Here is a 56,621-nt window from a genome sequence, read left to right as displayed (position 1 = left end):
TGGACGGTGCCCTGGTGGTCTCGCACCACAGCGGCGACCACTCGTGGACCCACCTCTCGGGGTCGCTGCCCATGGTGTTCGCGGGTCGCCCGCTCGTCGGCGCTGAGGACGCCTACTACGTGGAGGTCGAGAACGAGGCTGCCGCCTGCAGCGCCACCCGGCTGCTCACCGCGAGCGGGCGGCGGAGCATCGCGACCATCGCCGGGCCGCAGGACATGCCCCCGGGCATCGACCGGCTGGCGGGCTGGCGGACCGCGGTGCGGGAGGCCGGGCTGGACGAGCAGCTGGTGGAGGTGGGCGACTTCACGCTCGCCTCGGGGGCCCGGGCCATGCAGCGGCTGCTGGACCGCGGCCGGCCGGTCGACGCCGTGTTCGCCGCGAACGACCAGATGGCGGCCGGGGCGTACACCGTGATCCAGGGCCGCGGCCTGCGCATCCCGGAGGACATCGCCGTGGTGGGCTTCGACGACGACTCCTTCGCGACGTCGGTGACCCCCGCGCTGACCACGGTGAACCACCCGATCGTCGAGCTCGGCCGGAAGATGGCCGAGACCCTCGTCGACATGATCGAGGGCCGGCCGACGGACCGGGTGACCATCATGTCGACCTCGCTCGTGCTCCGGGACTCCGTCTAGTCCTTCCCGCCCCGAGCCGGGCGACGCCCCGGCGCCGTCGTCGGCGTCCCCGGATCCTCCCCGAAAGGCCACCATGCCCCCTCCAGCCCTCCCCGCCCCGGTGACGGGCGACGACCCCGCGACGGCGACCGGCCGTCCCGTGCACTGGGGCGTCGTCGCCACCGGGTCGATCGCCGGCCGCGTGGTCGAGGACCTGGCGCTGCTCGACGACGCCGTGCTCTCGGCCGTCAGCTCCCGCTCCCGGTCCTCCGCCGAGGCGTTCGCCGAGCGCTTCGGCGCGGCCCGGAGCCACCACGACCACGACGGCACCACCGGCTGGGAGCGCCTCGTCGCGGACCCCGCCGTGGAGGTCGTCTACGTCGCCACGCCCCACGCCCAGCACCACGCGGTGGCCCGCGCGGCCCTCGAGGCCGGCAAGCACGTGCTCTGCGAGAAGCCGCTGACCATGAACGCCCGGGAGGCGGGGGAGCTGCGGGAGCTCGCCCGGGCGCGCGGGCTGTTCCTCATGGAGGCGGTGTGGACGCGCTTCCTGCCGAGCTTCGGGCGCGCCCTCGACATCGTCCGCTCCGGCGAGATCGGCCGGGTCCGCTGGCTCCAGGCGGACCTCGGCGCCCCGGTGCCGTACGACCCCGGGTCCCGGCTCTGGGATCCCGCGGCGGGCGGAGGGGCCCTGCTGGACCTCGCCGTGTACCCGCTCACCTGGGCGCTCGCGGCGCTCGGCGCACCGGCCGGCCTCACGGCCCACGGCGTCCTCCACGAGGACGGCGTGGACCTGCACAACGGCCTGACCCTCACCTGGGCGGACGGCGCGCACGCCCACCTCACCACGTCCATCGAGACGGACTGCCCGGGCACGGTGACCATCAGCGGGACGGACGGCTGGCTGCGCACCGGGGCGCCCCTCTACCACCCCGGTGAGCTCGTGGTCCGGTCCGGGGGAGCCGCGCCGCGGACCGAGCGCTTCCGGGCCGCCGGGCACGGCTTCGCCCACGAGCTGCGGGAGGTGACCCGGTGCCTCCAGGCCGGCCTGACCGAGAGCCCGCGCATGCCGCTCGCGGACACCGTGCTGGTGCTGGAGCTGCTCGACGACGCGCGCCGGCAGATGGGCCTGCGCTACCGCAGCGACCTGCCCTGACCGGCGGGCGCCACGACGGGGCGCCCCCGAACTGTCGCGTGTCCGGAAGGGACCGGCTGCGGATACCGTGGGAGGCATGACCACGCGCGCCGCCCCCTGGAGGCAGGGATCCCTCGACGACGACCCCTCGGGCCCCGGGCCCCGGCTCCTGCCGTACCACCGGCTCGGCCACGCCGACCCCGACCACCGGTGGTGGAAGCCGCTCGTGGAGCTGCTGCTCTTCGGCGCCTTCTACGGGGTGCTGGCCATCGTGTTCGGCATCGTGTGGGCCGTGGGGCTCGTGGCCGTGCGCGGCGAGGAGGCCCTGGACGAGGTCTTCCTCGGGGGCACGGAGCTGGACATGATGGACCCGGCGATCTTCTTCATGCTGTTCTTCTCCCTGGTCCTCATGATCCCGGCGCTCCTCGCGGCCCGGGCCATCACGGGCCCCCGCCCCCTCGGGCTGCTGCTGTCCGTGACGGGACGGCTGCGCTGGGGCCTCCTCGGCCGGTGCCTCCTCGTGGCCCTTGCCGTCTACGCGGTGGGCCAGGCGGCCGCCCTCCTCGTGGAGTACGCGCTGCTCGGCTCGCTGACCGCCCCGCAGCCGGTGGAGGGCTTCTGGTGGCTGATCGCCATGATCGTGCTGGTGGTCCCGCTGCAGTGCGCGGCGGAGGAGCTCGTCTTCCGGGGCTACCTGCTGCAGACCGTGGGACGGTGGCTGCGCCGGCCCGTGTTCGCGATCCTGCTGCCGGTGCCCCTGTTCACGTTCGGGCACCTGTACGACGCCTGGGGGCTGCTGGCGGTCGCGGTCATGGCGGTCGTCGCCGGCTGGCTGACCTGGCGCACCGGCGGGCTCGAGGCGGCGATCGCCCTGCACGTGGTCAACAACGTCATCGCCACGCTCTTCGGCGCGCTCGGCCTGGCCGACCCGGACGCCGAGGAGTCGTCCTGGGTGGCCCTCGCCCTCTCGGCGGGCCTGCAGCTGCTCTTCGCGTGGCTCGTGGTCCGCGGCGCGCGCCGGCGCGGCGTGGAGGTGACCCGGACCGTGCACCCGCCGCGGCCGGCCCTCCTCCTCGCGGCCGGCCCCGGACCCGGTGGGGAGGGCCGTGGGCCCGGAGCCTGGGTGTGCCCCGGCCCGCCCGCCTGTCCCGGTCACTGGGCGGGACAGGCGCCCGGACGCGCGCCCCAGCACCTTTCGTAGACTGACGGCATGGAACCCCGCACCGCAGTCGACCCCCGGTCCGCCGTCGAGGACCTCGGCCGCTACGTGATGGAGTCGCCGAGCTCCTTCCACGCCGCGCACGCCGCCGCCGCCCGGCTGGAGGAGGCGGGCTTCGTCCGCCTCGACGAGACGGAGGACTGGGCCCGGACCGGCGTCCGCGGGCGGCGCTACGTGCTCCGCGACGGGGCTGTCATCGCGTGGGCCACCCCGGCGGAGGTCCCCCCCGCGGCGGGGTTCCGGATCCTCGGTGCGCACACCGACTCGCCGGGCTTCAAGCTCAAGCCGAGGCCCACCACCACGGCCCACACCTGGCACCAGGCCGGGGTCGAGACCTACGGCGGGGCGCTGCTGAACTCGTGGCTGGACCGCGAGCTGCGCCTGGCGGGCCGGCTCGTGGTCCGCGGGACGGACGGCGCCCCGGTGGAGCACCTGACCGCCACCGGCCCCGTGGCCCGCATCCCGCAGCTCGCCATCCACCTGGACCGCGAGGCCAACAAGGGCCTGCAGCTCGACCGCCAGCAGCACGTGCAGCCGATCTGGGGAGTGGGGCAGCCGGAGGACGCGGACGTCCTCGCGCTGCTGGCCGAGCACGCGGACGGCGGGCCCGTGGACCCGGCCCGCATCGTCGGCTACGACGTGGTGCTGGCGGACGCCCAGCCCCCCGCCGTGTTCGGGCAGGGCGGTACGCTGTTCGCCTCCGGGCGGCTGGACAACCTGTCCTCCGTGCACGCCGGGCTGAGCGCGCTCGCCCGCGAGGCCGAGGCGGTCGAGCAGGGCCGGCACATCGCGGTGCTCGCCGCGTTCGACCACGAGGAGATCGGCTCCCGCACCCGCTCCGGCGCCGCGGGACCGTTCCTCGAGGACGTGCTGGTGCGCATCGGTGAGGGCCTGGGCCGCTCCGCCGCCGAGCACCGGCGCTCCCTGGCCGGGTCCGTGTGCCTGTCCGCCGACGCCGGGCACCTGGTGCACCCCAACTACCAGGGCCACCACGACCCCGTGAACCGGCCGGTGCCGGGGGCGGGGCCGCTGCTGAAGATCAATGCGGACCAGCACTACGCCACGGACGCCGTGGGCGCCGGGATCTGGGCCGAGGCCTGCGCGCGCGCCGGTGTGGGCTACCAGGAGTTCGTCTCCAACAACCGGGTGCCGTGCGGGTCCACCATCGGGCCCATCACCGCGGCCCGGCTGGGGGTGCGCACGATCGACGTCGGCATCGGCCTGCTGTCGATGCACTCGGCCCGGGAGCTGTGCCACGTGGACGACGTCGCCGCCCTCGGGGCGGTCGCGGGGGCCTTCTACACCGCCTGACCCGCCGCGCCGCCGTTCGAGGGGCGCCGTCTGCTCGACCTGCTGCGCGGGGGGTCGCCACTGAACGGTGCGAGTCGGTCGTTCCGTTCGGTGGCGACCCCTCGGCGCGGACGGTCCGCTGCCGGTGAGGGGCGGCTCAGCCGGGGATCGACGCCGTGCCGACCGCGACCCGCTCGGCCGGGAACTGCGGCATCGCGATGTCGGCCATCCGGGCGAGCACCCGCACGACCTGGCAGGAGTAGCCGAACTCGTTGTCGTACCAGACGTAGAGCACCAGCGAGCTGCCGTTGACGATCGTCGCGAGACCGTCGACGACGCCCGCGCGGCGGGAGCCCACGAAGTCGGTGGACACGATCTCGGGGGAGTCGGTGTAGTCGATCTGCTTGCGCAGGGACGAGTTCAGCGAGATGTCCTTCAGGTACTGGTTGACCGCGTCCTCGGACTCCGGGGCCTGCTCGAGCTGCAGGTTGAGGATGGCCATGGACACGTCCGGGGTGGGGACGCGGATCGCGTTGCCCGTCAGCTTGCCGGCCATCTCCGGCAGGGCCTTGGCCACGGCCTTCGCGGCGCCGGTCTCGGTGATGACCATGTTGAGGGCGGCGGAGCGGCCCCGGCGGTCGCCCTTGTGCCAGTTGTCGATGAGGTTCTGGTCGTTGGTGTAGGAGTGGACCGTCTCCACGTGGCCCTGCGCGATGCCGTACTTGTCGTGCAGGACCTTCACGACCGGGGTGATCGCGTTGGTGGTGCAGGACGCGGCGGACAGGATGGTGTCCTCCGGGGTGATGACGTCGTCGTTGACCCCGCACACGATGTTCTTCAGGTCGCCCTTGCCCGGTGCGGTGAGCAGCACCTTGGCCACGCCCTTGGCCTGCAGGTGCTTCGAGAGCCCGGCCTCGTCGCGCCACACGCCCGTGTTGTCCACGACGATCGCGTTGTCGATCCCGTAGGCGGTGTAGTCGATCTCGGTGGGGTCGTTCGCGTAGATGAACTTGATGGCCACCCCGTTGGCCGTGATGACGTCGTTCTCCTCGTCGACGTGGATGGTCCCGTCGAACTTCCCGTGCACCGAGTCGCGGCGCAGGAGGGAGGCGCGCTTGACGAGGTCGTTGCCCGGCTTCTTGCGCACCACGACGGCGCGCAGGTTCAGGCCGGTGCCGTCGTTGCGGTTGATGAGGATGCGGGCGAGCAGGCGGCCGATGCGGCCGAACCCGTAGAGCACCACGTCCTGGGACTCCGGGGAGTTCTGGGCCCTGCGGTCCACCACGGGGGCGAGCTCCTCGCGCAGGAACGACTCGAGGTCCTGGTCCGACTCCTGGGCGAGCCGGTTGAGCTTGCCGAGGTCCACCGCGCAGGTGCCGAGGTTCAGCCCGGACATGGCCTCGAGCAGGCGGGTCGTGTCCTCGAGGGGCAGCTCCTCGCCGTCGATCCGGCGGGCGAAGCGGTGCGCCTTGATGATCTGGGTGACGGACTTGTGCACCAGGGAGCGGCCGTAGACCGTCGGCACGACCTTGTTCTCACGGTGCAGGCGCCCGACCAGGGGGACGATGCCCTCGGCGAGCGACTCGCGGTCGGCCCAGCTTTCAGGAGTGCTCAAGAATGACTCTCTTCCTCGGCCGGGGACGTCATCGTGTCCGGCCGTGACGTGCCGCGCCTCGTTGCGCGGTCGGGTGCGCGCCGCTGCGGTTCGCGCAGGACGCCGCCCTCCATTCTAGGGGCACCGGGGGCGGGAAGGGCTCCCGTTACGGGCCCGGCGGGCCGGTCCGGTGCCGGGGGCGGCGGGGCCGGCGGGTGCTACCGTGAGAGCATGCTGACGGTCATCGGTGAGGCGCTCGTGGACGTGGTCTCGAAGCGCGGCCAGGAGCCCCGCGCGCACGCCGGGGGAAGCCCCATGAACGTGGCCGTGGGCCTGGCCCGGCTCGGCCACGAGGTCCAGTTCCTCGGCCGCTACGGCGAGGACGAGTACGGCACGCAGGTCGAGGCGCACCTGCGGGACAACGGCGTGCTCCTGCCCTTCGACGCCGACACGCGGCCCACCTCCGTGGCCGAGGCCGTCATCGGGGAGGACGGCGCCGCGACCTACGACTTCCAGCTCGACTGGTCCCTGGACCTCTCGGACGAGCAGCTGGCCGAGCTGCTCCGGGACACCTCCCTGCTGCACGTCGGATCGATCGGGGCGATGCTCGAGCCCGGCGCCTCGAGGGTCCTGCACGCCGTGGAGCAGGCCCACCGCTCGGCCCTGATCTCCTACGACCCCAACTGCCGGCCGTCCATCATCCCGGACTCCTCGGACGCCCGGGCCCGGGCCGAGCAGCTCGTGGCCCTCGCCGACGTCGTGAAGGCCTCGGACGAGGACCTCCTGTGGCTGTACCCCCACCGCAGCGTCGAGGAGAGCGCGGGCGCCTGGCTCAAGGCCGGCGCGGAGCTCGTCGTCGTCACCCGCGGGCCCCTGGGGCCCTGGGCCCGCACCCGCGCCACCGGGCCGCGCGGGGTGGAGGTGCCCGCCGCCCGCACCACGGTCGTGGACACCGTGGGGGCCGGGGACTCCTTCATGGCCGCGCTGCTCGGCTGGCTCACCGACCACGGCTACACGGGCGCGCCGGCCCGCGAGCGGATCGACAACCTGGACGAGCAGCAGGTCGGCGAGCTGCTGCGCTACGCCGCCGCGGCGGCCGGCGTCACGGTCTCCCGCGCCGGCGCGGACCTGCCCCGCAAGGACGAGCTGCCCGCGCCCTGACCCGTCCCGCCCCGACCCCCACCCGGTCCCGTCCCGAAGGAGAGCCCGTGCCCGAGCGCGATCCGTACGCCGACCTGCCCGACCTGCCGAGCTTCACCCTCACCTCCGAGGACATCTCCGACGGCGGCCCGCTCGCCCCGGCCCAGCTCTCGGGCATCATGGGCGCCGGCGGCCAGGACGTGTCCCCGCAGCTGAGCTGGTCCGGGGCCCCGGAGGGCACGAAGAGCTACGTGGTCACGGTCTTCGACCCGGACGCCCCCACCCCCAGCGGCTTCTGGCACTGGTGCCTGTCCAACATCCCCGCCGACGTCACCTCCCTCGCGCGCGGCGCGGCGTCCGACCCTCCGGCCGGGGCGGTCAAGCACCGCAACGACGGCGGCACCGACGAGTACGTGGGCGCCGCCCCGCCCCCCGGCCACGGGCCGCACCGCTACATCGTGTGCGTGACCGCCGTGGGCGAGGAGCAGATCGAGGTCGACGAGAGCGCCAGCCCCGCCGTCGTCAACTTCCAGCTCTTCAGCTCCGGGATCGCCCGCGCCTGCCTCACCGGGACGCACGAGGCCTAGGTGGCAGTACACCCGTGAGCCCTGATCCGGAGGTCCCCGGGACGGCGCCGATCCGGATGATCGCCAGCGACCTCGACGGCACCGTCCTGGGGCACGACTTCCGCTTCCGCCCGCGCACCGTCGACGCGATCCGCGCCGCCCAGGACAGCGGCATCCACGTGGTGTTCGTGACGGGCCGGCCCATGCGCTGGCTCGACCCGCTGCGCGAGCAGCTCGGCCACGAGGGCGTGGTCATCTGCTCGAACGGGGCGGTGGTCTACGACCTCAGCGCCGACCTGGTCGTGGAGTCGAGCCTGTTCCCGGCCCGGGACGCCTTCGCGGTCATGGACGAGGTCGCGGCCCGGCACCCCGGCACGCTGTTCGCGGCGGAGACCCTCGAGGGGGTCTTCACGGACCACGGGTGGGCCAGGACCGACCGGATGGAGGTCGGCGCCCCCCTGGTCGGGGCGCTGCGGGACCGGCTGCCGGAGGACCAGGGGCTGGTGAAGTTCCTGGCCAAGCTGGACACCGCCGAGCCGCAGGAGTACTTCCGGGCGCTCGCCGAGCTCGTGGCCGGCCGGCTGTCCGTGACGCACTCCGTGGCGGCGGCCCCGCTCGTGGAGATGGGGCAGAAGGGGCTCACCAAGGCGCGCACCCTCGAGCAGTACGCGGCCGAGCGCGGCATCCGCCCGCACGAGGTGATGGCCTTCGGCGACATGCCCAACGACCTCGAGATGCTCACGTGGGCCGCCCACGGCTACGCCATGGCGAGCGGGCACCCCGCGGTCGCGCGGGCCGTGGGCCGCACGGCCCCGCCGTTCGAGGAGGACGGGGTGGCCCAGGTGATCGAGGCCCTGCTGAGCGGCGGCCGACCTGGCGCGTCATGGGCGGGACAATCCGCTACCACGGGGTAACAATAGGGGGGTGACCCCTCCAGCGCACCGGCGCGACGCCCCCGCAGCCCTGGCCCACCGCGGTTTCTGCCGGGACGGTGCCGAGAACACCCTCGACGCCTTCCGGGCGGCCCGGGACCTCGGCTACGAGTGGATCGAGACGGACGTCAACACGACGGCCGACGGGGTGGTCCTGTCCTTCCACGACGAGACCCTCGACCGCGTCACCGGCGGCAGCGGGAAGGTCTCCGCCCTGACCTGGGCGCAGATCAGGGCCGAGCGCGTCGCCGGTGCCGGGCGCATCCCCCGCTTCGCCGACCTGCTGACGGAGCTCCCCGAGCTGAAGTTCAACGTGGACGTCAAGGACGAGGCGTCCGTGGCGGCCCTGCCGGCGCTGCTCCACGAGCTCGGCGCCGTGGACCGGGTGCGGGTGACCTCCTTCTCCGAGAGCCGCCGGCGCCGCACGCTGCGGCGGATCCGCGAGCTGGACGGCCGGACCGTGCCCACGTCCTCCGGCAAGGAGGGGATGCGCCTGCTGCTCGTGTGCTCGTGGCTGGGCGGGCCCACCTGGCGTCTCGCGCGGCGGGCGGCCGCCCGGTGGATCGAGCCGTTCGACACCGTGCAGATCCCCCGCCGGTACCGGGTGCGGGGCGGGGCCGAGGTCCAGCTCGTGACCCCCCGCTTCCTGGACTTCGCCCACCGGCACGGCATCGACGTGCACGTGTGGACCGTCAACGAGACGGCCGAGATGGCGGAGCTGCTCGAGCTCGGGGTCGACGGGATCGTCACCGACCGGGCCGACCTGCTCGCCTCCCTCCTGGCGCAGCGTGGACAGTGGCCGCCCTCCGGCGTGTGAGCCGTGGCACGGCGGCGCGACCCGTGGCAGGGTGGGAGCCATGACCGACACTGCCACGACCGGCACCGCGCAGCACGTCCTGACCGAGGTCCGCAACGGCACCGGGCACATCGTGCTCAACCGGCCCCGTCAGCTCAACGCCCTCACCGCACAGATGTACCGGGACCTCAAGACCGCGCTCGACGCGTGGCGGGACGACGACGCCGTGCGCCACGTGCTCGTCACCTCGGCCTCCCCGCGGGCGTGGTGCGCCGGCGGCGACATCCGGGAGGTCCGCGACGCCGTGCTCGCCGGGCGGACGGAGGAGGCCACGGGGGTGTTCGCCGTCGAGTACGCCCTCGACTGCCTGATCGCGGACTACCCCAAGCCCTACGTGGCGCTCATGAACGGGATCTGCATGGGCGGCGGCATGGGCATCTCCGTGCACGGTTCCCACCGCGTGGTGGGTCCCTCCACGGTCATGGCGATGCCCGAGACGAAGATCGGCTTCTTCACCGACATCGGCGCCTCCTGGTTCCTGCCGCGCGTCTCCCGGCCGGACCACCGCGGCGAACCGGGCCTGGCCGTGGGCCGCTGGCTCGCCCTCGGCGGGCAGCGGCTCGGCGGCGCGGACGCCGTCGCCCTCGGGCTGGCCGACGTCCTCGTGGCGGACGAGGACTTCGAGGCCCTCGCCGGGGCCGTGGTGGAGGAGGGCCCGGAGGACGCCCTCTCCCGCTTCGCGCGCGAGCCCGAGCCGTCCTCCGTGGTGGCGCGGTGGGAGGAGATCGAGGAGCGCTACGGCGCCCCGACCCTCGAGCAGATCGTCGCCGCCGCGCCGGAGGACCTCGCGGGGATGAGCCCCTCCTCGCTGGTGCGCACCTTCGAGCTGCTGGAGCGCGGCGCGGCCGACGACAGCGTGCGCTCCTGCCTCGAGCGGGAGCTGCGCCTCGCCGCGGACACGATCGCCCGCCCCGACTTCGCCGAGGGCGTGCGGGCGGTCCTCGTGGACAAGGACAACCGGCCGGCCTGGGAGCACGCCTCCGTCACGGACGTCGACGTCGCGGCCGTCCGGGCCGTGCTCGACGAGAAGCTGCCGCTGCCCCGCTGACCGGCCGGCACCGGCCCGGCGCGCTCAGCGGCGGGACGGGTGCTTCCCGTTGTCGCTGACCACCGGCCGGGGAGGACCCCACCGGTCACCGGCCGGGGTGGGGCGGTCCACGAACCGGCGGTAGCCGAGGTACAGCACCACGGCCAGCGCCACGGTGACCACGGCGAACGAGGCGACGGTGTCCTGCGAGACCAGGCTGCGGACCACGCTGTGCAGCAGCGTGAACAGACCGCCGAGCAGCACGCCGTGGGCGAGCACCGGTCGGCGCCGCTCCACCGCCAGGCTCGCCCCCAGCAGCACGACGGACGCGACCAGGGCGATCACGCCGACGTCGCGGCTGTGCCGCATGTGCTCGACCTCCCACGCCCCCCGTTCGCGCTCGTAGGCCGCCCACTGCTGCTGCTCCTCCGGGGCGAGCTCGCGGGTCTCCCGCGCCATCGCGACCGCCGGGGGCGGCGCGGGCTCCTCCGGGCCGGGGTGGACCGTGGCGACGCCGAGACCCACGAACAGGGCCAGCAGCAGCCCCAGGAAGAACGTGTAGACCGTCCGCATGACCCTGCCGTCCGTGCGGTCCTCGGCGCTGTCCTGCGTGCGGTCCTTCATGCGGCGTGCTCCGTCTCCCCCGCCGGTGCGGGACGTCCGTCCAGGGCGCCCGGGTCCGCGGCCGGCCGGCCGCCGGGGCGTGCTCACATTGTGGGGCGGGCCTGCTCCGTTGTCCACGTCCGTCACCTGGCCCGCGGGCCTTCCACCGTGTTCCCCGCCTGCCTACGCTGGAGTCCTCCGCGGCGGCCCACGGGACCCGGGGGGCGCGAACGGAGCCGGGCGAGCACCGGAGGGCGGTGGGCCGCGCGCCCGCCGGAGAGGCGGTGGGGACCATGGTGGTCTTCGAGAACAGGGTCGAGGCCGGGCGGCAGCTGGGGAAGCGGCTGAGGTCCCTGCGCGGGCAGGACGTGGTGGTGCTGGGGCTGCCCCGCGGCGGGGTGCCCGTGGCCCACGAGGTGGCCCGCATCCTGGACGCGCCGCTGGACGTCATCGTGGTGCGGAAACTGGGGGTCCCCTCCCAGCCCGAGCTGGCCATGGGCGCCATCGGGGAGGAGGGCGCCCGCGTGCTCGACGAGCGGACCCTCCAGTACTTCGGGGTGACGGACGCGCAGCTCGAGCAGATCGAGGCGCGGGAGCGGGCCGTGCTCGAGGCGCGGACGGCGCGCTTCCGGGAGGGCCGGGAGCGGGTCGATCTCACCGGGCGGACCGCCCTGGTCGTCGACGACGGCATCGCCACCGGCTCCACGGCCCGCGTGGCCTGCCGGATCGCCCGCCAGCTGGGCGCCGCGCGCGTGGTGCTGGCCGTCCCGGTGGCCCCGCAGGAGGCCCTGGGCCGGGTGGTGGAGGCGGACGAGGTGATCTGCCTCGCGACCCCGCCGTACTTCACGGCCGTCGGCTACCACTACCGGGACTTCTCCGCCACCGAGGACGACGAGGTGGTGGCCCTGCTGGACGCCGCCAGGCGCCGCCACCAGCCGGAGCTGCCCGCGCCGCCCCGGGCGGGGCCGGCCGCGCACGGCTATCCGGTCGACGCCGACGTGCGCATCCCGGCCGGGAGGGAGCAGCTCGAGGCGCACCTGCACCTGCCGGCGCCCGGCGCCGGGGTGGTGGTCTTCGCCCACGGCAGCGGCAGCAGCCGGCGCAGCCCGCGGAACCAGTACGTGGCCTCCGTCCTGCAGCAGGCGGGGCTCGGCACCCTGCTGCTCGACCTGCTCACCCCCGGGGAGGAGACGGACCGCGGCAACGTCTTCGACATCGGCCTGCTCGCCGAGCGGCTGCTCCTGGCCACGGCGTGGCTGCGTGAGCAGCCCGGTTCCGCGGCGTCCCCGGTCGGGTACTTCGGGGCGAGCACCGGCGCCGGCGCCGCCCTGTGGGCCGCGGCCGAGCCCGGCGCGTCCATCGCGGCCGTGGTCTCCCGCGGCGGCCGGCCGGACCTCGCGGACGAGCGGCTGCGCTCGGTGCAGGCACCCACCCTGCTGATCGTCGGCAGCGAGGACTCCGAGGTGCTCGGCCTCAACCGGTGGGCGCAGGAGTCGATGCGCTGCCCCACCCGGCTGGCCGTGGTGGAGGGCGCCACGCACCTCTTCGAGGAGCCCGGCACGCTCGCCGAGGCCGCCGCGCTGGCCCGGGACTGGTTCCTGCGCCACCTCTCCCCGGCCGGGGAGCACGGCGACGGGACGTCCCGGTGAGCCCGCTCGGGCGCGGCCCCTCCCGGGAGGCCGGGGTCCTCGCGGAGATCCGCTCCCTCGCCCGGCCGCTGGAGACGGCGCAGGACCTCGACCCGCTCGTGGAGCGCTGCGCCGGCGCCCGGTTCGTGTGCGTGGGGGAGGCGTCCCACGGCACGCACGAGTACTACCGGTGGCGGGCCCTGCTCAGCCGCCGGCTCATCGAGGAGCACGGCTTCACCTGGATCGGGGTCGAGGGGGACTGGCCGGACTGCTGGCGGATCGACCGGTGGGTGCGCGGCGAGGCGGACCAGGACCTCGACGCCCACGGCGTCCTCGCGGGCTTCGAGCGCTGGCCCACGTGGATGTGGGCGAACGAGGAGGTCGCCGAGTTCCTCGACTGGCTCCGGGAGGAGAACGCCCGCCGGGCCGGCCACGAGCAGGTCGGCTTCTACGGCCTGGACGTCTACTCGCTGTGGGACTCGCTGCGGGAGATCATCGGCTGGCTCGGGACGAGCGCCCCCGAGGCGCTGCCCGCCGCGCTGCAGGCGTGGCAGTGCTTCGTCCCCTTCCACGAGGACCCGCACCGCTACGCGTGGCGGACGCGGATCGTGCCCGAGAGCTGCGAGGCCGACGTCGTCGCCCTCCTCGCCGAGGTGCGCCGGCGCACCATGGACCGGACGGCCGGGGACCCCGCCGCGTTCGACGCCGCCCTCAACGCCATGGTGGCGGTCGACGCCGAGCGCTACTACCGGACCATGGTGCGCGGCGACCGGCAGTCCTGGAACGTGCGGGACGAGCACATGGCGGACACCGCGGACCTGCTCTCCCGCCACCACGGGCCCGGTGCCAAGGGCCTGGTGTGGGAGCACAACTCCCACGTGGGGGACGCCCGGGCCACCGACATGTTCGACGCCGGGCTGGTCAACGTGGGTCAGCTGCTGCGCGAGCGCCACCCCGCGCACGAGGTGGTGCTGGTCGGCCTCGCCTCCTGGACCGGCACGGTGGTCGCGGCGGAGGCGTGGGGCGCGGCCGAGGAGGTGCTCGCCGTCCCGCAGGCACGTGCCGGCAGCCACGAGGACCTCCTGCACCGGGCGCTGGAGGAGGACGCGGTGCTCGTCTTCGGCCGCGACCGCTCCGGGCCCTGGCTCTCCGGGAGGTTCGGCCACCGGGCCGTCGGGGTGGTGTACCACCCGTGGCGCGAGGCCGGCAACTACGTCCCCACCCGCATGGGGGAGCGCTACGACGCGCTGCTGTGGTTCGGGACGACCGCCGCCCTGCGGCCCCTGCACCACGAGGCCCCGCCCGAGGAGCCCGAGCTGGAGACCGAGCCGACGGGCTTCTAGAGGCGTCCCGGCGGAGCGGCTCAGACGCCGCTCTGCTCCCGGTGCGCCTCCTCGGGCGCGCCCGCCGGGGGACGGTCCTGGAAGAAGCGCCGGTGGCCGAGGACCAGCACCACCGCCAGGCCCACGCTCACGGCGACGAACGTCATGGTGGTCTCGCTGGAGGCGAAGCTGCGGCCGATGGCGTAGATCAGGGTGAACAGCCCGCCCAGCATCACCCCGTTGGTCAGCACCCTGTTGCGCTTCTCCAGCACGAGGCTGAGACCGAGCAGCACCACGGAGGCGCCCAGGGCCACGACCGCCACGTCGCGGCTGTAGCTCTGCTGCTCCTCCTGCCACTGCCGCCACTGCCGGTCGTTCTCCTCCATCTCCGCGCGCTGCTCCTCGGTCGGAGCGCCCCCCTCGGGCACGAACTCCATCCCCGCGGTCGGCTCCGGCATCTCCGGCCCCGGATAGAACGTCTGGATCCCCAGGCCCACGAACAGGGCCAGCAGGGCCCCCAGGAAGAACGTGTAGACGATCTTCATCACGTTGTTGTCCACCGCGGACACCCCGCTCTCTCCCGGTCCCCGGGGTGGCCGCCGGACGGCGACAGAACCCGTGGGGATGCCCCGATTATCGCCCTGTCGCACCTGCGAATCCAGTGTCCCCGGGGGCCGGTGGAGCGGGCCCCCGTCATCATGCGTCCCGGACCCCGCGGCCCTTACGCGCCCGGTCGGCGGTGTCTACGCTTGAAGGGTCGAGGCGGACCGCACCGGTCCCGCCGGCCGTCCGGGACGACGTCCCGGACGGCCGCGGCACCGGTGCCACGGGAAGGAGTCAGGTCATGGCCGGATTGATGCGCAGGGAGGGGCTGGAGATGCTCGAGCCCCTCCGACGCCTCCTGGAGGGGGACGTCGAGGCCTCCTGGCCCCGTGTGGAGGAGTACCGGGACGGCGACACCGTGGTGATCCGGGCGGAGCTGCCCGGCATCGACCCCGAGCAGGACGTGGAGCTCACGGTGGCCGACGACGTGCTCCACCTGCGGGCCGAGCGCAGGGAGCGGACCGAGCACAAGGACAAGGGCGGTTACCGCTCGGAGTTCCGCTACGGCTCGTTCTCCCGCGCCCTGCCGCTGCCCGCCGGGTGCCGGGACGAGGACATCAGCGCCGCGTACCGCGACGGCGTGCTGGAGGTGCGCGTGCCCGTCGCCGGGCACGTCGAGCCGCCCGCGACCCGGAAGATCCAGGTCACCCGCGGCTGAGGACGCCGCGCGCCGCCCGTGCGACGGCAGGCGGGACGGGGCGGTGCCGCCCGTCGGCCGTCATGCGGGCCCCGGGACCGGGGATCCGTTGTGACGGATCCCACCGGGTCCTATCGTGGAGACAGGCGGACCGGCCGGCCCGCCGGGAACAAGGGGGAACACCATGGGCGAGCCGTCGTCCGGAGGCCGGATCGTCGTGGGAGTCGACGGGTCCGGGTCGTCCAAGGCCGCGCTCCGGGAGGGAGTGCGGCTCGCCGAGGCCCTGGGCGCACCGCTCGAGGCCATCATGTGCTGGGAGGACCCGCTGCTCTACGAGAGCTACCGCGTGGTGGACCCCGAGGAGTTCCGCCGCGGCAGCGAGCAGCTGTTCGAGAGCACCCTCGAGGAGGTGTTCGGGGAGCAGCGCCCGGCGAACCTGACCACCCGGCTCCTGCGCGGCCAGCCCGCCGCCCGGCTCATCGAGGAGAGCGAGGAGGCCCGGATGCTCGTGGTGGGCCGGCGGGGAACGGGCGGGGTGCTGGGGATGATCCTCGGCTCCGTCTCCTCGGCCCTCGTCTCCCACGCCAAGTGCCCCGTCCTCGTGGTGCGGCACTGAGCGGTCCGCCAGGTTCCTGGCGGCCGGAGCGCGCCCCGGGCACGGACCGCGGGCGCCGGAACGAAGGAGCTCGGCCATGGAGACACCGTCACAGCAGCGGATCCTCGTCGGCATCGACGGATCGGACTCCTCGAAGGAGGCCCTCCGGGCGGGGGACAGGATCGCCCGCGCCCTGGGCGTCCCGCTGACCGCCCTCATGTTCTGGGAGGGGCCGCCCCTCTACGAGGGCTGGGAGACCGTCGACCCGGACCGGCCGCCGGCCGGCAGCGTGGAGCTGCTCCGCTCGACGGTCGCCGACGTGTTCGGCGCGGACCCCCCGGAGCACGTGCGCGCCGAGCTGCTCCACGGACGGGCCGCGGCCCGCCTGGTCGAGGAGAGCGAGAACGCCCTGATGCTGGTGCTCGGGCGCCGCGGCCACGGAGGCCTGCGGGGCTCGGCCCTGGGCTCCGTCTCCAACGCGTGCATCGACCACGCCCACTGCCCGGTGCTGGTCGTCCGGCACTGACCGGCCGGCGCCGGCCACCCGGCGCGGGCCACGCGGCACCGACAGGCCGGCTCCCGGCAGCCGGCCCGGACAAGGAGGTTCGGTCATGAACGCACCGACGGACCAGCGGATCCTCGTGGGGATCGACGGCTCGGAGTCCTCGATGGAGGCCCTGCGGCTCGCCGCGAGGCTCGCGGAGGCCCTCGACGCCCCGCTCGAGGCGATCGCGTGCGCGGGGGACCCCACCGTGCTGGACGCCGAGCTCCTCGTCGACGAGGAGGCGCTGCGCGCCAACCACGAGCGGATCCTCGCGCGCACGGTCGCGGCCGTCTTCGGGGAGGACGTCCCCGGCCGCCTGACCACCACGGTGACGCACGGCCGCCCGGCAGGCCGGCTCATCACGGAGAGCGAGACCGCGCAGCTGCTCGTGCTCGGCCGGCGCGGCCGCGGCGGGCTGCTCGGCTCCTCCCTGGGCTCGGTCTCCCACGCGTGCGTCTCCTACGCCCACTGCCCGGTGCTCGTCGTCCGGCACTGAGCCGGCCGGTCACCGTTCGCCGCGGGGCCCGCGGAGGGCGCGCAGGGCGTTGAGGATGGCCAGGAGGTCCACGACCTCCTGGCTGAGGGCGCCGAAGATCGCGGGGATCGCCCCGGTGGCGGCCACGAGCATGAGCACCACGGACAGGGCGATGCCCAGCCAGATGCTCTGCAGGGCCACCTGCATGGTGCGCCGGCCGATCCGCACCGCCGTCGCGGTCCTGGCGAGGTCCTCGGTGAGGATCACCACGTCGGCGGACTCACTGGCGGCGGTCGCGCCCCGGGCGCCCATCGCGACGCCGACGTCGGCGGCGGCGAGCACGGGGGCGTCGTTGACGCCGTCGCCGACCATGAGCACCGGACGGTGCGGGGCGCTGCGGACGGTGTGGACCTTGTCCTCGGGCAGGCACTCGGGCAGCACCCGGGTGATGCCCAGCGCCGCGGCGACGTGCTCCACGGTGGCGCGGGCGTCACCGCTGAGCACGAGGATCTCCCGGACCCCGAGCGCGGTCAGCTCGGCCATCGTGGCCGCCGCGTCCTCGCGCACCTGGTCGCTCATCACCAGGGTGCCGGCGAAGCGGCCGTCCACGGCCACGTAGACGGCCAGCTCGCCCGGCCCGAGCGCCTGCTCGACCACGTCCGGGGCGGAGCGGGCCACGTGGGCGCGCTTGCCGACCACCACCCGGCGTCCCTCCACGGTGGCGGTGACCCCGTGGGTCGCCTCCTCGTGGGCCTCCTCGGCCGGGGCCGGCGCGAGCCCCCGGGCGAGCGCGGCGTCCCGCACCGAGGCGGAGAGCACGTGGGAGGAGTACTGCTCGGCGGACGCCGTCAGGCGCAGCAGCTCCTCCTCCGGGAACGGGGGGCGGGCGTGGACGGCCAGCAGCTCGGGGCGGCCGTAGGTGATCGTCCCGGTCTTGTCGAAGGCCACGGTGCGCACCGCGGCGAGCCGCTCGAGGGTCCCGGCGTTCTTGATGATGACGCCGTTGCGCGCCGCCCGGCTCATCCCGCCCAGGAACGCCACGGGGGCGGCGATCAGCAGCGGGCAGGGGGTGGCCACCACGAGCACCTCCGCGAAGACCACCGGGTCCCCGTGGTACCACCACGCCAGCCCGGCCACGAGGAGGGCGAACGCGGTGAAGGGCACGGCGTAGCGGTCGGCCAGGCGCACCACCGGCGCTCGGGACTCCGCGGCCTCCCGCACCATCGCCACGATCTGGGAGTACTGGCTGTCCGCCGCGGTGGCGGTGGCCCGCAGCACCACGGCCTGCTGCTCGTTGAGGACGCCCGAGAGCACCGGCTCCCCGGCGCGGCGGGTCACGGGCAGGCTCTCCCCGGTGATGGAGGACTCGTCGAAGTCGGCCTCCGCGCCGACCAGGCACCCGTCCACGGGGACGACCTCGGCGGGGCGGACCAGCAGCTCGTCCCCGGGGCGGACCTCCTCGACCGGGACGTCCTCGACGGACCCGTCCGGGTGCCGCCGGTGGGCCAGCACCGGAGCCCGCTCGAGCAGCGCGTTGAGCTCCTTGCGGGCCCGGTTCGCCGCGTAGTCCTCGAGGGCCTGGCCACCGGTGAGCATGAGGACCACCACGAGGGACGCCAGGTACTCGCCGACCGCCACGGTCGAGCTGATCGCCGTGACGGCCAGCAGGTCCACGCCCCAGTGCCCGGCGACGACGTCCGCGACCATGCCCCACGCCACCCGGGCGGCCACGACCAGGGCCCACCCGGAGCCCAGCCACTGCGCCGGCCCCGGCTGCCCGGCGACCAGCAGTCCCACGACCACGGCGCCCACGGCCAGGGTCACGGCCACGAGCGGATAGCGCCGCGGGAACTCGAGCAGCCGTCCCGCGCGGCCGGGCTCGACGTCCAGGTCGGGGCGTGCGCCCACCGAGAGGCTCATGCGTCCATTGTGCCCCCGGGCCCGGCCGCGAGGCGCCGCTCGGTCTCGGCGATCCGCCGCGCGGTGCGCAGGAAGCTGTCCGGGTTCAGGGAGATCGAGTCGATCCCCTCCCGCACCAGGAACTCGGCGAAGTCGGGGTGGTTGCTGGGCCCCTGGCCGCAGATGCCGATGGGGATGCCCGCGGCGTGGGCCTTGCGGATCGCCTCGCTGATCATCCGGGTCACGGCCTCGTCCCGCTCGTCGAACAGCGCCCGCAGGGCCTCCGCGTCCCGGTCCACCCCCAGGACGAGCTGCGTGAGGTCGTTGGAGCCGATGGAGAAGCCGTCGAACCGCGTGGCGAACTGCTCTGCCAGGACCACGTTGGAGGGGATCTCGCACATCATGTACACCTTCAGGCCGTGCCGCCCGCGCTCGAGGCCGTGCTCGGCCATCGTGGCCAGGACCCGGTCCGCCTCGCCCACGGTGCGGCAGAAGGGAACCATGACCACCACGTTGTCGAAGCCGATGCGCTCGCGCACCCGCCGCAGCGCCCGGCACTCGAGGGCGAAGCCCTCCCGGTACCGGGGGTCGTAGTAGCGGGAGGCCCCCCGGAAGCCGAGCATCGGGTTCTCCTCGGGCTCCTCGAAGGCCGCCCCGCCCACGAGGTGGGCGTACTCGTTGGACTTGAAGTCGCTGAGCCGCACGATCACCGGCCGGGGGTGGTACGGGGCGGCGAGCTTGGCGAGGCCCAGCGCCAGCGTCTGCACGAAGTACTCCTGGCCGTCCGGGAAGCCCGCCGTCAGCTCCGCGATCCGCCGGCGGTCCGCCTCGTCCCGGACCCGCTCCGGGTGAACGAGGGCCATGGGGTGGACCTCGACGATGTTGTTGACGACGAACTCCATCCGGGCCAGACCCACCCCGTCGGCCGGCAGCCGCCACCAGCGGAAGGCCGCGGCGGGGCTCGCCACGTTGACCATGATCGCGGTGCGCGACTCCGGCAGCTCCCCGAGGTCGACCTCCTCGACGTCGAACGGGAGGGTGCCCTCGTAGACCGTGCCCCGGTCGCCCGCCGCGCAGGAGACCGTCAGCTCCTGGCCCTCCGGGATGGTCCGCGAGGCGTCCCCGGTGCCGACGACGGCGGGCAGGCCCAGCTCCCGGCTGACGATCGCCGCGTGGCTGGTGGTCCCGCCGTGGTCGGTGACGATCGCGGCGGCGCGCTTCATCACCGGGACCCAGTCCGGGTCCGTCATCTCGGTGACGAGCACCGACCCGTCCCGGAAGGACTCGATGTCCGCCGCGGTGCGGACCACGCAGGCCGGGCCGGTGGCCACGGCGTCCCCGACCGCGGCGCCCACCGCGAGCACGCGCCCCTCGCCCCGGAGGTGGTGGATCGTGAAGCGGGTCCCGCTGCGACCGGCCTGGACGGTCTCCGGCCTGGCCTGCAGGAGGAACAGCTCTCCCGTCAGCCCGTCCTTCGCCCACTCCAGGTCCATGGGGCGGCCGTAGTGGTCCTCGACGAGCACGGCCCAGCGGCCGAGCCGCAGGACGTCGTCGTCGCCGAGCACCCACGCCTGCCGCTCCGCGGGGGAGGTCTGCACGAGCCGGGTGGCGGCGGCCCCGGCAGGGGTGTCGTCGTCGTGGACGAGCTTGTGCAGCTTGGCCCCCCGGGTCCGCTCCACGATCGGGGCCTCCGCCACGTCGAGGAGGGGCTTGAACACGAGGTACTTGTCCGGGTCCACGGTGCCCTGCACGACCGTCTCGCCCAGGCCCCACGTCGCGCTGATCACGGCCACGCGCGGGAAGCCGCTCTCGGTGTCGATCGAGAACATCACCCCGGAGCAGCCGAGGTCCGCCCGGACCATCTCCTGCACGCCGACGGACAGGGCGACCGCGAGGTGGTCGAACCCCTTGAGCTCCCGGTAGGTGATGGCCCGGTCCGTGAACAGGGACGCGTAGCACCGCCGGCACGCCTCCAGCAGCTCGTCCTCGCCGACCACGTTGAGGAACGTCTCCTGCTGGCCGGCGAAGCTCGCGTCCGGGAGGTCCTCGGCGGTCGCGCTGCTGCGCACGGCCACGGACAGCCCGGCGCGGCCCGTGCGCGCGGAGAGCTCCCGGTAGAACTGCCGGATCTGCCGTGCCGTCCCCGCGGGGAACTCGCCGCGCAGGAACAGCTCGCGCACGGCGGCGCCGGTCTCCCGCAGCGTGGCACGGCCCGCGCGGTGGTCCTCGAGCCGGTCCCGGAGGGCGGGCCCGATCCCGTTGGCCTCCACGTAGGACCGGTACGCGTCCGCGGTGGTCGCGAAGCCACCCGGCACGCGCACCCCCCGGGAGGCCAGCTCCCGGACCATCTCCCCGAGGGAGGCGTTCTTGCCGCCCACCCGGGGGACGTCCGCGATCCCGAGCTCCTCGAACCAGTGGACCTCGGGGCCGGCCACGTCAGCTCCGCCGGCTCAGCAGGTCCGCGCAGGCCTCGTCGCACCGTTCGCACGCCTCGGCCACGAGGGCGCAGTGCTCGTAGACCTCGGCGTGCCGCCGGCACGCGTCCCGGCACGCCCGGGCCGCGGCCCCGCACGCCTCGAGCAGCGGCACCAGCACGGCCCGGCCGTCCCCGGGCTCCGGGAAGCCGAGGCGGGCCAGCACCTGGGCGGTGGCCGAGCCGATCACCGCGCAGTCCTGCTCGGCGCGCAGGCAGTCGCGGAGGTCCGCGACGGCGTCCTCCTCCACGCAGGCGTCGGCGCCGATCCGGCAGATCTGGGCGGCCTCGAGGCACGCCTCGATGCACCGGACCTCCGCCGCCCGCTCCTCGCGCGCGAGCTCGGGGGCGGCGGGGTGCGCCATCAGGGCGCGGCTGATCGTGCTCACGGGGTGTCCTCCCTCTGGTGGGACGGTACGGGCCGGTTCAGCCCGCGAGGCGGGACCGCGGGGCGGCTCCGCTCCGTGCGCCCCGGCGCGCGGGCTCGGGGGCCCCGGGGCGGCGGCGGGCGTTCGCCCACCCGGCGAGCCGGGTCACGGTGCCGTGGCCGGGGAGCTCGGCGGGGAGGACGAAGTCGACGGCGGGCGTGCCGCGCACCGCGTCCTCGTGCTCCGCGGCCCAGCGCAGTAGGTCCACGGCGACCGGTTCGACGTGGTGGGCGGTGGTGAGGTCCACGACCACGGCGATGTCCGGGGCCAGGGTGCGGGCGCGGCGGACGAGGGGGCACAGGGCCCGGTGGTTGAGCTCGGTGACGCACCCGCTGACGACGAGCCGGATGTGCCGGCCGTCGAGGTCGACCTGGACGAGAACGGACGGTTTGTGGTGCATGGTCTCTCCCCTGCAGCTCGTGGTGCGCGGCCGGCTGCTCGGCCCTCCCGCACTCCACGCTAGGGGAAAGGAGACCTGGGTCACCAAGAAAGGCGGCCCCTCACCGGCACATTTCGTCTACCGACGAGTAGAGGGGTGTCCGGCGCAGCTCAGCCCAGGGGGGAGGGCAGCCGCGTGGTGTCGGGGGCGAGCGGGTCGCTGCCCACCGTCCCCCGCACGCGGGCCAGGAACGACATGAGGTGGTAGACCACGAGCGTGGCCGCCGTGCCGAGGGCGATGCCCGCGAACTGCAGCCCTGAGGCCTCCCACGTGTAGTCGGCGATCCCGATGATCATGGCCACCGCGGCGGTGGTGAGGTTGACCGGGTTCGAGAAGTCCACGCGGTTCTGCACCCAGATCCGCACGCCGAGCATGCCGATCATCCCGTACAGCACCGTGGCGGCCCCGCCCAGGACCCCTGCGGGGACCGTGGCCACCGCGGCGCCGAAGACCGGGAAGACGCTCAGCAGGATCGCCACCACGGCGGCGACCCAGTAGGCCGCCGTCGAGTAGACGCGCGTGGCCGCCATGACGCCGATGTTCTCGGCGTAGGTCGTGGTGCCCGAGCCGCCGCCCGAGCCGGCGATCATGGTGGCGAGCCCGTCGGACATGATCGCCCGCCCCATGTACGGGTCGAGGTCGTCGCCGGTCATGAGCGCCACGGACTTCACGTGCCCGATGTTCTCGGCGACCAGCACGAGGATGACGGGGACGAACAGGCCCATCAGGGGCAGGTGGAACTCGGGGGTCTGGAACGGGGGCAGCCCGAAGAGGCCCTGCTGCTGCCAGGCGGTGTCGATCCGGCTGAAGTCCACCTCGTCGCGCAGCACCGCGGTGACGTACCCGATGGCCACGCCCAGCAGGATCGACAGGCGCCCGGGCAGGCCGCGGAAGAGCACCGAGACGAGGATGATGGAGGACAGCGTCACCAGCGCGGTGACGGGGGCCTCCATGAAGTTGTCCTTCGCGGACGGCGCCAGGTTGAACCCGATGAGCGCCACGATGGTGCCCGTGACCAGCGGCGGCATGAGCTTCTGGAGCCAGGCGGTGCCCGCGAACTGCACCACCAGGCCGATGAGGAACAGCGCCGCGCCGGCCATGAGGACCCCGCCCAGCGCGCCGCCGGGACCGTACTGGTTCATCGAGGCGGTGATGGGGGCGATGAAGGCGAAGGACGAGCCGAGGTAGGAGGGGACCCGGCCGGCGGTGACCACCAGGAACAGGATCGTGCCCACGCCGGAGAAGAACAGCGTGGTGGACGGCGGGAAGCCCGTGATCAGCGGCACCAGGAACGTGGCGCCGAACATGGCGACCACGTGCTGCGCGCCGATGGTGACCGTCCGGGGCCAGGTGAGCCGCTCGCGCGGCCTGACGACCTCCCCGGCAGTGACGGTGCGGCCGTCGCCGTGGAGGCGCCAGCCCAGGCCGAGGCGGGTGGCGATGGTGCGTCCGGGCACGGGGGAACTCATGCGGGTCTCCTCGACGGCGGGGTGGGAGCCCGGATCCGGGCCTCCACCACTGTACTCGGTGCTCCGCCGGGCGGAGCGGGGGGCCGGACCCGGCGCTGTCGGAGGCCGTCCATATGATCAGCACGGTGATGGAAACTATGATGGTGGGCGATCACCCCCCGCACCCGGACAGGAGTCGACACATGCGTCAGCCACAGCCACGAGGGCCGCTCGGCGAGGACCTCCTCGCGGTGCTCCGGGAGGAGCCCGGCACCCCCGGGGCCGAGGCCCGGGCCGGGGCGCTGCCGGCGGCCGCCCGTGCCGCCGTGTCCCGCGCGGACGGCGTGCTCGCCGACGACGACGTCCAGCTCAGCCTGTTCGTCCTGCACGCCCTGCACTACCAGGGCGTCGACGGGGTCGACGACCGCTGGGAGAGCGACCCCGAGCTGCTGCGCGCGCGGGAGATCCTCTCCGGCGCGCTCGAGGCCGAGCTGCGCGCGGAGCTGCCCGCCGACACCGTGCCCGGCACACCCCAGTCGGTCGCCGACGCCCTGTTCGCCATCGCCGCCGACGATGACGGGCCGAGCCTCGCGCGCCACCTCTCCGGCCGGGCGGACGCCGAGCAGGCCCGGGAGTTCCTGCAGCTGAAGTCCGTCTACCAGCTCATGGAGGGCGACCCGCACACCTGGGGCATCCCCCGGCTGAGCGGCCGGGCGAAGGCGGGCCTGATCGAGATCCAGGTCGACGAGTACGGCGGCGGCGACGCCGCGCGCATGCACTCGGCCCTGTTCGCGGCCGGGATGCGCGAGGCCGGCCTCGACGACTCCTACGGCAGCGCCGTGGACCGGGTGCCCGCCGAGTGGCTCGCCGGGGTCAACACCGTCACGATGTTCGGTCTGCACCGCCGGCTGCGCGGCGCGGTGGTGGGGCACCTGGCGATGTACGAGATGACGTCGTCGGTGCCCTCCAAGTTCCTGGCGCGCGGCTTCCACCGCCTGGGACTGCCCGCCGCGGCGGCGTTCTACGACGAGCACGTCGAGGCCGACGCCGCCCACGAGCAGATCGCGGCCCGGGACATGGCCGGCGGCCTCGTGGTCGACGAGCCCGCCGTCGCGGCGGACGTCTTCTTCGGCGCCCGCTGCGTCCTGCACCTGGACGCGCTCGCCGCCGGCCACGCGCTCGCGCGGTGGGAGGCGGGGGAGTCCGCGCTGCGCCCGGCCGCGGCGGAGCCGTCCCGGCGCGGCGCCGCGGAGCTCGTCCGGTGAGCGCGGCGCACCGCCCCGAGGACGCCCGGGCGGTCCCGGGCCCCGCCCCGGCCGCTGAGCCCGTGCCCGAGCCTGCGCCGGTGACCGGGCCTGCGTCGGTGCCCGACCCCGGACCGGGCGCTGCTGCCGGGTCCGGCGCGGCGGCATCGATCACCGTGTGCCCCGACGGCCCGCTGCTGGTGCGCGGGGGCTACGAGCTGCTGGACGGCGACGACCGGCCCATCGACCCCGGGCGCGCCACCGTGGCGCTGTGCCGCTGCGGGGCGTCGTCCATCAAGCCGTTCTGCGACGGCTCGCACAAGCGGGCCCGGTTCCGGGCCCGCTGAGGCTCAGCGGCGCGGTCCCGGCTCGCGCAGCAGCCACTGGGCGAGCTGGTCCAGCGCCATGCCCAGCAGGCCGATGACGAGGATCACCACGAGCATCTCGTCGTAGGCCAGCCGGTCCCGGGCGTTGAGGATCTCGTAGCCCAGGCCGCTGCTGACCCCGAGCATCTCGGCCGGCACGATGACCACCCACGAGATCCCCAGGGCCAGCCGCACCCCGGTCATGACGAACGGCCGGATGCTGGGCAGCACCACGGTGCGCAGCCGCTCGACCGGGGTGGCCCCGAGCGTCTCGGCGACCCGCAGGTGCAGCGGGTCCAGGGCCTTGACGCCGGCGGCCGTGTTCATGGTGATCGGCCAGACCGCGGCGGCGGCCACGAGGAAGACGACGGGGGCGTTGCCCACCCCCAGCAGCGCCACGGCCACGGGCGCCCAGGACAGCGGGGAGACCATGCGCAGGAACTGCACCACCGGGGCGCTGGTCCACCGGAAGCGGCGGTAGGAGCCGATGAGCAGGCCCAGCGGCACGCCCAGGCCCGTGGCCACGGCCAGCCCGCACAACAGGCGCCACAGGCTGGTCAGGCCGTCCTGGACCACCACCCCCCGCTCGGCCAGCGAGGCCACCGCACCGGGCATGCGCTCGGGCTGGAAGGAGGCGATCATGGTGTTCGCCCCGGCCGCGGCGTGCGTGAACGCCCACCACACGGCGATCGTGACCAGCACCCCGAAGGCCCCCCAGGCCGGGCCGGTCCAGCGGGACCCGGTGCGCCGGGGCGTCCGCGCCGGGGTTTTCGAACCACTTTTCCGAGGTGTCCNCCGAGCAGACCGCCCTTCCAGTTGCGGTGCACCGCGGCGGCGTAGGTGCCGCCGAGGGCGAGGGCGATCATGATGGCGTCGTTGTGCACAAAAACGATTCGAAAAGGGTGTCCTGCGGGGTGTCGTGCGGGGTGTCGTGCGGGGCGGGGTGCGGCGCGCTCATGCGCTGATCTCCTCGGTCCGGGTGGTGCCGGTCATGCCGAAGGCGGCGAGGCCGCCGGCCTTCTCGATGCTGCGGGTCACGAGCGTGTCGTCGACGAGCTCGCGGTGCACGAGCGCCGGGTCCAGTCCGTCGAGGAACCCCGCCGGGGCGTCGACGACGGTGTCCTGCATGGCGCGGACCAGCTCCTCGGTGAAGCTCGCGTACGGGTAGGGGCGGAAGTCCAGGCGCTCGCCGTGCCAGTCCGGGTGGTGCAGGGCGTCCCCGTGCGCGGCGGCGGAGTAGGTCAGGGCCTGCTCGATCACGGGCCGGGGCTGGGGGAGGTAGCCGGCGGCCAGCAGCGCCGCGGTCTCGGGGCGGTTCTGCCGGGCCCAGGACTGGGCCCGGACGAGGGCGTCCATGAACCCCGCGGCGTGCGCGGGGCGGTTGCGGAGGAGCTCGCCGCGCATCATGGTCACGCAGCACGCGTGGTCGCGCCACACGTCGCCGAGGAACCGGTGGATGTGCCCCACCTGCCGCGCCTCGGCGGCGGCGTTGAACGGGTCGGCCACCACGTACCCGCCGATCACGCCGTTGTTCAGCGCGGGGAGCATGTCCGAGGGCGCCATGGGCAGCAGGGCCACCGTGCGCCGCGCCCGGGACGGGCTCTCGCGCATCACCGGGGTCAGGCCCGCGGCCCGCAGCAGCTTCTGGACCACCACGTTGTGCACGGACCACCACGCCGGGATCGCCACGGACTCCCCGGCCAGGTCGGCGATCTCCGCCACGTCCGGGCGGACCGTGAGGGCGGAGCCGTTGGTGTGGTTCCACGCGGTGATCCGCACGTCGGCCCGCAGCCCGTAGCGCATGTACAGGGCCATGGGCATCAGCAGGTGTATCGCGTCCACCTTGCCCGCCACGAACGCCTCGGACAGCGAGGACCAGCTGCGGAAGAGCACGGGGTCGGCCACGGGGACGGCGGCGTCCTCGTAGTACCCGTTGGCGTGGGCGACCAGCAGGGGGGAGGCGTCCGTGATCGGGAGGTACCCGATCCGCACCGGGCGCTCCGGGTCGGCCGCGCCGCGCGCCTCCTGCTGGCTGTCCGCGTAGAGGGAGCCCGCGCCCCAGCCGAGCCCGGTGAGGGCCGCGGCCCCCGCCCCGGCCCGCAGCAGGACCCGCCGGCTCGGCCCGCCGGCGCTCATATGACCCAGTTCCCGGAGCCGTCGTCGGCCCCGCGGTAGTGGGCGAGGATCTGCTCGGCCGTCGTGCCGTCCTGCGCCGGGACCCACTGCCGGCGGAAGCCGCGCGGACCGGCGAAGAAGCCGATCCGGTCGCCGAGGGTGATGGCCTCGTCGACGTCGTGGGTCACGAGGAAGACCGTCAGGTCCAGCTCGGTCGCGAGCCCGCGCAGCCACAGCTGGAGGTCCTTGCGGGTCGCCGGGTCCAGGGCGCTGAACGGCTCGTCGAGCAGCAGCACGTCGGGGCGCACCGCGAGCGCGCGGCCCACCGACACCCGCTGGGCCTGCCCGCCGGAGAGCTCCTGGACGGGGGTGTGCGCGAGCGGGACCAGGCCGAGGATCTCGAGCAGGTCGTCCACGCGGGTGTCCTCGAAGCGGTCCCGGTTGCGCCGGTACCGCCCGCCGAGGGCGATGTTCTGGCGCACCGACAGCCAGGGGAACAGCCCGGGGTCCTGGAAGACGACGGCGAAGCGCTCGTCGGCGCAGCCGAACTCGATGCTGCCCCCGTCCAGGGGCTCGAGCCCCGCGATCGCCCGCAGCAGCGTGGACTTCCCGGACCCGCTGGGGCCCAGCACCGCGAACGTCTCGCCGCTGCGCAGGGTCAGGTCCACCCCGTCGAGGGCGGGCGCGGAGGCCCCCGGGTAGCTCTTGCGCAACCCGCGGACGGTGAGCGCCGGCGCGGCCCGGCTCAGGCCAGGTTCTGCAGCACCCACCGCAGGTGACCTTCCGTGGGGGACTGCACGGGCAGGAACGCGGCCTCGCGGGCCCGGCGGGCGGTGGGGGAGGACATGGCGTAGCCGCGCCCGCCCACGACCTTCCCCTCGATCCGGGTCGCCCGGCCCGTGAGCAGCGCGGCGTCCAGCCTGAGGGAGAACAGCTCCCGGGGGGCGGTCTCCCGGGGCGCCTCCGCCAGGCGCAGGAGGTCGGCGCGCAGGCGGCGGTACTCGGCGGTCGCCTCCTCGAGCTCCTCCCGGAACACCTCGGCGACGCCCTGCAGGGCCTCGTGCGCGGCGGTCAGCGCGGCGGCCGAGAGGCCGAGGCAGAAGGCGGTCTGCAACAGCAGGAACGGGCCGCGGACGGCGGCGAGGAAGGACGGGACGTCCTCGCTCAGCAGGTCCTCGGCGGGGTCGACGGCCACGCCCTCGAGGACGAGAACGCCCGAGGCCGTCGCGTTGAGCGCCATCAGGTTCTCGAGCAGGCGCACCGTCACCCCCGGTGCCGAGACCCGGGTCCGGACCACCACGCGGGTGCCGTCCTCCCGGACGGCGGGCAGGACCACGACGCCCTCGGGGTACAGGTTGGAGGCCCACGGCACGGTGCCGTCGAGGACCGGTCCCGCCGCGCCGGCGGTCAGCGTCACGGGGATCTCGCCGATGCCGGCGGCGTCCTTGAAGGCCGGCGCCATCGCCGAGCAGCCGGGCGCGGCCCCGGAGCGCACGTCCGCGGGGATCTCCGTCCCGGTGGCGGCGAGGTACTCGACGGTCGCCCGGTGGGCCCACAGGGAGAACGCCGTGGCGGTGCACTCGGTGGCGAGGTCGAACACGACGGCCGCCTGCGGGGCCAGCGACCCGGTCAGGCCGAGGTCCAGGAGCCCCCGGGCGCCCAGCTCGCGCAGGGTCCCCAGCGGGGAGGCGGCGGCCGTGTCGACGTCGCGGGCCCGCGCCGCGGCGGTGCGGCGGACGAACTCGTGCTCGGGGTAGTCGACGAGCGGCGCGAGCAGGGGCCGGCTCTCGGGGTCCGGCCCGCCGGCCGTGGACGGGGAGCGCGTGGACTGGGTCATGGTCTTCCGTTCTGCCGGGGAGTGCGGGGCGGGGCTCGTCCGCTCGGCGGGCGGGCCCGGGCGTCGAAGCACGACGGCGGCCCCCGGCTCGCGGGGACCGCCGTGTCGTCGTGTGCTGCGGCCCGTCAGACGTTGAGCTTGAACAGCCGGTCGAACGGGGTGCCCACGGCCTGGCGGGCCCGCTCCACGGCCGCCTCGTCGGGGGCGTTGTAGAAGCACAGGCACTTGGCGGTGTCCTCGCGCACGTAGGTGCGCAGGAAGGAGACCTCGGGGACCTCGGCGTACTTCGGGGAGTTGGCCTTCTTGCGCGCCAGGTACTGCTCCATGGTGATCTCGGCGGGGATGTCCCACTCCACCAGGTACTGCGCGTCGCCCTTGAGCTTCTTGATGTCGTCGAGCTCGGCGCCCACGAGGCGGACGGCGTCGGGGCCGGTGACCTCCGCGGCGGCGTCCCCGGCGGCGGTGCGCACGGTCTGGGCGAGGCCCTCGGCGCTGTCGGCCTCCACGATCACGAACACCCGTCCGTGGTCTGCCGTGACCTGGGACTCGATGAACTCGGCGCCCGCCGCGGAGACGGCCTCGGAGACCGTGGCGATGAGCTGGGTCACGGCGTCCTTGGACGCGGAGGCGGGAACGATCTCGAGCAGGTGGAGCGACATGGGGGTTCCTTCCGTCGGGTCGGGGCGGCGGCGTCGCCGCTCGGGCACTCCTGCCAGGCTAGGCTCCTGCCCCCGGAAGGTCCCGGGATCCGTCACAGTTCGCAACACGGAGCGTCCGGGCGGGTTCTCCTCGTGCCGGGAGCCCGCAGGGTGCAGAATGCGCCCCGGTCCGCCCGGCCGGGGTCGGCGCCGGGCGCCGCCGCCTGTGGGTCGCTAGCCTGGGGGAGTGCGCGCGGAAGAAGTGAACCGGTCCGTCCAGGACTGCCTGAAGACGGTCTGGCTGGCCCAGGAGTGGTCCTCGGACGCCGTGACCACCACCGGGCTGGCCCAGCGGTTGGGCCTGTCCCCGTCCACCGTGTCGGAGGCCGTCAAGAAGCTCACCGCGCAGGGGCTGCTGAGCCGGCCCGCCCACGGCGGGATCGTCCTCACCGACCGCGGCCGGGACGTCGCCGTCCAGATGGTGCGGCGCCACCGGATCCTCGAGGCGTTCCTCACCGGCCACCTGGGCTACTCCTGGGACGAGGTGCACGAGGAGGCCGAGGTCCTCGAGCACGCGGTGAGCGAGAAGTTCGTCGCCCGGCTGGACGCCCTTCTGGGCCATCCGGAGCGGGACCCGCACGGCGACCCGATCCCGCGGCGGGACGGCACCGTGCCGTCCGCCCCGGCCGTGCTCCTCGCCGACGTCGCCCCGGGCAGTCCCGTGGTGGTGGCCCGGGTCTCGGACGCGGATCCGGCGGTGCTGCGCCGGCTCGGAACCGCCGGCATCCGGCCGGGCACCGAGCTCGTGCTCGGCGAGCACCGGTCCGGCGCGGTGCCCGTGGTGCTGGACGGGGACGTCGTCGAGGTGGACGTCCTCGCCGCGGAGGCGGTCTGGGTCCGGTCCCGGGACCGGCCCGGACCGCCTCCGGGGCCCGTCAGGAGATGACGCCGTCCACCAGCGCCTTGGCCTCCCGCTGGACCTGCTGCAGGTGCTCCTCGCCGAGGAACGACTCCGCGTAGATCTTGTAGACGTCCTCCGTGCCGGACGGCCGGGCCGCGAACCACGCGCTCTTCGTGGTGACCTTCAGCCCGCCGATCGCCGCGCCGTTGCCGGGGGCGTTCGTCAGCTTCGCCGTGATCTGCTCGCCGGCCAGGGTGTCCGCCTCGACCTGGGCCGGGGAGAGCTTCTTCAGGGCGGCCTTCTGGTCCCGGCTCGCCGGGGCGTCGATGCGCTGGTAGACGGGGGCGCCGAACTCCTCGGTGAGCTCCGTGTAGCGCTGGGACGGGGTCTTGCCGGTGCGGGCCGTGATCTCCGAGGCCAGCAGGGCAAGGATGATCCCGTCCTTGTCGGTGGACCACACGGAGCCGTCCCGGCGCAGGAAGGACGCGCCCGCGGACTCCTCGCCGCCGAAGCCGATCGAGCCGTCCATCAGGCCGGGCACGAACCACTTGAAGCCCACCGGCACCTCCACGAGCTCGCGGCCCAGCGAGGCCGCCACCCGGTCGATGATCGAGGAGGACACCAGGGTCTTGCCGACCCCGGCGTCCGGGGACCAGCCGGTGCGCTCGCGGAAGAGGTAGTCGATCGCCACCGCCAGGTAGTGGTTGGGGTTCATCAGCCCCGCGTCCGGGGTCACGATGCCGTGGCGGTCGGTGTCGGCGTCGTTGCCGGTGGCGATGTCGTACTTGTCCCGGTTGCCGATGAGGGAGGCCATGGCGTTCGGGGAGGAGCAGTCCATCCGGATCTTCTCGTCCCAGTCGAGGGTCATGAACGCCCACTGCGGGTCCACCTGCGGGTTCACCACGGTCATGTTCAGCCCGAAGCGCTGGGCGATCTCGCCCCAGTAGGCCACGGAGGCCGAGCCCATGGGGTCCGCGCCGATGTGCAGGCCGGAGTCCCGGACCACGTCGAGGTCGACGACCTCCGGCAGCGTCCGCACGTACTCCTCGAGGAAGTCGTAGCCGCCCGTGGTCTCCGCCGCCCGCGCCCGCTCCAGGGAGACCCGGCGGACCCCGGACATGCCGTTCTCGAGGAACTGGTTGGCCCGCTGGGCGATCCACTCGGTGGCGTCGGAGTCCGCGGGGCCGCCGTTGGGCGGGTTGTACTTGAAGCCGCCGTCACCGGGCGGGTTGTGCGAGGGGGTGATGACGATGCCGTCGGCCACCGCCTCCGCCCGGCCCGCGTTGTGGGTCAGGATCGCGTGGGACAGCGCCGGGGTGGGCACGTAGCCGTCCCGGGAGTCCAGCAGGACGGTGACCTCGTTGGCGGCCAGCACCTCGAGCGCGGTGTCCTGCGCGGGCCCGGACAGGGCGTGGGTGTCCTTGCCCATGAACAGCGGGCCCGTGATCCGCTGGCCGGCGCGGTACTCCACGATGGCCTGCGTGATCGCCGCGATGTGCTGCTCGTTGAACGAGGCCTTGAGGGACGAGCCGCGGTGCCCGGACGTGCCGAACGCCACGCGCTGGTCCGGGTCCGAGGGGTCGGGCACGACGTCGGTGTAGGCGTCGAGGAGCTTGCCGAGGTCGACGAGGTCACTGGGTTGGGCGACGGTGCCCGCACGATTGGTCATGGCGCCCAACCTACCGCCGGGCGGCGGGCCTGCGGAGGCTGGCACGCGATCGGGTCGCCAGGTTTCGTGCTCCGTGCCGCGCGGGAGGCCCGCGCGGGGGTGGAGGAATCGCGGCCGGTGGGACAGGATGAGGGCACCAGACAGGGCAGGACCGAACGAGGAGGCAGGGACACCATGAGCGACGCACCCGGCGGGACGACCGAGGGCTCGGGCAAGGGCCCGGAGGGCACCGTCCCGGACAACGAGCAGGGCGTCGGGCTGACCACCGACGAGAACGCGACCGGCTTCGAGCCGGAGGAGGATCCCCAGGCGGCCACCGATCCGGACGACCCCGACTCGGAGGAGGAGGCCCTGGGCCACTCCTAGGCGGTGGCGCGGGGGCCGGGGCGGCCCTGGTCCTCGAGCTGGGCGACGACGGCGAGCAGCTGCGCCTCCGCGCTCGGGCGGCCGATGAGCTGGACGCCCATGGGCACGACCGGCCCGTCGTCGTCGCCCGCCGCGCGGGTCCACAGCGTCGGGACGGTCACGGCGGGCAGGCCCACGACGTTCACGACCGAGGTCCACGGCGTGTACCCGCACTGGCGCCGGTAGTCCTGGTCCGCGCCCGCGGGGTCCGCGAGGTCGTAGCCCTCCCAGTACCAGCCCAGCGGCCGCGGTGTCATGGCGAGCGCGGGCGTCAGGACCACGTCCCAGGCGCCGTAGGCCCGGACCACGTCCTGCTCGATCCGGCGCAGGACGCCCACGGCCTGCGCCAGCTCGACCGCCGACCGGCGCAGGGCGCGGGCGCGGAAGGCCCCCGCGAGGCCGGTGAGCCTCCCCGCCTGCTCGTCGTCCAGCGGGGCGGTGCCCATCGAGGTGGTCCACACGTCGAAGAAGGCCCCCGGGTACTCGGGGTCGTAGGACAGCTCGGCCTCCTCGACCTCGTGCCCGGCGGCCCGCAGCAGGGCGACGCCCGCATCGAGGGCGGCGCGGGCCTCCGGGGAGACCTCGATGTCCTGGACGGCGTCGAACGGGGAGGCGGTGCTCACCCCGATCCGCAGCGGCCGGTCCCCCCACGGGAGGTCGCCCCGCCGAGCCGCGCGCACACCGTCCAGGAAGGACCCCTGCGGGGCGGCACGGACTGCCCGGCGCACCACGTTGCCGTGCGCCGGGCCGGGCGCGGGGGCGCACAGGACGTCGAGCAGCAGCGCCGCGTCGTCGGCCGTGCGGGCGAGAGGCCCGTTCACCACGAGCTGGGCGGCGTCCGACTGCGCGTCCGCGGTGGGCACCCGGCCGCGGTTGGGCTTGAGCCCGACCAGCCCGCACACCGCCGCCGGGATGCGCACCGACCCTCCGCCGTCGGAGCCCGGCGCCACCGGGAGCAGACCCGCCGCCACGGCCGCCGCCTGGCCGCCCGAGGAGCCGCCGGCCCCCGTGGACGTGTCGTGCGGGTTCCGGGCGGGCGGGGCCACGAGGTTCTCGGAGTAGCAGTTGAGGCCGAACTCGGGCACCTGGGTCTTGCCCAGGCACACCGCCCCGGACGCGCCGAGCAGGGCCGCGAGGTCGTCGTCGTCCTCCGCCACGGGCGCGCCGCCGCGCCGCCCGGTCACGGCGGCGGAACCGTAGGTGGTGGGCATCCCGGCGACGTCGTGCAGGTCCTTCACCGCGAGCGGCACGCCGTGCAGCGCTCCGCGGGCGGCCCCGGCGGGCAGGGCGTCGAGCGCGCGCGCCCGGTCGAGGGCGAGGTCCGCAGCGACGTGGACGAACGCCCCCAGCGCCGGATTGCGCGCCTCGATCCGGGCCAGGAAGTGCTCGGCGGTCTCCACCGCGCCCAGCTCGCCGCGCGCGAGCGCGTCCCGCAGCTGCACGGCGCTGAGGTCCCCGATCGAGGTCACGGCAGGCTCCTGTCCGACGGTCGCGCGGTCCCCGTCCGGGGCTCCGCAGGGCGCTGAGCCCAGGCTAGTAGGCTGGCGGCTGTCCGGACGTGCCCGCGCGCCCCGGTTCCCGATCTTCTCCGACCCGCAGGAGTCCCCCGTGCCCACCGCCTGTGCGCCCCGTCCCGCGGCGATCCGCGCGGCGACGGCGTCCGTCCTGCTCCTGGCCCTCGCCGGCTGCTCGTCCTCCGCCGAGGGGGACGGCGCGGCCGGCAGCGGTCCGGACTCGACGGCGTCCGCCGCCGCGAGCGCCCCCACGGCCTCCGGCGGAGCCTCGCCGGCCACCGTCCAGGAGACGTGCGCCCGCGTGCTCGAGACCGTGCGCACCGCGCCGCAGCAGCTGCGGGACGATCCCGCCGGGCTGTTCACCGAGGTCGACGAGCTCGCGGCCACCGCCCCGGACGAGCTGTCCGGGCAGCTCACCTCGGTCCGTGAGGCCGTCGCCGGCTTCCGGCAGGGCGAGCGCTCCTTCATCAGCGTGGTCCAGGAGGTCAGAGGCCTGCAGGAGCGCTGCTCCGGCTGACCTCCCACCGTGCGCGAGGGGTCGCGTTCGGCACTCCCGGGGGCGCGAGGGGTCGCGTTCGGTGGGAAACAGCGCCGCGGAGGGTCCGGCAGCGACCCGTCGGTGATGGCGACGTGCAGAACCCGCCCCCTCGCCCTGGAGGGGCCGCAGAATGCCGGGCGGCGCAATCGCACTCCACCGGGGCACGATGACGGTCCGGGAGAGCAGGACTGCGCCACTCCGTGTGCTCGCGCCCTCCTCCGCCCGTCCCCGGCGGTCATGCTCCCGGCATGAGACACCCCGCACCCCTGCCGCCCGAGCTCCGTGGCATCGGCTTCTCACGTCGGGAGGCCCTCGCCCTGGGCGTCGCGGAGCACCGGCTCCGGGACGCCGACCTCACCAGTCCCGTCGGCAGGGGAGTGCGGGTCCCCGCCGGCTGTCCCGCTCCGCTGCTGGAAGCGGCACGGGCACTGACCCGCCGGTATCCGGGGACGGTGATCAGCCACCGCTCCGCGGCGCTGCTCCACCGGATGCGGGTTCCTGACCCCTGGCAGCGGTCCTCGCAGCTGTGGCTCACGCGCGCCGACGACTCGAGGGCCCTGAGGCGGCCCGGCGTCGTCTGCCGGAGGGGACGCCTCGGTCCGCACGAGGTGGTCCGCGTCCACGGGGTGGCCGTCACGTCACCGGTGCGCACGTTCCTTGACGTCTGCGCCGAGCTCACGGTGACGGAGGCAGTGGTGCTCGCCGACGGACTGGTCGACGCCCACCGCCACGGGATCCGCCGGGCCGTGGCCGCGGTGTGCCGGCCGGACGAGCTCGAGACCGGGGTGCGGGCGCACGCCGGGCGGCGTGGCATCCGCACGGCCCGCGCCGCGGTCGAGCGAATGCGGGTGGGGTCGGACTCGCCCGGCGAGACACGGCTGCGGCTGCTGCTCGAGGACCACGGGATCCGGGGCCTGGTGCTCGACCATCCCCTGCTGGGGCCCGACGGGACGCTGCTGGCGCAGCCCGACCTCGCCCTGGAGAGCCACCGGCTCAGCCTGCAGTACGAGGGTGCCCACCACGACCGGGCGGAGCAGCGAGTGCTGGACATCAGGCGGTTGCGGGCCACGGAGTCGGCGGGGTGGCGGGAGCTCCGGATCTGCGCTCACGACCTGCACCGGCACACGACGACGACGCGGGGCCGGGTGCCGGTGGCGGTCGCTCTGGTGTGGGAGGCCATGGGGATCGCGCACCGCCGGTGACGGGGCCGAGCCGGGGTGCGCGGGGCGAGGGGTCGCGACCGGCCGCCCGCCGCGCCGAGGGGGCTCGTCCGGACGGAATGTGACTGACTGACCGTGCGAACGAGACCCCTCGGCGTGAGGGGGATGCTGGACGAGACTCCTCGAGCTGGCCTAGGCCGCCGCGTTGCGGACGGCCTGGGCGAGCACCTGCAGGCCGTCGCGCAGCAGCTCCTCGCCGATGACGAGCGGGGGCAGCAGGCGCACGATGTTGCCGAAGGTCCCGCAGGTCAGGATGATGACGCCCTGCGCGAGGCACTCCGCGGCGATCGCCTTGGCGGCGTCGGCGTCGGGCTCCGTGCCGCCGGGCCGGACGAACTCCAGGGCCATCATCGCCCCGCGGCCGCGGATCTCGCCCACGGTGCCGGTCTCCTCGGCCACCGGGGCCAGCACCTCCCGGATGATCTCCTCGATCCGGCGGGCGCGGGCCACGAGGTCCCACTCCTCGATGGTCTGCAGCGCGCCGAGGGCGGCGGCGCAGGCCACGGGGTTGCCGCCGTAGGTGCCGCCGAGGCCGCCCGCGTGGACGGAGTCCATGATCTCGGCGCGGCCGACCACGCCGGACAGCGGCATGCCGCCGGCCACACCCTTGGCCACGGTGATCAGGTCGGGGACGACGCCCTCGTGGTCCACGGCGAACCACTCGCCGGTGCGCGCGATGCCGGACTGCACCTCGTCGACGACGAACACGGCGCCGTTGTCGGTGCACCACTCGGACAGCGCGGGCAGGAAGCCGTCGGCCGGCACGATGAACCCGCCCTCGCCCTGGATGGGCTCGATCACGACGGCGGCCACGTTCTCGGCGCCGACCTGCTTCTCCACCTGGAGCAGCGCGCGGCGGGCGGCCTCGGCGCCGGTCATGCCCTCCGGGTCCCGGAACGGGTAGGACACGGGCACGCGGTAGACCTCGCCGGCGAACGGGCCGAAGCCCTGCTTGTAGGGCATCACCTTGGCGGTCATCGCGAGGGTCATGTTCGTGCGCCCGTGGTAGGCATGGTCGAAGACGACCACGGCCTGGCGGCCGGTGTGCACGCGGGAGATCTTCACGGCGTTCTCGACGGCCTCGGAGCCCGAGTTGAACAGCGCCGCCTTCTTCTGGTGGTCGCCGGGGGAGAGCTCGGCGAGCTTCTTCGCGACGGCCACGTAGCCCTCGTACGGGGTGACCATGAAGCAGGTGTGGGTGAAGTGCGCCACGGCCTCCTGCACCTTGGCGACCACGGCGGGGGCGGAGGCGCCCACGCTGGTCACGGCGATGCCGGACCCGAGGTCGACGAGCTGGTTGCCGTCGACGTCGAGCACGATCCCGCCGTCCACGTCCGCGGCGTAGGCGGGCACGGAGGAGGCGACTCCGGAGGCGACGGCCGCGGCGCGCCGCTCGGACAGCTCGCGGGACTTGGGGCCCGGGAGGGCGCCGTCGAGGCGACGGACCTGCTCGAGCCGGTACTGGATCTCGGTCACGACGAGATCTCCTTTCGATGGGGACGGGACGGTGGGGACGGGACGGAACGGTCGGGGGCGCCGGGCGGGAGTGCCCCGGCACGGGACGGCGGCCGCCGCAGCTGCCTGCGACGACCGCCGTCCCGGTGCGGGAACGCGGGGCAGGACCTCAGGCGGGGGTGCCGGTGCCGGGGTTCGGGACGTTGGCCCAGGGGTTCTCCACGCCGATGTACTGGGTGGTGGTGTACTCGTGGAGGCCCTCGGCCCCGCCCTCGCGGCCCAGGCCGGACTGCTTGACGCCGCCGAACGGGGCGGCCGCGTTGGAGATCACCCCGACGTTGAGGCCCATCAGGCCGAACTCGATGCGGTCGCCGATGCGCAGGCCGCGGGAGATGTTCTCGGTGAACACGTAGGAGGCCAGGCCGTACTCGGTGGAGTTGGCCAGGGCCACGGCCTCGTCCTCGTCCTTGAAGGTGACGACCGGGGCCACGGGGCCGAAGATCTCCTCGGTCACCGCGCGGGCGTCGACGGGGACGTCGCGCAGCAGGGTGGGCTGGAAGAAGTAGCCGGGCCCGTCCACGCGCGCCCCGCCGACGACGACCTTCGCCCCGCGCTCCACGGCGTCGGTCACGAACTCCTCGACGGAGTCCCGGGCCTTGGCCTCGACCATCGGGCCCACGCTCACGCCGTCGTCCACGCCGTTGCCCACGGTGAGCGCGGCCATCTTCGCGGCCATCTTCTCGACGAACTCGTCCACGACCGACTCGTGCACCAGCAGCCGGTTGGCGGCCGTGCAGGCCTCGCCCATGTTGCGCATCTTCGCGGCCATGGCGCCGGCCACGGCCTTGTCGATGTCGGCGTCCTCGAAGACGATCAGCGGCCCGTTGCCGCCGAGCTCCATGGAGGTGCGCAGCACGTTGTCCGTGGCCAGCTTCATCAGCTGCTTGCCCACCGGGGTGGAGCCGGTGAAGGAGACCTTGCGCAGGCGCGGGTCGGCCATGATCGGCTCGGAGACCGCCGCGGCGGACTTGGAGGAGACGACGTTGAGCACCCCGGCCGGCAGGCCCGCGTCCAGCATGAGCTGGGCGAAGTACTGGGAGGTGAGCGGGGTCAGCCGAGCGGGCTTGAGCACCATGGTGCAGCCGGCGGCCACGGCCGGGGCGACCTTGCGGGTGGCCATCGCCAGCGGGAAGTTCCACGGGGTGATCAGCAGGCACGGGCCCACGGGCTTGTGCGTGACCAGCATGCGCAGGTTGCCCTCGGGGGTGTCGAGGTAGCGGCCGTAGTCGCGCACGGCCTCCTCGGCGAACCAGCGCAGGAACTCCCCGCCGTACTTGACCTCCCCGGCGGCCTCGGCCAGCGGCTTGCCCATCTCCAGGGTCATCAGCAGCGCGAGGTCCTCGGCGCGCTCCTGCACGAGGTCGAACGCGCGCCGCAGGATCTCCGAGCGCTCCCGGGCGGGGGTGCGGGCCCAGGACTCCTGGGCGTCGGCGGCGGCGTCCATCGCGGCCTGGGAGTCCTCGCGGGTGGCCGAGGCCATGGTCGCGATGACCTCGCCGGTGGCCGGGTTCTCCACCTCGAAGGTCCCCCCGTCCGAGGCGTCGCGCCACTGACCGTTGATCAGCAGTCCCGTGGGGGTCTTGGCGAGGACCGCCTCGATGCGGTCCTTCATGCCGGTGGCCGCGGGGGCCTTGTCCGTGGTGCTCATGTATCAGCCTCTCTTCTCGACGCGCGCCGGGCCACCGGGCACCGGTGGCGCTGCGCTGCGTCAGGGGGTTCGTCGGACGGGCGGGCGACAGCACTGGGCCCGCCCGTCCATCGTAGGACTCCGGACGGGCTCCCCCGCGGGGACGTCGTCACCGGGTGACGCCGAGCCGGGGCGGAGCCGGCGCCGAGGGGCCGCCACGGTCCCCCGACTGCTCCAGGCTAGCGCCGGGGCGACCCAGCAGGATGCTGAATCTTCGTGACGTCGTCGTGCACAGTGCACAGAGGCACGACGGCGGGCTACGGCGTCGACCGGTCGGGCCGGTCGGACAGCCGCAGGGCGATCCACAGCTCCGCGCGCAGCTGCGGGTCGTCCACGGACCGGCCGAGCGCCTCCTCGATTTCCTGCAGCCGCTGCTGCAGGGTGTTGCGGTGGATCCCCAGGGCCTCGGCCGTCCCGCTCCGGTTGCCGTTGTGGGCGAGGAACGTGCGCAGCAGGGACAGCCGCCCGGCCCCGTCGAGGGGGCCCAGCAGCTGCCGCGCCCAGGCCCGGGCGGTCTCGGGCGGGAGGAGCCCGGCGACGCCGCCCGCCACGAGGTCGTCCCACGTGCCGACGCGCTGGCGGTCCGTGGTGCGCTCCAGCGCCTCGCGGGCCTCCCGGTCGCTCGCGTCCGTCTCGTGCACGGCCGCCGGGCCGCCGATGCCGGCCCGCAGCCCGGAGGCCTCGGCGGCGGCACGCACCTCGGCGAGCCGCTCCGGGAGGTCCTCCAGCAGCACCGCGACGGTCTGCTCGCCGCCGGGCTCCGTGGCCGGCGCCCCGACGAGCACCGGTCTCGCGCCGTGGGCGGCCTGCGCCTCGAGGCGCCGCACGCCGTCCCGCAGCTCCTCGGCGCCGCCGCGCAGGCGGGCCACCCGCACCCGGGGCGCCGTCGACCACGTCGTGTCGTCCGCCACCCCCAGCAGGGCGTCCGCCGAGCGCACCTCGCCGTTGAGCAGGAGGGCGAGGGCCCCCGCGCGGACCCGGCGGCGGAACAGCGCCTGCTCCGCCGCGCGCTCCGCGTGCAGCGAGAGCAGGGCCACGGCGGTGGCGATGACGCCGGTCCGGACGGGGTCGACCGGGCCGGGCAGGACCACCACGAGGTAGCTCTGGGGGGCGCCGTCCACCCCGAGGGGGTGGACGACCACCGCGCCGGCCGGGCCGGACTCGCTCAGGGACCCGCGCAGCCCGGCCGGCCGCAGCCGGTCGAGGAGCTCGGGGAGCGTCCGGCCCGCGGGCAGCTCGGGCAGCCCGGGGCCGGAGCGCTCCACGATCCGGGCGTCCGCCGCGCAGACGCCGGCCCACCCGCCGCCGAGCACCGACACCAGCGTGCGCACCACCCGGGCCGGGCCGTTCCGCCCCACCGCGGCCCGGGTCAGGCGCCGCTGCTCGGAGAGCATCGCCTCGAGGGCAGTGCGCGCCTCCGCCGCGCGCATCTCGGCCGCGGCGCGGATGATGCCCAGGAAGGGCGTGCGCTCGGGGACCCGGAACAGGGTCAGCCCGGCGTCCCGGCACGCCGCGGCGAGTGCGTCGGGCACGCGGAGGTAGGACAGCTGTCCGCCCACGCCCAGGCCCAGCGCCACCACGCCCCGGTCCGTGAGCCGGCGGACGTACTCCGTCCAGGAGTGCGCCCGGGCGGAGGTGTGGAGGCCCGTCAGCAGGAGGACCTCTCCGCCCTCGAGGTACGGGGTGGGGTCGGCGAGCTCGCTGGTCACCACCCAGCTCACCGGCAGGTCGGTGGCCGCCTCGACGACGGGCTCCAGCCCGAGCCCGGGCAGGCCGAGCACCTGGGCGACCGTGACCATGGGCAGTCCTCCTCTTCCGCAGTCCTCGCTGTCCTTCCCGGCGCGCCGGGGACCGCCCGGCGGCCGTCTCAGCTCCGCTGCCTGCGGCGCTCGACCTCGGCGACGAGCCGGTGCTCGGCGTCGGCGCCCGGCCGGATCCCGGTGGGGATGCGCAGCAGGAACACGAGCCCGAGCAGCCACCACAGCCCGAAGATGGTCCAGGCGGGCGCGCTGAGGAAGGCGGGCATCCCGGGCAGGTACAGGCTGATCAGGGCGAGGCACAGCACGACCGAGAGCACGCCGATCGCCGTTCCGCCGTGGCCGTGGCCGCCGATCCGGAAGGGGCGTTCCATGCCGGGCTCGCTCCGGCGCAGGATCACGAAGACCACGGAGACCAGGGCGTAGGCGATCACGATGGACGGGGAGCCGGAGTCCACGAGCCAGCCCAGCATCTCGGCGCCGAAGAACGGGGCCACGAAGGAGAGGGCGCCCACGAAGAGCAGGGCGTTGGCCGGGGTGCCGTACTTCGGGTGGAGGCGGCCGAACCACTGCGGCACCATCCGGGAGTTGCCGAGCGCCCAGAGCAGGCGGGACGCCCCCATGAGGAGCGAGTTCCAGGACGTCAGGATGCCGGCGAGGCCGCCGGCGATGAGCAGGTTGGCCACGGCCGTGCTGGAGAACATGGCTCCCATGGCGTCCGCGACCGCGATGTCCGCGCCGGCGATGTCCGCGCCGGACATCGCCGAGGACGTGGTGAGCACGACCATGACGTACCAGGCCGCGGCGAGCAGGACGGAGACGATGATGGTCCCGCCCAGCTGCTTGGCCGGCAGGTGCATCTCCTCGGAGACCTGGGGGATGACGTCGAAGCCGACGAACAGGAACGGGACGGTGACGAGCACGAGGAAGAAGCCGGCCGTGCCGCTCGTGAAGAACGGCTCCATGGTGTCGACCGAGCCGCGGGTGAACGCCCCGAAGATCATCATGAGTCCCACGATCAGCAGGAAGAGGATCACGAAGATCTGCACCATGGAGGCGTGCTTCACGCCGCGGATGTTGATCGCGGTGATGATGACGGCGGTCAGCGACCCCACCAGCGCCCAGGTCAGGTTCACCTCGAAGCCTGCCACGGTCCACAGCGGGATCTGGCTCAGGCCCGGGAAGATGTACTGCAGGGTGCGGGGGACCGCCACGGCCTCGAAGGCCACGATGGTGATGTAGCCGCCGGTGATGGCCCAGGACCCGACGAAGGCCCACCGGGCGCCCATGCCGCGCAGGAGGTAGTTGTGCTCCCCGCCCGCGTACGGCATGGCGGCGACGAGCTCGCCGTAGACGAGTCCGACGACGGCCATGATGAGCCCGCCGGTGACGAGGGCCAGCACGGTGCCCATGGTCCCGGCTTCGGCCAGCCAGTCGCCGGTGAGGATGACCCAGCCGAAGCCGATCATCGCGCCGAAGCCGAGGGCGATCGCGTCGAGGCGGCCGAGGACCTTCTTGAAGCCGTGGTCCTCGCGGTCCGGGGCGTCGGGCCCCGCGCTGCGGGGTTCGCTGGTGCTCATGGGAGTTCTTCCTTCTGTCGAGGACACCCGGACGAGGTGCCTGGTCGTACCCGCCGCACGGCACTCCCGGCGGCGAGGGCACAATTTATACAGGGATTGTTTCGTCCCTGTGTGCCGCCTGGAAGCCCCCGTCCGCCCGCGGGGTGGGCGCACCGGCCCCCGCGCCCGCGGACTAGGCTGGTCCGGGACAGCCCGTTCCCGACGAGAGGACCCGGACCATGGACAACCTGGACAGCCTGCCGAGCGCCTCGGTGGAGGAGATCCCCGAGGGCGCACGCGTCCTGGACGTGCGCGAGGACGAGGAGTGGGAGGCCGGGCACATCGCCGGTGCCCAGCACATCCCGCTCCGGCAGCTCCCGGAGCGCTACGGCGAGGTGCCGGTGGACGAGGACGTGTACGTGATCTGCCGCTCCGGCGGCCGGTCCCTCAAGGCCACGGCGTACCTCCAGCAGTACGGCTTCGACCCCATCAACGTCCTGGGCGGCATGGGGGCGTGGATGGACGCCGAGAAGCCCATGGTGTCCGAGACGGGCGAGACCCCGAACGTCCGTTGAGGTACGCCTACCTGGGCCCCGCCGGCACCTTCACCGAGGCCGCGCTGCTGAGCGTGGCGGGCGCCCGTGAGGCGGAGCGCCTCCCCGTGTCCTCCGTGCCCGTGGCGCTCGCGGCCGTCCGCTCCGGCGAGGTCGACGCCGCCATGGTGCCCATCGAGAACTCCGTGGAGGGCGGCGTGACCGCGACCCTCGACGCGGTGGCCACCGGCAGCGAGCTGCGCATCGTCCGTGAGGCGCTGGTGCCCATCAGCTTCGTCCTCGTGGCCCCGCCGGGCACGGCGCTCGCCGACGTCCGCACGGTCTCCACGCACTCCCACGCCTGGGCCCAGGTGCGGGGCTGGATGGACGAGCGGCTGCCGGGCGTGGACTACGTCCCGGCGTCCTCCACGGCCGCCGCGGCGCTCGCGCTGCTCCCCGGCGGGGCGGGGCGCGAGGGGCCGGCGTCCCGGGCGGGCTTCGACGCCGCGGTCTGCTCGCCCGTGGTCGTCGAGCAGCACCCCGAGCTCGAGGTGCTGGCGGAGGACATCGGGGACAACAGGGCCGCCGTCACCCGGTTCGTGCTCGTGGCCCGGCCCGGGGTGCCCCTGCCGCCGCGCACGGGCGCGGACCGCACCACGCTCGTCATTCCCCTGTGGGAGGACCGCGCCGGGGCCCTCATGGAGATCCTCGAGCAGTTCGCGACCCGGGGGGTCAACCTCTCGCGGATCGAGTCACGGCCCACGGGCAACTTCCTCGGGGAGTACTTCTTCAGCGTGGACGTGGACGGCCACATCCTCGACGCCCGGGTGGCGGACGCCGTCGAGGGTTTGCGCCGCGTCTGTCCCAGCACGCGCTTCCTCGGCTCCTATCCGCGGGCCGACCACAAGGTGGCGACCGTGGCCCCGCACCACTCCGACGACGCCTTCCGCGAGGCGGCCGCCTGGGTCGCGGCCCTGCAGGACCGCGACCGCCGGGCCCCGGAGACCCCGCCGGTGCAGGGCGCGCCGGACGGCGCGTAACGCGAGGACGCGCACCGCACCCCCGCTTGTTAGCAATTGCGAATACATGCACCATGGGGAGTGCGGGCGCGTCCGTGCCCGCGATCTTCAGCCGGTGTCGATCGACCCCCCGGGTCGGGACCGAGCCCGACCGGAGGTGCCACCATGCCTGCTCCCGCCGTCCGCCGCCTCGCCCTCGCCGCCGCCCCGGCCCTCCTGGCCTGCGCGCTCGCCGCTCCGCCGGCCGCGGCGGCCGCGCCGCCCGAGCCGAGTCAGGTGGTCCGCGTCGAGATCGGCCCGAGCCCCGTCGTCGGGGACCCCCGGACCGCCGACGCCCTCGACCTCGTGCCGGCCTCCCGGGTCGTCCCGGAGCCGGTCGCCTCGGTCACGGACCGCGGGCAGGGCCCGCTCGTGGCCGTGGGACTGGCCGTGCTCGCCCTCGTGGCCGCGTTCGTGGCGGGCCTGAGCCGCCGGCCCGATCCCGCCGACTGACCCGCGGGGCCCGGGCGCCCGTGCGGGTCAGTCGCCCTGGGAGGGCGGAACCCGCACGGAGAGCGCGCCCGGGAGGATCTCGGACTCGAACCCGTTGATCAGCCCGGTGCCGTCCCCGTCCATCTGGGACTCGATGGGCTCGTGGAACTCCACGCGCACCTTCTTCGCGGCGAAGAACTCGATCACGGGCAGGTCGCGCCGCTGCCGGAACACGACCTTGGCGGCCATCAGCGCCCACTCCAGCGTGCTGCGCGGGGACATCACCACGAGGTCCAGCAGGCCGTCGTTGATCTTCGCCTGCGGCACCAGGATCAGGCCCGCGGTGAGGATCCCGCAGTTGGCGGCCATCACGGAGCGGACGCGGCGGCTCTGCCACTCGCCGTCGTCGATCCGGAAGCGGGCCCACCGCGGGGGCGCGATCAGGTGCCGGACCCCGGCCTCCCCGTAGGCCGCCCAGCCGACCAGCTTCTTCAGCTCGTCCCGGGTGTCCGTCATGATCTGGGCGTCGAAGCCCGCCCCGCCCATGACGCAGAACGCGTGGTCCCCCACGGTCCCGTCCTCGAGCTCCACGCGGAACGTGGCCATGTCGATGGCCCGCTCCGCGCCGAAGAGCGCGATGTCCACGTTGCGGTGGGGATCGCCCAGGTCGGCGCCCAGGTTGCGGGCCAGGAGGTTGCCGGTGCCCAGCGGGATGAGGCCCAGCGGGGTGTCGTGGCCGACCAGCGCCTCCGCCACGGCCCGGACGGTGCCGTCGCCGCCGGCGGCGACGACGAGGTCGGCGCCCTGCTCGAGCGCCTCGCGGGTCATCGAGGAGCCCGGGTCGTCCTCCGCGGTCTCGTAGAACACGGGGTCGGGGAACCCGCCCTTGCGGCACCCGATGATCACGGCGTCGCGGGCGACGTCCGCGTCGGCCTTGATGGGGTTGATGACGACGGCGACCCGTTTGGGGGCCACGGGAGTGGCGGTCACGGAAGGACTCCTCGGTTCTGCGGCGCCGGGGACCGGTGGCGCCGTGCGGTGGGGCGGTGGCGCCGCGGCACGGGGCCGCGGGCCCGCGGCGCCGGGCGGATCGCGACGGGCCTCCACCCTAACCCCCGTCGCGTCCGGAGGACTTGGGTACCCTGTCAGGGTGATCGACATCAACCAGCTCCGTGAGAACCCCGACGTCTTCCGCGCCTCGCAGCGTGCCCGCGGGGCGGACGACACCCTGATCGACCGGATCCTGGAGGCGGACGTCGAGCGCCGCCGGCTGATCACCGAGTACGAGTCCCTGCGGGCCGAGCAGAACGCCTTCGGCAAGCAGGTGGCCCGGGCCCAGGGCGAGCAGAAGCAGGCGCTGCTCGCCGAGGTCAAGGAGCTGGCCGCCCGGGTCAAGGAGGCGCAGGCGGCCGCGGAGGCCGCCCGTGCCGGTCAGGACGAGCTCGTCGCGGTCGTCGACAACCTCGTCCTCGACGGCGTCCCCACGGGCGGGGAGGACGACTTCGTCCTGCTCCGGACCGTCGGGGAGCCCCGCGACTTCGCCGCGGAGGGCGTCGAGCCCAGGGACCACCTGGAGATCGGCGAGCTCGTGGACGGCATCGACATGGAGCGGGGGTCCAAGGTCTCCGGCGCCCGGTTCTACTTCCTCAAGCGCGACGTCGCCCGGCTCGAGACCGCCCTGCTGCTCATGGGCCAGGACCAGGCGCTGGACAACGGCTTCGTCCCCATGACCACCCCGAACCTCGTGCGCCCCGAGATCATGAGCGGCACGGGCTTCGACGTCGCCCACTCCGACGAGATCTACCACGTGGGCAAGGACGAGCTGTACCTCGTGGGCACCTCCGAGGTCCCCCTGGCGGGCTACCACGCCGACGAGATCCTCGACCTCTCCGACGGCCCGCTGCGCTACGCCGGCTGGTCCTCCTGCTACCGCCGCGAGGCCGGCTCCGGGGGCAGGGACACCCGGGGCATCATCCGCGTGCACCAGTTCAACAAGCTCGAGATGTTCGTCTACTGCTCCCCGGAGGACGCGGAGGCGGAGCACGCGCGGCTGCTCGCGTGGGAGGAGGAGATGCTCGCCAAGTGCGAGCTCGCCTACCGGGTGATCGACACCGCCGCCGGGGACCTCGGCACCTCCGCGGCCCGCAAGTTCGACTGCGAGGCCTGGGTCCCCACCCAGGGCAAGTACCGGGAGCTGACCTCCACGTCGAACTGCACCACCTACCAGGCGCGGCGGCTCAACATCCGGGAGCGGCTGCCCGAGACCACGGACGCCGCCGGCAAGGTCCGCAAGGGCGGCACCCGCACGGTGGCCACCCTCAACGGGACGCTGGCGACCACCCGCTGGCTGGCCGCCATCCTCGAGACCCACCAGCAGGCCGACGGGTCGGTGCGCGTCCCCGAGGCGCTGCGGCCCTACCTGCGCGGCCAGGAGACCATCCCCGTCCGGCGCTGAGCCGCCGGGAGGCGTTCGGCTCCCGTTCATCTCACATCGACATCTCGGCCATCCTGTCGGTGTGATGTGGCACCATGTCCCGCATGACAAAAGAAAAGACCGCTGGCACCGAGGACCAGCACGAACTCGTCGGCATCAACTCCACCGTCCCGCTGAAGGTCGAGCACTCGGAGGACCTCAGCGACACGGCCGGCGGCACCACCGCGCCCGCGCGCTCCGCCGCCGACGTCCGGATCCCCCTCAAGGTCCAGCCTCCCCGCTCGAACGGGTGGAAGAAGGAGGCGGGCGTCCAGTACCTGGTGGCCCTCGACGTCGACGGCACGCTCGTCGACCACGACGGCCACATGTCCCGCCCGGTGCGCGAGGCGGCCCAGGCCGTGCTCGCGGCCGGCCACCACGTGGTGATCTCCACCGGGCGCTCCAAGGGGGCGACCCTGCCCGTGGTGGAGCTCATCGGCCAGGAGCGCGGCTACGCCGTGTGCTCCAACGGCGGCATGACGCTCGAGCTGGACCCGGAGCTGCCGGCGTACCACCGGGTGCTCGAGTGCGTCTCCTTCGACCCCGGCCAGGCCCTCGAGGCCCTCGAGCAGCGCCTGCCCACCGCGAAGTTCGCCCTCGAGACCGAGGACGGGTCCTTCTACTCCACGGAGCGCTTCCAGGACGCGTCCTTCGGCATCGAGGCGATCGGCGTGGACCTGCACCAGCTGGCGCGGATGAAGGCCGTGCGCATGGTGGTGTACAGCACGGAGCACACCCCGGAGGAGTTCGCCCGGGCGATCGACGAGGCCGGGCTGCACGGCGTCACGTACTCCGTGGGCTGGAGCGCCTGGCTCGACATCGCCGCCAACGGCGTCTCCAAGGCCAGCGCCCTGGAGCAGATCCGCCGCCGGCTCGGCGTGGACCCGTCCCACACGGTCGCCGTCGGCGACGGCCGCAACGACATCGAGATGCTCGACTGGGCCGCCCGCGGCGTGGCCATGGGCCAGTCCCCGGACGAGGTCGCGGCCGCGTGCCACGAGGTGACGCACACGGTCTACGAGGACGGCGTCGCCCGGATCCTGCGCTCCCTGCTCTGAGCCCGGCGGCTCAGAGCCCGTACTCCTCGAGCAGCCGCAGCCAGACCTCGCTGATGGTGGGGAAGACGGGCACCGCGTGCCAGAGCCGCTCCAGCGGCACCTCGCCGACCACGGCGACGGTCGCCGCGTGCAGCAGCTCCGTCACGTCCGGGCCGGCGAAGGTCGCGCCCACGAGGGTCCGGCGCCGCCGGTCGACCACGAGCTGGGCCCAGCCCCGGTAGTCGTCGCGGTGCAGGAGCGCCCCGGCCACGTCGATGGCGTGCTCCACGACGTCCACCTCGAGGCCGTCCGTGCGGGCCTGCTCGGCGGAGCGGCCCACGGAGGCCACCGCGGGGTCGGTGAAGACCACCTGCGGGACGGCGCACCCGTCGGCCGTGGACGCGTACGGGGACCACGGGGGCGCGGACGCCCCCAGCCGGCCGGCCGCGCGCGCCACGACCGCGTCCGCGACGGCGCGCGCCTGGTACTTCCCCTGGTGGGTCAGCAGGGGCCCGCCCGCCGCGTCCCCGGCGGCGTAGAGCCAGCCGCCCTCCGCACCCGCCACGAGGCCCGAGCCGTCGACCCGCAGCGCGGAGGGGTCCAGGCCGAGCTCCTCGAGGCCCAGGTCCGCGAGCGCGGGCCGCCGCCCCGTGCTCACCAGCAGCTGCTCCGCGGACACGGTCCCGCCGCCCTCGAGGTCGAGCTCGACACCGCCGCCGGCGGACCGGACCCGCTCCGTGGCCCGCCCCTCGACGACCGTGACGCCCTCGGCGTCGAGGGCCTCGGCGACCAGCCGCGCGGCGGTGGACGGGAAGGCGCTCAGCAGCCGGCTGCGGGCGACCACCGTGACCCGGGAGCCCAGGCGGGCGAAGGCCTGCGCGAGCTCCGTGCCGGCCACGCCCCCGCCGAGCACCGCCAGGGACCCGGGGACCTCCTGGGCGGCGGTGGCGTCGCGCGTGCCCCAGAACGGCACGTCCCCGAGACCCGGGACCGGGGGCACGACCGGCCGCGAGCCCGTGGCCAGCACCACGGCGTGCCGGGCCTCGAGCACCCGGACGCCGCCGTCCTCGGCGGTGACCCGGACCCGCCGGGGCCCGGCCAGCGCGCCCCGGCCCCGGACCAGGTCCACGCCGGCCCCGGCCAGCCACTCCGCCTGGCCGGTGTCGTCCCAGTGCGCCGCGAACCCGTCCCGGCGGCGCAGCACCGCCGCCGCGTCCGGCGGGCCGGTGACGGCCTCGGCCGCCCCGGCCACTCCGCGGGCCGCCTCGAGGGCCGCGCCCGGGCGCAGCAGCGCCTTCGAGGGCGTGCACGCCCAGTAGGAGCACTCCCCGCCCACGAGCTCCGCCTCGACGAGCGCGGCGCTCAGCCCGCCCCGCACCACGCGGTCGGCCGCGTTCTCGCCGACCGGACCACCGCCGATCACCACCACGTCGTACCTGTCCCGGGGCTCTGTCATGCCCCGAGTCTGCCAACGGGCGCGCCGCCCGACAACAGCCCCGACGGCGCTCGGGCAGGTGTGATCCGGGCCATCTCCATGAGAACGGAGTGCTAGCCTTCTTGCCAGGCCGGGTGACCACGTCATCGACGACGACCGAAGGGTGTGCCGTGATCGAGTACGTCTCCGACCGGTGGGAACAGATCCTCTTCGCCAGCTGGCAGCACTTCTCCCTGGTGGTCCAGTGCCTGGTCCTGGCCACGGTCCTGGCGGTGGCCCTCGCGGCGCTGTGCTACCGCTCGCCCCGGCTCACGACCGTGGCCAACAACGTCTCGGCCGTGGGGCTGACCATCCCGTCCTTCGCGCTCATCGGCCTGCTGATCGCCCCGCTGGGGTTCGGGGTGGCCCCCGCCGTCGTCGTCGTCACCTTCTTCGCCGTCCTCCCCGTCCTGCGCAACGCGCTCGTGGGGCTCGCCGGGGTCCCGCAGGCCACCGTTGAGGCGGCGCGCGGGCTCGGCATGAGCAGGGCGGCGACCTTCCTGCGCGTGGAGCTGCCGATGGCGTGGCCGGTCATCCAGGCCGGCATGCGGGTCTCGGCGCAGATGGTGATGGGCGTGGCCGCCATCGCCGCCTACGTGCTCGGCCCCGGCCTGGGCGGCTTCATCTTCTCGGGCCTGTCGCGGCTCGGGGGCGCCAACTCCTTCGCGTCGGTCGTCACCGGCGTCGTGGCCGTCATCGTCGTCGCACTCATCCTGGACGGGCTGCTCGTGCTGCTCGGCCGGCTCACCACATCGCGAGGTATCCGTGTCTGACTCCATGACCACCCCCCGCACAGACTCCTCCGTCACCGGGGCCCGGATCCTGCTGGAGAACGTCTCCAAGCGCTACCCCGGGCAGGCCAAGGCCGCGGTCGACGGCCTGACGCTCGAGATCCCCGCGGGCAGCATCGTCATGCTCGTGGGCCCCTCCGGCTGCGGCAAGACCACCACGCTGAAGATGATCAACCGGCTCATCGAACCCACCGAGGGCCGGATCGTCATCGACGGCCAGGACGTGACCTCGATGAACGGCGACGAGCTGCGCCGCGGCATCGGCTACGTGATCCAGGCCGGCGGGCTGTTCCCGCACATGAGCGTGGCCACCAACATCGGCATGGTCCCGAAGATGCTCGGCTGGGACAAGCAGCGCATCGCCGCCCGCGTGGACGAGCTGCTCGAGCTCGTCTCCCTCGACCCGGCCGTCTACCGCGACCGGTACCCGAGAGAGCTCTCCGGGGGCCAGCAGCAGCGCGTCGGGGTGGCCCGCGCCCTGGCCGCGGACCCGCCCGTGCTGCTCATGGACGAGCCGTTCGGGGCCGTGGACCCCATCACCCGTCAGCGGCTCCAGGACGAGCTCATCAACATCCAGCACGAGCTGCAGAAGACCATCGTGTGCGTGACCCACGACTTCGACGAGGCGGTCAAGCTCGGCGACTGGATCGCGGTCTTCGACGAGGGCGCCCGGATCGTCCAGTACGACGCCCCGGAGCGCGTCCTGGCGGAACCGGCGGACGAGTTCGTGGAGGACTTCATCGGCTCGGGCGCGGGGCTCAAGCAGCTCACCCTCACCCGGGTCCGGGAGGTCGACCTCGTCCCCGCGGTGACCACCCGCCCCGGCGAGGACGTCCGGGCGGTGCTCGGGCGGGTCGACGAGGCGGGCACTCGGGACGTCGTCGTGGTCGACGACCGCGGCCGGCCGCTGTCCTGGCCCTCCCGCCGTCAGCTCGAGCGCTTCGGGACCGTCCCCGGGGAGCGCAACGACCGCCTGCCCCTGGTCGGCACGGGCGCCACGCTCAACGACGCGCTGGACACGATGCTCGTCTCCAGCACGGGGGCCGCGCTCGTGGTGGGGCCGCGGGACCGGTTCGAGGGCGTCATCTACGTCGAGACCGTCATGGCCGCGATCACCGAGGCCCGCCGGACCGTGGCCGCGGAGGACGCGCCCCTCGGCCACAACACGGGCGAGATGCCCGCGGTCAGCGCGAGCCCGGGAGGCGGGGACCGATGAGCGCACAGACCGAGCGCCCCGCCGCCGCGGAGCCGGAGCCCGCCGACGACCCCGTGTCACGCCCGGCCACGGCCGACCCGGACCAGCGCACCTGGAAGGGCCTGCTCCTGCAGCCCGTGGCGATCCTCGCGGCGCTGGGCCTGCTCGTGCTCTGGCTGACCACGGCGGAGCTCACCGAGACGGAGGCTGTGACCCTGAGCCCCGCATCGCTGTGGGCCCTGACCCTGGAGCACCTGCAGCTGACGGTCGTGGCCACGGTGGTGGTCCTGCTCATCGCGATCCCGGTCGGCATCCTCCTGACCCGCAGACCGCTGCGCTTCCTCACGGGCCCGGTCATCGCGCTGGCGAACGTCGGCCAGGCCGCCCCGGCGGTGGGCCTCGTCGTCCTGTTCGCCTTCTGGTTCGGCTTCGGCTTCCGGGCGGCCGTGGTCGCCCTGATCGTCTACGCGATCCTGCCCGTCCTGAAGAACACGATGGTGGGCCTCGACGGCGTGGACCGCAGCCTCGTCGAGGCCGGGCGGGGCATGGGGATGAGCGCCGCCGCGGTCCTGTTCCGGGTCGAGCTGCCCTTGGCCGTGCCCGTCATGCTGGCCGGCGTGCGCACCGCCCTGATCCTGGTGGTCGGCACCGCGACCCTCGCCACGTTCATCAACGGCGGCGGGCTCGGGCTGCTGATCACCACCGGGGTCAACCTCAACCTCGTGCGGGTGCTGATCGCCGGCTCGATCCTCGTGGCGCTGCTCGCCCTCGCCATCGACTGGGTCGGCCGTGTCGTGGAGCACGTCGCGCGGCCGAAGGGACTGCGATGAGAACCTCCCGCGCCGCCGGCGGCGCCCTGCTGCTCTCCTGCGCCGGCCTGCTGCTGACCGGTTGCGGGCTCGAGCCGTCCACGGCCTACGTGCCCGACGCCGCGCCCGGCTCCATCCGGCCCGTCGAGGGCGCGGAGGGGACCGAGGTGCGGGTGACGTCCAAGAACTTCACCGAGCAGCTGATCCTCGGCAAGATCGGGGTGCTCGCGGTGCAGGCCGCCGGCTTCGAGACCGAGGACATCACCAACGTGCCCGGGTCCCAGCCGGTGCGCGAGCTCATGCTCTCCGGGGACGCCGATCTCACCTTCGAGTACACCGGCACGGCCTGGCTGACCTACCTCGGGCGGGCGGAGGGCATCCCGGACCAGCAGGAGCAGTGGCGGGCCGTGTACGAGGAGGACCTCGGCAACGGGCTGACGTGGGGCGCCCCGGCGGCCCTCAACAACACCTACGCCATGGCCGTGCGCTCCGAGTACGCCGAGGCCAACGACCTGGCGACCGTCTCGGACATCGCGGACCTGCCGGTGGCCGAGCGGACGTTCTGCGTGGAGTCGGAGTTCAACTCCCGCAGCGACGGGATGACCCCCCTGCTGGCCCACTACGGCCTGGACCGCGGCAGCGAGGTGCCCGAGGGCAACATCGGCATCTACGACACCGGCGCGATCTACTCGGCGACCGACGACGGGGAGTGCAACTTCGGGGAGGTCTTCTCCACGGACGGCCGCATCCCGGCCCTGGACCTGACCGTGCTCGAGGACGACCGGCAGTTCTTCCCCGCCTACAACGCCGCCCCCGTCTTCAGCACGGAGCTGCTGGACGAGTTTCCCGCGCTCGAGCAGGTCCTGGAGCCGATCGCCGCGGCGCTCACCGACGACGTGATGCAGGAGCTCAACCGGCAGGTGGACGTCGAGGGGCGGGACCCGGCCGACGTCGCCTACGAGTGGATGCTCTCCGAGGGGTTCATCGTCGAGCCCTGAGCCCCGCCCGCCGGGCCGCCCCGGGCCGGCTCGCACAGGCCCAGCAGCCGGGCCGCCGCGGGCCGGGCGTCCTGCTCCTCCTGCCACAGGGAGCGGGCCACCGCCTTGGAGACCGCCTGCGGGGAGATGCCGAGCTCGGCGGCCACGGCCTTCTGCTGGCCGCGGGCCCCCGGCACGAGCAGGTCGACCACGCGCCACTCCGCGTCGCTGCGCTCCGCCACGATCCGGCCCAGCAGCCGCAGCACGGCCTGCGCCTGCGCCGCGGCGGGCGCGTCCTCGGCGACCACGCGCACCGGCACCCGGCCCGCGGCGGCCTCGGCGGCGGCGCGCGCGTGCGCCGTCCCGGGGCCGTCGGCGCGCAGGCCCGTCCGGCCCTCCGGGTCGGTCGCCGTCTCCAGCCGGACCGGCCCCACCCCGACCCCCACGCTCCAGGCCGATCCGCGCAGACCGGCGAGCGCGGCCGCGACCGCGGCGCCGGGATCGGCGGTGATGCCCTGCACCGCGTGCGCCCGGGCGCGCTGGAACGGCACCACGGTCTCGAGGTCCGCGAGGCGGCGCAGGAGGCCCGGCACGAGGTCGCCCGCCTCGCGGCGGCGCTGGTCCAGGGTCACGACGTACACGGTCCCAGTATCGGGCACGGGGGCCGCGGGGGAGCGGGGGCGCGGCGGGGACTCACTCCCAGAACCGCGGCTCGATGTCGACCCCCTGCACGATGAGCTCGTCCTCGAGGGGCTCCCGGCACACCACGGGCAGGCGCAGGCAGCCGATGCGGTCGTCGGGGCCGAAGTAGGCGGTGAGCCGGTCGAAGCCCTGCCGGAACGGGGCCAGCTCCTTGGCCGTGGCGGCGACCTCCGCCAGGTCGGCGTCGGAGCCGAGCACCCAGAAGGAGTCCGGGTCGGTCAGCTGGAGCAGTCCCACGGCCGCCCCGGCGTCGTTGTTCTCGGTCCCGGCCCAGCCCGGGACCCGCAGCCACCCGCCCGGTGCCGCCGCGCCCAGGGCCGGCGCCAGGGGGTCGTACTCCCACGCCCGGGCCTGCTGCAGCCACGCGGGCGGCGCCGGGAGGTAGAGCGGGCCGTCGAGGTCCACGGGCCACCGGGCGGCGGCGAACGCCCCGGCGTCCACGCGGTCCCAGAACTGCTCCGCGGTGAGGTCGGTGCCCACGCTGTTGAGCGCCGCCCCGGGATCGTCCTGGTGCATGCCGTGCCAGTAGGTGGGGCGGGTCCGGACGTCGGCGCGCCGCAGCAGGGCGTCCAGCTCCTCCAGGTGGGCCGGCTCGCCGAGCACCACCGTCCTGGACTCGAAGTGCAGGACGTAGGGCACGCGCTCGGTGCTCACGGCAGCCCCGCGGGCCGTCCGCGGCGGCACAGCCGCGTGAAGCGGCCGAGCACCTGCAGCGCCTCCGGGGTGGCGGGCAGGTAGTCCGTCAGGGCGGGGGAGCGCACCACCACGGCGCACCACTGCCCCCGGGAGACCGCCACGTTGAGCCGGTTGGGGGAGAGCAGGAACTCCATCCCTCGGGGGCCGTCGGCCGCGGAGGCGGCCATCGACACGATCACGACGGGGGCCTCCTGGCCCTGGAACCGGTCGACGGTGCCCACCCGGACCCCGCCGCCGTCCTCGTCCCGCAGGCCCGCGGCGGCGAGCTCCCGGCCGATCAAATCGACCTGGGCGTTGTACGCGGCCACCACGAGCACGTCCTCGGGCGCCAGCGGCACGGGGGGTGCCCCCGGACCGGAGCGCCACGGCGTCCCGGCGAACTCGTGCACCAGCTCCACGACGCGCCGGGCCTCCTCGGGGGAGGCCGTGCGGTTGCCGGTGTGCTCGACGTAGCAGGTGCGCAGGCCCGGGGCCACGCCGGTGAGCTCTCGGCGGCTCGCGGCCGGGGCGGACCCGAGCCGCCCGGCGTAGGAGAGCTCGGAGACCGGTTCGCACAGGGCCGGGTGCATTCGCCACGTGCGGTCCAGGAAGTAGCCGTGCTCGGCGGGCAGGGTGGGCGAGCCGTGGGAGAGCCAGCCCAGCGCCGACTCGTCCACGGGCAGGGGGTGGGTGCCCTGCGAGACCTGCGGCAGCTGCTGCGGGTCGCCCAGCAGCAGCAGGCGCCGCGCGGCCCGGGACACGGCCAGGGTGTTGGCCAGCGAGTACTGCCCGGCCTCGTCGACCACGAGCAGGTCCAGGGCCTCGTCCTCGAGGTGCTTGGCGTTGGAGAAGTCCCACGCGGTGCCGCCCACCACGGCGCCGCCGTCCGCCAGGAACGCGGCGAAGTCCTTCCCCGGGACGTCGCGCCACGGCGTCTCCCGGTCCGCGGGCCGGCCCGAGGGCGGCTTCTTGCCGACGCGCTCGGGGGCGACCCCGCCCTTCTCGAGCACCCCGGTGAGGAGGTTCTCGACGACGGCGTGGGACTGCGCCACCACGCCGATCCGCCAGCCGGCCTCCACGAGCCGGCCGATCACGTGGGAGCCGAGGAACGTCTTGCCGCTGCCCGGGGGCCCCTGGACGGCGAGGAAGCTGCGGTCGAGCGAGCGCAGGGCACGCACCACGGCGTCGATCGTGCCGTCGGGGCCGTCGTGCGGGCGGGGCAGGGGGCTGCCGTCCGCGGGCCGCGGCGCCCGGCGCTGCAGCAGCTCGAGGCCGGGCTGCCGCGGGAGCTCCGGCAGGGCGTCGGCCGTGCGGGCGGCGAGGGTCTGCAGGGACTCCTCGAGGGAGCGGGTGGCGATCGGCTGGGCCGGGCCCAGTGCGATCGGCAGCTCCGCCCAGGGCTCGGGGGCCGGGGCGTCCCGCGGCTTCTTCAGCCGTTCGCGCACGGTGAGCACCGCCGTGCCGTCCTCGTGCTCCTCGACGTGCTCGAGGGCGGCGGTCCAGTCCCCGGCGCGGCCGCTGCCGCGCGGGGCGGCGTCCTCGGCCAGGTGCGCGGGCACGGGGGCCCCGTACATCAGGAACAGCCCGGCGGTGCCGGGTCTGGGGGTGGAGCCCTCGCCGAACCGGCCCGCGAGGCGCAGGAGCCGGGTGGGTGCGGCGCTGCTGCGCTTGCCCGGGTCCTTCGCCCAGTCCTCCAGGACCTCCGCGCGCCGGACCACGAACACGTCGCGGGTGTCCTCCCAGTCCTCCACGGGGCCCTCGAGGCGGTCGAAGTGGGACCACCAGTACTGCTTGCGCTCGCGCCGGTGGTAGCCGGTGGCGGAGGCGACCATCGCGACGGCCGTGCGCTGCTCCTCGGTCAGGACGTCCCGCGCGGACGGGTCGTCCAGGTGCTCGTGCAGGCGCTGCTCGGCACCGGTCATCCCGGCGTCCGGCAGCTCCTCGGGCAGCTCGAGCCGCTCCTGGGCGGGGCGCGGCGGGTGGTCCGCCGGGTCCGGGGAGATCCCGGCGAGGCCCAGCAGCCAGTCCCGCAGC

54 protein-coding genes (2 of these 54 cut by a window edge) are annotated in these 56,621 nt (G+C 74.5%); 30 read left to right on the top strand and 24 right to left on the bottom strand.

Features of this window, described 5'->3' with window-relative positions:
• From H488_RS21250 to H488_RS21235, 4 genes are all read left to right on the top strand, one after another.
• Positions 1-635 carry the 3' portion of a LacI family DNA-binding transcriptional regulator gene (locus tag H488_RS21250; protein WP_017832097.1) on the top strand. 385 nt of this gene lie to the left of the window's left edge, so the window shows 635 of its 1,020 coding nt (coding positions 386-1,020); its start codon lies off the left edge, out of view; the stop codon is at positions 633-635.
• A gap of 73 nt (positions 636-708) precedes the next feature.
• Positions 709-1,770 carry a Gfo/Idh/MocA family protein gene (locus H488_RS21245; RefSeq protein WP_043738391.1) on the top strand — a complete coding sequence of 354 codons (1,062 nt, stop codon included), beginning with the start codon at positions 709-711 and terminating at the stop codon, positions 1,768-1,770.
• A gap of 76 nt (positions 1,771-1,846) precedes the next feature.
• A complete protein-coding gene (locus H488_RS21240; protein ID WP_017832095.1) occupies positions 1,847-2,950 on the top strand; it encodes a CPBP family intramembrane glutamic endopeptidase in 1,104 nt (367 codons plus the stop codon).
• Positions 2,951-2,959: 9 nt separating this feature from the next.
• Positions 2,960-4,279, top strand: coding sequence for a M18 family aminopeptidase (locus H488_RS21235; RefSeq protein WP_017832094.1), 1,320 nt, complete (start codon positions 2,960-2,962; stop codon positions 4,277-4,279).
• A gap of 136 nt (positions 4,280-4,415) precedes the next feature.
• Here H488_RS21235 and H488_RS21230 read toward each other — a convergent pair whose 3' ends face one another.
• Positions 4,416-5,873, bottom strand: coding sequence for a glyceraldehyde-3-phosphate dehydrogenase (locus H488_RS21230; protein ID WP_017832093.1), 1,458 nt, complete (start codon positions 5,871-5,873; stop codon positions 4,416-4,418).
• A gap of 210 nt (positions 5,874-6,083) precedes the next feature.
• Here H488_RS21230 and H488_RS21225 point away from each other — a divergent pair, with 210 nt between their 5' ends.
• Genes H488_RS21225 through H488_RS21205 form a run of 5 tightly spaced genes read left to right on the top strand, consistent with a single transcriptional unit; the run spans position 6,084 to position 10,394 of the window.
• The gene (locus H488_RS21225; protein WP_017832092.1) at positions 6,084-7,013 is read left to right on the top strand and encodes a carbohydrate kinase family protein; all 930 of its coding nucleotides are present in this window, start codon (positions 6,084-6,086) and stop codon (positions 7,011-7,013) included.
• A 47-nt stretch (positions 7,014-7,060) separates the two neighbouring features.
• Positions 7,061-7,579 carry a YbhB/YbcL family Raf kinase inhibitor-like protein gene (locus H488_RS21220; protein WP_017832091.1) on the top strand — a complete coding sequence of 173 codons (519 nt, stop codon included), beginning with the start codon at positions 7,061-7,063 and terminating at the stop codon, positions 7,577-7,579.
• Between the two features lie 14 nt (positions 7,580-7,593).
• Positions 7,594-8,472 carry an HAD family hydrolase gene (locus H488_RS21215; RefSeq protein ID WP_237740402.1) on the top strand — a complete coding sequence of 293 codons (879 nt, stop codon included), beginning with the start codon at positions 7,594-7,596 and terminating at the stop codon, positions 8,470-8,472.
• Positions 8,473-8,482: 10 nt separating this feature from the next.
• The gene (locus tag H488_RS21210) at positions 8,483-9,307 is read left to right on the top strand and encodes a glycerophosphodiester phosphodiesterase family protein (protein ID WP_017832089.1); all 825 of its coding nucleotides are present in this window, start codon (positions 8,483-8,485) and stop codon (positions 9,305-9,307) included.
• Positions 9,308-9,347: 40 nt separating this feature from the next.
• A complete protein-coding gene (locus H488_RS21205; protein ID WP_017832088.1) occupies positions 9,348-10,394 on the top strand; it encodes an enoyl-CoA hydratase/isomerase family protein in 1,047 nt (348 codons plus the stop codon).
• 24 nt (positions 10,395-10,418) lie between these two features.
• On the opposite strand, the gene H488_RS21200 is transcribed toward H488_RS21205, so the two are convergent.
• The gene (locus H488_RS21200) at positions 10,419-10,997 is read right to left on the bottom strand and encodes a hypothetical protein (RefSeq protein WP_017832087.1); all 579 of its coding nucleotides are present in this window, start codon (positions 10,995-10,997) and stop codon (positions 10,419-10,421) included.
• A gap of 272 nt (positions 10,998-11,269) precedes the next feature.
• Between H488_RS21200 and H488_RS21195 the strand changes: the two genes are divergently transcribed.
• Both H488_RS21195 and H488_RS21190 read left to right on the top strand, forming a co-directional pair.
• Complete coding sequence (locus H488_RS21195; protein ID WP_031282285.1) at positions 11,270-12,625, top strand: phosphoribosyltransferase; 1,356 nt, start codon at positions 11,270-11,272, stop codon at positions 12,623-12,625.
• On the top strand, positions 12,622-13,947 hold the full coding sequence (locus tag H488_RS21190; RefSeq protein ID WP_017832085.1) for an erythromycin esterase family protein: 1,326 nt from the start codon (positions 12,622-12,624) through the stop codon (positions 13,945-13,947). Before H488_RS21195 ends, H488_RS21190 begins: the two co-directional genes overlap by 4 nt.
• Positions 13,948-13,967: 20 nt before the next feature.
• On the opposite strand, the gene H488_RS21185 is transcribed toward H488_RS21190, so the two are convergent.
• On the bottom strand, positions 13,968-14,486 hold the full coding sequence (locus tag H488_RS21185; RefSeq protein ID WP_126346532.1) for a hypothetical protein: 519 nt from the start codon (positions 14,484-14,486) through the stop codon (positions 13,968-13,970).
• Between the two features lie 284 nt (positions 14,487-14,770).
• Here H488_RS21185 and H488_RS21180 point away from each other — a divergent pair, with 284 nt between their 5' ends.
• The 4 genes from H488_RS21180 (at position 14,771) to H488_RS21165 (ending at position 16,801) form a co-directional block, all read left to right on the top strand.
• On the top strand, positions 14,771-15,187 hold the full coding sequence (locus tag H488_RS21180; RefSeq protein ID WP_031282283.1) for an Hsp20/alpha crystallin family protein: 417 nt from the start codon (positions 14,771-14,773) through the stop codon (positions 15,185-15,187).
• 163 nt (positions 15,188-15,350) lie between these two features.
• Entirely contained in the window at positions 15,351-15,782 is a 432-nt protein-coding gene (locus tag H488_RS21175; protein ID WP_017832082.1) for a universal stress protein, read from the top strand.
• A 76-nt stretch (positions 15,783-15,858) separates the two neighbouring features.
• Complete coding sequence (locus H488_RS21170) at positions 15,859-16,287, top strand: universal stress protein (protein WP_017832081.1); 429 nt, start codon at positions 15,859-15,861, stop codon at positions 16,285-16,287.
• Positions 16,288-16,372: 85 nt separating this feature from the next.
• A complete protein-coding gene (locus H488_RS21165; protein ID WP_017832080.1) occupies positions 16,373-16,801 on the top strand; it encodes a universal stress protein in 429 nt (142 codons plus the stop codon).
• A 9-nt stretch (positions 16,802-16,810) separates the two neighbouring features.
• On the opposite strand, the gene H488_RS21160 is transcribed toward H488_RS21165, so the two are convergent.
• The 5 genes from H488_RS21160 to H488_RS21140 form a co-directional block, all read right to left on the bottom strand.
• Positions 16,811-18,700, bottom strand: a complete 1,890-nt coding sequence (locus H488_RS21160) for a heavy metal translocating P-type ATPase (protein WP_017832079.1) — start codon at positions 18,698-18,700, stop codon at positions 16,811-16,813.
• A complete protein-coding gene (ppsA, locus tag H488_RS21155) occupies positions 18,697-21,114 on the bottom strand; it encodes a phosphoenolpyruvate synthase (RefSeq protein WP_017832078.1) in 2,418 nt (805 codons plus the stop codon). Before ppsA ends, H488_RS21160 begins: the two co-directional genes overlap by 4 nt.
• Before the next feature lies 1 nt (position 21,115).
• Positions 21,116-21,541 (bottom strand): hypothetical protein, encoded by a 426-nt coding sequence (locus tag H488_RS21150; RefSeq protein WP_017832077.1) that lies wholly within the window; start codon positions 21,539-21,541, stop codon positions 21,116-21,118.
• A gap of 37 nt (positions 21,542-21,578) precedes the next feature.
• Positions 21,579-21,980 carry a hypothetical protein gene (locus tag H488_RS21145; protein WP_017832076.1) on the bottom strand — a complete coding sequence of 134 codons (402 nt, stop codon included), beginning with the start codon at positions 21,978-21,980 and terminating at the stop codon, positions 21,579-21,581.
• A gap of 149 nt (positions 21,981-22,129) precedes the next feature.
• Entirely contained in the window at positions 22,130-23,488 is a 1,359-nt protein-coding gene (locus H488_RS21140; protein ID WP_017832075.1) for a uracil-xanthine permease family protein, read from the bottom strand.
• 182 nt (positions 23,489-23,670) lie between these two features.
• Here H488_RS21140 and H488_RS21135 point away from each other — a divergent pair, with 182 nt between their 5' ends.
• Positions 23,671-24,732 (top strand): iron-containing redox enzyme family protein, encoded by a 1,062-nt coding sequence (locus H488_RS21135; protein ID WP_043738388.1) that lies wholly within the window; start codon positions 23,671-23,673, stop codon positions 24,730-24,732.
• A gap of 80 nt (positions 24,733-24,812) precedes the next feature.
• Positions 24,813-25,058, top strand: a complete 246-nt coding sequence (locus tag H488_RS21130; protein WP_150110256.1) for a CDGSH iron-sulfur domain-containing protein — start codon at positions 24,813-24,815, stop codon at positions 25,056-25,058.
• Positions 25,059-25,061: 3 nt separating this feature from the next.
• Here H488_RS21130 and H488_RS21125 read toward each other — a convergent pair whose 3' ends face one another.
• From H488_RS21125 to H488_RS21105, 5 genes are all read right to left on the bottom strand, one after another.
• Positions 25,062-25,778 carry an ABC transporter permease gene (locus tag H488_RS21125; RefSeq protein ID WP_017832072.1) on the bottom strand — a complete coding sequence of 239 codons (717 nt, stop codon included), beginning with the start codon at positions 25,776-25,778 and terminating at the stop codon, positions 25,062-25,064.
• Positions 25,779-26,030: 252 nt separating this feature from the next.
• Positions 26,031-27,212 (bottom strand): ABC transporter substrate-binding protein, encoded by a 1,182-nt coding sequence (locus tag H488_RS21120; protein ID WP_017832071.1) that lies wholly within the window; start codon positions 27,210-27,212, stop codon positions 26,031-26,033.
• On the bottom strand, positions 27,209-27,961 hold the full coding sequence (locus tag H488_RS21115) for an ABC transporter ATP-binding protein (RefSeq protein ID WP_237740401.1): 753 nt from the start codon (positions 27,959-27,961) through the stop codon (positions 27,209-27,211). Before H488_RS21115 ends, H488_RS21120 begins: the two co-directional genes overlap by 4 nt.
• Entirely contained in the window at positions 27,937-29,028 is a 1,092-nt protein-coding gene (locus tag H488_RS21110) for an acyl-CoA dehydrogenase family protein (RefSeq protein ID WP_017832069.1), read from the bottom strand. Before H488_RS21110 ends, H488_RS21115 begins: the two co-directional genes overlap by 25 nt.
• A 125-nt stretch (positions 29,029-29,153) precedes the next feature.
• Positions 29,154-29,687, bottom strand: coding sequence for a DUF4242 domain-containing protein (locus tag H488_RS21105; protein WP_017832068.1), 534 nt, complete (start codon positions 29,685-29,687; stop codon positions 29,154-29,156).
• Positions 29,688-29,913: 226 nt separating this feature from the next.
• Here H488_RS21105 and H488_RS21100 point away from each other — a divergent pair, with 226 nt between their 5' ends.
• Entirely contained in the window at positions 29,914-30,612 is a 699-nt protein-coding gene (locus H488_RS21100) for a metal-dependent transcriptional regulator (RefSeq protein ID WP_051063704.1), read from the top strand.
• Here the strand turns inward: H488_RS21100 and pgm are convergent.
• On the bottom strand, positions 30,602-32,236 hold the full coding sequence (pgm, locus tag H488_RS21095) for a phosphoglucomutase (alpha-D-glucose-1,6-bisphosphate-dependent) (protein WP_017832066.1): 1,635 nt from the start codon (positions 32,234-32,236) through the stop codon (positions 30,602-30,604). The genes H488_RS21100 and pgm overlap by 11 nt on opposite strands.
• Before the next feature lie 174 nt (positions 32,237-32,410).
• Between pgm and H488_RS21090 the strand changes: the two genes are divergently transcribed.
• Complete coding sequence (locus H488_RS21090; RefSeq protein WP_017832065.1) at positions 32,411-32,602, top strand: hypothetical protein; 192 nt, start codon at positions 32,411-32,413, stop codon at positions 32,600-32,602.
• Here H488_RS21090 and H488_RS21085 read toward each other — a convergent pair.
• On the bottom strand, positions 32,599-34,110 hold the full coding sequence (locus H488_RS21085; RefSeq protein WP_017832064.1) for an amidase: 1,512 nt from the start codon (positions 34,108-34,110) through the stop codon (positions 32,599-32,601). The two genes, H488_RS21090 and H488_RS21085, sit on opposite strands and share 4 nt — an antisense overlap.
• Positions 34,111-34,249: 139 nt before the next feature.
• Between H488_RS21085 and H488_RS37595 the strand changes: the two genes are divergently transcribed.
• A complete protein-coding gene (locus H488_RS37595; RefSeq protein WP_017832063.1) occupies positions 34,250-34,672 on the top strand; it encodes a hypothetical protein in 423 nt (140 codons plus the stop codon).
• A gap of 269 nt (positions 34,673-34,941) precedes the next feature.
• Positions 34,942-35,895 (top strand): hypothetical protein, encoded by a 954-nt coding sequence (locus tag H488_RS21075; protein ID WP_017832062.1) that lies wholly within the window; start codon positions 34,942-34,944, stop codon positions 35,893-35,895.
• 150 nt (positions 35,896-36,045) lie between these two features.
• On the opposite strand, the gene gabT is transcribed toward H488_RS21075, so the two are convergent.
• The 4 genes from gabT to H488_RS21055 all read right to left on the bottom strand — a co-directional run bounded on the left by gabT (position 36,046) and on the right by H488_RS21055 (position 42,452).
• Positions 36,046-37,389, bottom strand: coding sequence for a 4-aminobutyrate--2-oxoglutarate transaminase (gabT, locus tag H488_RS21070; RefSeq protein ID WP_017832061.1), 1,344 nt, complete (start codon positions 37,387-37,389; stop codon positions 36,046-36,048).
• A gap of 148 nt (positions 37,390-37,537) precedes the next feature.
• The gene (locus H488_RS21065; protein ID WP_017832060.1) at positions 37,538-39,076 is read right to left on the bottom strand and encodes an NAD-dependent succinate-semialdehyde dehydrogenase; all 1,539 of its coding nucleotides are present in this window, start codon (positions 39,074-39,076) and stop codon (positions 37,538-37,540) included.
• A 296-nt stretch (positions 39,077-39,372) separates the two neighbouring features.
• Positions 39,373-40,914: a PucR family transcriptional regulator gene (locus H488_RS21060; protein ID WP_017832059.1), complete on the bottom strand. Its 1,542-nt coding sequence runs from the start codon at positions 40,912-40,914 to the stop codon at positions 39,373-39,375.
• A 68-nt stretch (positions 40,915-40,982) separates the two neighbouring features.
• On the bottom strand, positions 40,983-42,452 hold the full coding sequence (locus H488_RS21055) for an APC family permease (RefSeq protein ID WP_017832058.1): 1,470 nt from the start codon (positions 42,450-42,452) through the stop codon (positions 40,983-40,985).
• Positions 42,453-42,670: 218 nt separating this feature from the next.
• On the opposite strand from H488_RS21055, the gene H488_RS37775 reads away from it, so the two are divergent.
• The 3 genes from H488_RS37775 (at position 42,671) to H488_RS21040 (ending at position 44,475) form a co-directional block, all read left to right on the top strand.
• Positions 42,671-43,006: a rhodanese-like domain-containing protein gene (locus H488_RS37775; protein WP_017832057.1), complete on the top strand. Its 336-nt coding sequence runs from the start codon at positions 42,671-42,673 to the stop codon at positions 43,004-43,006.
• Positions 43,003-44,004: a prephenate dehydratase gene (gene pheA / locus H488_RS37770; RefSeq protein WP_017832056.1), complete on the top strand. Its 1,002-nt coding sequence runs from the start codon at positions 43,003-43,005 to the stop codon at positions 44,002-44,004. Before H488_RS37775 ends, pheA begins: the two co-directional genes overlap by 4 nt.
• A gap of 144 nt (positions 44,005-44,148) precedes the next feature.
• The gene (locus tag H488_RS21040; protein ID WP_017832055.1) at positions 44,149-44,475 is read left to right on the top strand and encodes a hypothetical protein; all 327 of its coding nucleotides are present in this window, start codon (positions 44,149-44,151) and stop codon (positions 44,473-44,475) included.
• Positions 44,476-44,502: 27 nt separating this feature from the next.
• Here the strand turns inward: H488_RS21040 and H488_RS21035 are convergent, their stop codons facing one another.
• Positions 44,503-45,444: a diacylglycerol/lipid kinase family protein gene (locus H488_RS21035; protein WP_017832054.1), complete on the bottom strand. Its 942-nt coding sequence runs from the start codon at positions 45,442-45,444 to the stop codon at positions 44,503-44,505.
• Positions 45,445-45,604: 160 nt separating this feature from the next.
• On the opposite strand from H488_RS21035, the gene serS reads away from it, so the two are divergent.
• Positions 45,605-46,909 carry a serine--tRNA ligase gene (gene serS / locus H488_RS21030; RefSeq protein ID WP_017832053.1) on the top strand — a complete coding sequence of 435 codons (1,305 nt, stop codon included), beginning with the start codon at positions 45,605-45,607 and terminating at the stop codon, positions 46,907-46,909.
• A gap of 74 nt (positions 46,910-46,983) precedes the next feature.
• Positions 46,984-47,985 carry an HAD family hydrolase gene (locus H488_RS21025; RefSeq protein WP_017832052.1) on the top strand — a complete coding sequence of 334 codons (1,002 nt, stop codon included), beginning with the start codon at positions 46,984-46,986 and terminating at the stop codon, positions 47,983-47,985.
• A gap of 10 nt (positions 47,986-47,995) precedes the next feature.
• On the opposite strand, the gene H488_RS21020 is transcribed toward H488_RS21025, so the two are convergent.
• The gene (locus H488_RS21020; protein WP_031282274.1) at positions 47,996-49,420 is read right to left on the bottom strand and encodes a dihydrolipoyl dehydrogenase family protein; all 1,425 of its coding nucleotides are present in this window, start codon (positions 49,418-49,420) and stop codon (positions 47,996-47,998) included.
• Positions 49,421-49,569: 149 nt separating this feature from the next.
• Here H488_RS21020 and H488_RS21015 point away from each other — a divergent pair, with 149 nt between their 5' ends.
• Genes H488_RS21015 through H488_RS21000 form a run of 4 tightly spaced genes read left to right on the top strand, consistent with a single transcriptional unit; the run spans position 49,570 to position 53,231 of the window.
• Entirely contained in the window at positions 49,570-50,211 is a 642-nt protein-coding gene (locus tag H488_RS21015) for an ABC transporter permease (protein WP_017832050.1), read from the top strand.
• A gap of 4 nt (positions 50,212-50,215) precedes the next feature.
• Positions 50,216-51,445 (top strand): ABC transporter ATP-binding protein, encoded by a 1,230-nt coding sequence (locus H488_RS21010; RefSeq protein ID WP_017832049.1) that lies wholly within the window; start codon positions 50,216-50,218, stop codon positions 51,443-51,445.
• The gene (locus H488_RS21005) at positions 51,442-52,254 is read left to right on the top strand and encodes an ABC transporter permease (RefSeq protein ID WP_017832048.1); all 813 of its coding nucleotides are present in this window, start codon (positions 51,442-51,444) and stop codon (positions 52,252-52,254) included. The genes H488_RS21010 and H488_RS21005 overlap by 4 nt, the downstream gene beginning before the upstream one ends.
• On the top strand, positions 52,251-53,231 hold the full coding sequence (locus tag H488_RS21000) for a glycine betaine ABC transporter substrate-binding protein (protein ID WP_017832047.1): 981 nt from the start codon (positions 52,251-52,253) through the stop codon (positions 53,229-53,231). Before H488_RS21005 ends, H488_RS21000 begins: the two co-directional genes overlap by 4 nt.
• Here the strand turns inward: H488_RS21000 and H488_RS20995 are convergent.
• The 3 genes in view from H488_RS20995 to H488_RS20990 are tightly spaced (at most 52 nt apart) and all read right to left on the bottom strand, a layout consistent with a single transcriptional unit that may run on beyond the window.
• Positions 53,189-53,851 (bottom strand): hypothetical protein, encoded by a 663-nt coding sequence (locus H488_RS20995; protein ID WP_017832046.1) that lies wholly within the window; start codon positions 53,849-53,851, stop codon positions 53,189-53,191. The genes H488_RS21000 and H488_RS20995 overlap by 43 nt on opposite strands.
• 52 nt (positions 53,852-53,903) lie before the next feature.
• Positions 53,904-54,566 carry a hypothetical protein gene (locus H488_RS0117790; RefSeq protein ID WP_150110253.1) on the bottom strand — a complete coding sequence of 221 codons (663 nt, stop codon included), beginning with the start codon at positions 54,564-54,566 and terminating at the stop codon, positions 53,904-53,906.
• Positions 54,563-56,621: the 3' portion of a TM0106 family RecB-like putative nuclease gene (locus H488_RS20990; protein WP_017832044.1), read on the bottom strand. The gene runs 1,571 nt beyond the window's last position; only the last 2,059 of its 3,630 coding nucleotides appear in the window; its start codon lies off the right edge, out of view; its stop codon occupies positions 54,563-54,565. The genes H488_RS0117790 and H488_RS20990 overlap by 4 nt, the downstream gene beginning before the upstream one ends.

This window comes from Kocuria sp. UCD-OTCP (genome assembly GCF_000349605.1).
Classification (GTDB): Bacteria; Actinomycetota; Actinomycetes; order Actinomycetales; family Micrococcaceae; genus Kocuria; species Kocuria rosea.
Note: the sequence above shows the minus strand (reverse complement) of the source record. Positions and strands in the feature narration are given on the sequence as shown.

Bases quoted from the DNA above. Each gene is read 5' to 3' on its own strand.
- H488_RS21090 (WP_017832065.1), top strand. From the start codon at position 32,411: ATGAGCGACGCACCCGGCGGGACGACCGAGGGCTCGGGCAAGGGCCCG.
- H488_RS21200 (WP_017832087.1), bottom strand. From the start codon at position 10,997: ATGAAGGACCGCACGCAGGACAGCGCCGAGGACCGCACGGACGGCAGG.
- H488_RS21175 (WP_017832082.1), top strand. From the start codon at position 15,351: ATGGGCGAGCCGTCGTCCGGAGGCCGGATCGTCGTGGGAGTCGACGGG.
- H488_RS21165 (WP_017832080.1), top strand. From the start codon at position 16,373: ATGAACGCACCGACGGACCAGCGGATCCTCGTGGGGATCGACGGCTCG.
- H488_RS21180 (WP_031282283.1), top strand. From the start codon at position 14,771: ATGGCCGGATTGATGCGCAGGGAGGGGCTGGAGATGCTCGAGCCCCTC.
- H488_RS21000 (WP_017832047.1), top strand. From the start codon at position 52,251: ATGAGAACCTCCCGCGCCGCCGGCGGCGCCCTGCTGCTCTCCTGCGCC.
- H488_RS21065 (WP_017832060.1), bottom strand. From the start codon at position 39,076: ATGAGCACCACGGACAAGGCCCCCGCGGCCACCGGCATGAAGGACCGC.
- H488_RS21205 (WP_017832088.1), top strand. From the start codon at position 9,348: ATGACCGACACTGCCACGACCGGCACCGCGCAGCACGTCCTGACCGAG.
- H488_RS21145 (WP_017832076.1), bottom strand. From the start codon at position 21,980: ATGCACCACAAACCGTCCGTTCTCGTCCAGGTCGACCTCGACGGCCGG.
- H488_RS21240 (WP_017832095.1), top strand. From the start codon at position 1,847: ATGACCACGCGCGCCGCCCCCTGGAGGCAGGGATCCCTCGACGACGAC.
- H488_RS21110 (WP_017832069.1), bottom strand. From the start codon at position 29,028: ATGACCCAGTCCACGCGCTCCCCGTCCACGGCCGGCGGGCCGGACCCC.
- H488_RS21160 (WP_017832079.1), bottom strand. From the start codon at position 18,700: ATGAGCCTCTCGGTGGGCGCACGCCCCGACCTGGACGTCGAGCCCGGC.
- H488_RS21140 (WP_017832075.1), bottom strand. From the start codon at position 23,488: ATGAGTTCCCCCGTGCCCGGACGCACCATCGCCACCCGCCTCGGCCTG.
- H488_RS37775 (WP_017832057.1), top strand. From the start codon at position 42,671: ATGGACAACCTGGACAGCCTGCCGAGCGCCTCGGTGGAGGAGATCCCC.
- H488_RS21120 (WP_017832071.1), bottom strand. From the start codon at position 27,212: ATGAGCGCCGGCGGGCCGAGCCGGCGGGTCCTGCTGCGGGCCGGGGCG.
- H488_RS21245 (WP_043738391.1), top strand. From the start codon at position 709: ATGCCCCCTCCAGCCCTCCCCGCCCCGGTGACGGGCGACGACCCCGCG.
- H488_RS21235 (WP_017832094.1), top strand. From the start codon at position 2,960: ATGGAACCCCGCACCGCAGTCGACCCCCGGTCCGCCGTCGAGGACCTC.
- H488_RS21075 (WP_017832062.1), top strand. From the start codon at position 34,942: ATGAGACACCCCGCACCCCTGCCGCCCGAGCTCCGTGGCATCGGCTTC.
- pgm (WP_017832066.1), bottom strand. From the start codon at position 32,236: ATGACCAATCGTGCGGGCACCGTCGCCCAACCCAGTGACCTCGTCGAC.
- H488_RS21060 (WP_017832059.1), bottom strand. From the start codon at position 40,914: ATGGTCACGGTCGCCCAGGTGCTCGGCCTGCCCGGGCTCGGGCTGGAG.
- H488_RS21025 (WP_017832052.1), top strand. From the start codon at position 46,984: ATGTCCCGCATGACAAAAGAAAAGACCGCTGGCACCGAGGACCAGCAC.
- H488_RS21105 (WP_017832068.1), bottom strand. From the start codon at position 29,687: ATGTCGCTCCACCTGCTCGAGATCGTTCCCGCCTCCGCGTCCAAGGAC.
- H488_RS21010 (WP_017832049.1), top strand. From the start codon at position 50,216: ATGACCACCCCCCGCACAGACTCCTCCGTCACCGGGGCCCGGATCCTG.
- H488_RS21055 (WP_017832058.1), bottom strand. From the start codon at position 42,452: ATGAGCACCAGCGAACCCCGCAGCGCGGGGCCCGACGCCCCGGACCGC.
- H488_RS21225 (WP_017832092.1), top strand. From the start codon at position 6,084: ATGCTGACGGTCATCGGTGAGGCGCTCGTGGACGTGGTCTCGAAGCGC.
- H488_RS21020 (WP_031282274.1), bottom strand. From the start codon at position 49,420: ATGACAGAGCCCCGGGACAGGTACGACGTGGTGGTGATCGGCGGTGGT.
- H488_RS21005 (WP_017832048.1), top strand. From the start codon at position 51,442: ATGAGCGCACAGACCGAGCGCCCCGCCGCCGCGGAGCCGGAGCCCGCC.
- H488_RS21135 (WP_043738388.1), top strand. From the start codon at position 23,671: ATGCGTCAGCCACAGCCACGAGGGCCGCTCGGCGAGGACCTCCTCGCG.
- H488_RS21170 (WP_017832081.1), top strand. From the start codon at position 15,859: ATGGAGACACCGTCACAGCAGCGGATCCTCGTCGGCATCGACGGATCG.
- H488_RS21040 (WP_017832055.1), top strand. From the start codon at position 44,149: ATGCCTGCTCCCGCCGTCCGCCGCCTCGCCCTCGCCGCCGCCCCGGCC.
- H488_RS21195 (WP_031282285.1), top strand. From the start codon at position 11,270: ATGGTGGTCTTCGAGAACAGGGTCGAGGCCGGGCGGCAGCTGGGGAAG.